Origin of the sequence: Maribacter aquimaris, assembly GCF_014596745.1 — a bacterium.
In the GTDB taxonomy this organism is placed as follows: Bacteria; Bacteroidota; Bacteroidia; order Flavobacteriales; family Flavobacteriaceae; genus Maribacter_A; species Maribacter_A aquimaris.
Map to the genome: position 1 here is coordinate 115,343 of NZ_JABTCF010000002.1, position 57,671 is coordinate 173,013.

The following is a 57,671-nucleotide window of genomic DNA, read 5'->3' on the forward strand; positions in this document are numbered from 1 at the left end:
ATCTATATTGTGAAGGACTTGGATATGATCACCAAACTTGAAGTTGGTGATTTGAATCTGGAACGGTTAGATTTCGATATCATTGAACTGATTGAGAATGTTTTCGATCTGTTTGAAATGAAAGCGGCCAAAAAGAAGATTGTATTGACCTTCGATATGGAATATAAGGACCCGATCATGGTGTATGCCGATCGCGATAAGATACAGCAGGTTTTGACCAATCTATTGGTGAATTCAATCAAATATGGGCAAGAAAACGGTACTACGGAAGTAAGCGTTGAGAACTTGATCAAGAATAAAGTGATCGTTCGGGTAACCGATAACGGTGAAGGAATTGCCGCGAATCATATACCCAGATTGTTCGAACGGTTTTATCGGGTCGATAAAAGTGGTAGTAGGGCTGAGGGTGGATCAGGCTTGGGGCTTTCCATTGTCAAGCATATTATGGAGGCCCATGGTGAAAAAATATATGTTGAGAGCGCGGAAGGGGTTGGATCTGAATTTTCCTTTACTTTGGAAAGAAGCCATTCCTAAAACAAAGGGCAAGTCGATTTTGCCAAAAAGTATTTCCTTAGATTTGCCGCAAGATTTAATATAACGTGCAGTGGGAAGCAAAAACAAGCTGAAAAGATTTAAGGAAAACGAGACATTCAAAAATGTGGTTCAACCCAATAGGAAGGAAATAGAGGATGGTTCCTTCCCACTAAAGGGGAATTGGAACACCCATTTCGGCAATGATAACCCGATAGTATTGGAATTGGGATGTGGCAAAGGGGAATACACGGTGGGGTTGGCCCGGATGTATCCCGATAAGAATTTTATAGGAATCGATATCAAGGGAGCCCGTTTATGGAGGGGTGCAAAAACAGCCATCGAGGATGGCATGGGCAATGTGGCCTTCCTTAGGACACAAATTGAACTTGTAGATCGGATTTTTGACCAAAATGAAGTGGCCGAGATTTGGATTACCTTTCCAGACCCACAAATAAAATACAAGCGCACAAAACATAGAATGACCAATGAGGTTTTTCTTAAAAAATATGCACAGATATTGGTTGACCGCGGATTGGTCCATTTAAAAACCGATAGTGAGTTTATGCATGGCTATACTTTAGGGCTTTTGCATGGCTCGGGTCGCGAAGTGGTCTATGCGAATCATGATGTGTATAAGAATGAAGGTAGCCCCAAAGAAGTATTATCAATACAAACTTTCTACGAAAAGCAGTATCTTGAACAAGATAAACCAATAACCTATATCAAGTTCCGGATAAATTAACCCATGACACATCTGCTTATTCTTTTTTTTGTCACCTTTTCAGCGGCGTTCATGGCTACGGTTCCGCCTGGGCTTTTGAACATGAATGCGGCAAAAACGAGCGTTGAAAAAGGGAAATTGAATGGGATTGTTTTCAGTCTGGGTGTCTCTACCATGATCATGATACAGGCTGTGATAGCGGTTTATATTTCTAAATATTTACACAGAAATCCTACCGTTGTCGAGGTTTTACTTAAAATCGCCGTGTTGGTATTCGCTTTTTTGGCGATTTACTTCTTTATGGCAGCAAGGAGCAATAAAAAGAAGGTTGTAAAGCAGGTCAACATCAGTAAACGCAACAGCTTCTATAAAGGCATGCTTTTGGCGGCCATTAATTTATTGACCATACCCTATTACAGTGGATTGAATATTATGTGGAATGCCTCGGGGTGGATAAATTTCGAAGTTTGGGATATCTTGGTATTTGTTTTGGCTGCAGGTGGGGGAACCTTTTCGGTCCTTTATATGTATACGGTGTATTTCAATAAGTTAGAGAACAAGACCGATCGATTCTCCAAGAATTCAAACTATATATTAAGTGCGTTAATGGTCGTCCTTCTATTGATTACCATTTATAGGATTTTTAACCGATGAAACCTGATAATACCAATTTTTTTCAAAAAGTCTATGAGGTTGCCAAGCTCATCCCGTATGGAAGGGTGACCTCCTATGGGGCCATTGCCAAATACCTCGGTGCTGCCCGCAGTGCGCGAATGGTCGGTTGGGCTATGAACGGATCACATAACATGCCCGATGTGCCTGCGCATAGGGTTGTGAACAAAATAGGGTTGCTTACCGGGAAACATCACTTTGACGGGACAAACCTTATGCAGCAACTGCTCGAAAGTGAAGGCGTTGAAGTTGTGGATAATCAGATTATCGATTTTGAAAAACGCTTTTGGGACCCTTTTAAGGAGTTGGATTGATACTATAGGAATCCTCTATTTCTGAATGATACTTTTCAATACAATAACTTTAGCTTCTCAGCCCTAAGGCGTATCTTTGTTTTTTTAGATTGAATTTATTTTAAGAACAATTACCGCTATGAAATTGAACAAGCAAGATATCTTAAAAGCCTTAGAGCATATTACGGTTCCTGGGGAAGGTAAAAACATGGTAGAGAGTGGCGCCGTAAAGAATGTGCAGATATTCGGCGATGAGGTTGAAATTGATATTACCATTAACAATCCGAGCCTTCAGGCGCGTAAAAAGACGGAAGTCGAAATTCTTAAGATCATTCATCAAGAAGTCTATGAGAAAGCCAAGATAAAAATAAACCTTACCGTTGATGCACCGGCCAATCCCAAGGTTAATGAAATTAAGGGAAAACCGATTCCGGGTATCCAGAATATTATAGCGGTGGCTTCAGGTAAAGGGGGAGTGGGTAAATCCACAGTAACGGCGAATTTAGCGGTTACCTTATCTAAAATGGGCTTTAGTGTAGGATTGTTGGATGCGGATATTTATGGTCCATCAATGCCTATAATGTTCGATGTTGCCCAAGAAAAACCTTTGGCTGTTACCATAGATGGCAAGTCTAAAATGAAACCTGTTGAAAATTATGGGGTTCAATTATTGTCCATAGGATTCTTTACCGATGCCAATCAGGCTGTAATCTGGAGAGGTCCCATGGCTGCCAAGGCCCTTAATCAAATGATCTTTGATGCCCATTGGGGCAATCTCGATTTTTTATTGATCGATTTACCTCCAGGCACTGGGGATATCCATTTGAGTATTATGCAGGCGATGCCGGTAACCGGTGCCGTGGTCGTAAGTACCCCCCAAGAGGTAGCACTTGCGGATGCGCGCAAAGGGGTAGCGATGTTCCAACAGGAAAGTATCAACGTTCCGGTTTTGGGTATTGTTGAAAATATGGCTTATTTTACTCCTGATGAATTGCCTGATAATAAATATTATATCTTTGGTAAGGAAGGGGCCAAAAATTTGGCTGAAAATTTAAATGTTCCATTTTTAGGGGAGGTTCCCTTGGTGCAAAGCATTCGTGAAGCAGGTGACGTAGGTCGTCCTGCCGCATTGCAGGAATCCAGTCCAATTGCAACCGCCTTTGAAAATATTACCAAGAAGGTTGTTCAGGAAATGGTAAACAGAAACGAAAATTTGCCTCCTACTGAGGCTATAAAAATCACAACCATGGCTGGTTGCTCTACAGTAAATAAGTAAAGCGTATGACATCGAATGATATAAGGATCAATGTTGAGAAAGCCCTTGAGGAAATTCGTCCATTTCTACAAAGTGATGGGGGTGATATTGAGCTTATTTCGATAGATAACGATAGTTCTGTCAAGGTCAGGTTACAAGGGGCCTGTGTAGGCTGTACTGTAAATCAAATGACCTTAAAGAGCGGGGTGGAAATGACCATTAAGAAATATGCACCTCAAATTGAGGAGGTAATCAATATTATTGATTAGTCTATTTTTGTCTTCTTAAATCCTGGCCTGATACGTAAACAGATTATAGTAACGGCCTTCTTTGGCAATAAGTTCGTCATGTGTTCCCTGTTCTGCGATTATCCCATTTTCTATGACTAGGATTTGATTTGCCTTTCGAATGGTACTCAACCTATGGGCAATCACAAAAGTAGTACGCCCTTCGGTGAGTTTGGCCAAACTTTTTTGGATCAAAGCCTCACTTTCAGTATCCAGGTTAGAGGTAGCCTCATCCAATATCAGTATTCGGGGATTGGCAAGAACGGCCCTGGCGATGGCGATTCGTTGCCGTTGTCCGCCGGATAGTTTAATACCACGCTCTCCGATCAATGTGTCCAGGCCATCATCAAAGCGATCGGTAAATTCGCCAACATAGGCGGCTTTTACGGCACTTATCAATTCTTCCTCACTGGCACTGGGCCTAGGGAATAATATATTCTCACGAATGGTACCTTCAAACAGAAAATCGTCTTGCAGAACGACCCCTAAGTATTGGCGAAAACTGTTAAGATCCACCTTGGAGAGATCTTTACCGTCAATTCGAATCTGACCCGATTGCGGATTTAGAAAACTGGCCGCCAAACCCGCAATGGTACTTTTGCCAGAACCTGAACTCCCGACCAATGCCACTACGGATCCCGATTTAACCTCAAACGATATATCGTGAAGTACCTCTTTGTCCTCCTCATAGGCAAAGGAAACATGCTCAAAGGCCATATCCCCCTTAACATCATCCAATACAATGGTACGTTGGGTTTCATCAGCCTCCGGTGTCATATTCATCAACTCTTCAGTACGGTCCAATCCGGCCAAGGCTTCGGTCAATTGACTTCCTATATTACTCATTTGTACGATAGGGGCTACCATGGTTCCCAACAACACGGTGAACATTAATAAATCCCCAATAGTCAGTTCACCCTGCATGATCTTATAACCACCAAAACCCATGACGCCCGTGGTGGCAATACCGATTAGGAAGGTAGAGGAACTGGTCATGAAGGCTGTTGTGGTTAAACTTTTCTTTACATTCTGGAACAATTCCTCAACCCCGGCCTCAAACACTTTATGCTCCTGTTCTTCGGCATTGAATCCCTTGATTACGCGAATACCTCCCAGGGTCTCTGTCAATCTGCCTTTGACCTCCGCATTGATTTTACCACGATTGCGAAAAATAGGACGAATGATCTTAAACGCCTTAAGTGCGATTATTCCGAAAACCGATAAGGGTATAAACGTAAATAGGGTCATACCGGGACTGATCCGAAGTAATAGAACCAAGGATACAATAGCCGTGATAATACCACCGACCAACTGTACAAGTCCTGTGCCAATAAGGTTACGTACCCCTTCGACATCGGACATTATCCGAGAAACCAAAGCCCCGGATTTGGCGTTGTCAAAGTAACTAATGGGTAACGAAAGTACTTTTTTCTGAACCTGGGCCCTTAATTCCGATATCATATATTGGGCTTGTACGCTTAGGATTTTGGTCAAAAGGAAAGAGGTGACCGACTGTACTAAAATTGCCAAAATAACTACTGCGACCAATACCTTTAGCATTTGAACATCGTTGTTGGCAATAACATCGTCAATCAGATATTTGGAAGCGACTGGGGTAACAAAACTTGCTGCCCTGCTGATGATTATCAATAACAAGCCAATAAATACTAGATTCCTTCTAGGCCAAATAATGGTTTTAAAGGCAGTTAGTATACTTACTTTTTTATGCGACATTTATAGGGTTTCAATTTTAGGAGCCTGCAAGTTACTCCAAAAAAATCGGGATTCGAATCTGAGCTTATTACGGAGTGGTTTTTTGTGTAAAAATTAGCATTTCAATGTACAGTCCATTACATTCACAACACCCAAGTCGATTGATGTCTAATTTTTTTAATATTATAGAAACCAATGATATGCGGATATTTTATTTTTTGATTTTTTTGGGATTGTGTTCCTGCGAAACAGAAGAACTAGTGACGGAACTTGCCGATTGGGAGGCCCAAGCCGATAATGTTACAATCATCAGGGATGATTTTGGCGTGCCCCATATTTATGGAAAAACGGATGCGGATGCGGTTTTCGGATTGCTATATGCTCAATGCGAGGATGATTTTAACCGTGTAGAACAAAATTATATTTGGGCTACGGGCCGATTGGCTGAGGTAGATGGGGAGGGAGCCCTGTACAGCGATCTGCGTGCTAAATTATTCATGACAGAGGAAGAGGCCAAGGCCAATTATGAAAGTAGTCCGGAATGGTTGAAGAAGTTATGCAATGCCTTTGCCGATGGGATTAATTATTATTTATATATACACCCTGAAGTTCAACCAAGACTATTGACCCACTTTGAACCATGGATGCCCATGTATTTTAGTGAAGGTTCCATCGGAGGGGATATTGAGCGTATATCAACCGAAAAGGTGAAGGCTTTTTATGAAAGCGGTATGCAGATCCAAGCAATGGAGGAGCTTAAAATCAAAAAAGAAAAGGAAACAGCCGAGCCCCAAGGGTCGAATGGCATAGCGATTTCTGGAAAATTGACAAAATCGGGTAATGCAATGCTTTTGATCAATCCGCATACCTCGTTTTATTTTCGGGGAGAGGTACATGTGGTCAGTGAGGAAGGACTCAATGCTTATGGGGCAGTGACTTGGGGACAGTTTTTCGTGTATCAGGGATTCAATGAAAAAACAGGATGGATGCATACGTCTACCTATACCGATGTGATGGATGAATTCAAAGAGTCCATTGTAAAAATAGAAGATAGTCTACTATACCAATATGGGGAGGAATTACGCCCAGTCAAGGAATCGAAAATTACATTACGGTATAAGAAAGGTGATACATTATTGGCGAAAGTATTTCCTGTCTATCGTACCCATCACGGTCCTATTACCCACATGGTCGACGGGCAATGGACTGCCTCCGCCATGATGTGGGAACCTGTAAAAGCCCTTGAGCAATCCTATATCCGCACCAAGCAGGACGGTTATGTAGGGTTTCGGAAAATGATGGATATCCGTACCAATTCCTCGAACAATACGGTCTACGCCGATGCAGGGGGTAACATTGCTTATTTTCATGGGAATTTTGTACCTAAACGGGACACCCAGTTCGATTATTCCCAGCCTGTTGAGGGAAGTAATCCTAAAACGGATTGGCAAGGATTACATACGGTTGATGAGAATATCTTACTGCTAAACCCAGAAAACGGTTGGTTGCAGAATTGCAATTCCACGCCCTATACCGCTGCTTTGGAATTTAGTCCGAAAAAGGAAAACTATCCTCCCTATATGTCTTTAGACCGGGAGAACTTTCGGGGGGTACATGCTATAGGTCTTCTAAAGGATAGAAGCGGTTATACCTTGGATAGTTTGATCCAACTGGCCCATGACCCTTATTTGCCCGCTTTTGAAAAATTGATTCCTACATTGGTCACGGCCTATGGCAAGCATCGGGATGCCCATCCTGGATTGGGAGCGGCTATGAACGTTATGCGTAAGTGGGATTTCAAAACTTCAAAAGAATCGGTGGCCATGACCTTGGCCCATTATTACGGTACAAAGGTCTTAAACTGGAGCCGTTCACTAAAAACCCAAAAACAGCCTACCCAAATGGAATTGTTCAACCATGTGGAAAAATACATGTCATCGGAAGAAATGTTGTCCTTGTTTGAATCGGTAGTATCCGGATTGGAGAAGGATTTTGGTACTTGGGAAATGCCCTGGGGTGAAGTGAACCGTTATCAACGCCTCAACGGGGCTATTCGTCAACCTTTTGATGATGCCAAACCCAGTATTCCGATCGGTTTCGCCTCAGGGCGTTGGGGAGCTTTGGCGGCTTATGGGGCACAGTATACCAACAACACGAAAAAAATCTATGGCACTCGTGGCAATAGCTTTGTAGCCGTTGTCGAATTTGGTGACCGCGTTAAGGCCAAAAGTATATTGGCCGGCGGGGAAAGTGGCGACCCCGAATCCCCTCATTTCAATGATCAAATCGAACGTTACGCCAATATGCAGTTCAAAGATGTTGCCTATTACAAGGAAGATGTCCTGAAAAAAGCAAAAAAGACCTATAAACCTGGAGAAAAGAGGTGATTACTGTGTTTAATATCAAGGTTGCTTTAAAAACCACTTGACCTAAACGCAGGAAGCAACCGTAGCCCTATGCAATTGTATTTAGGGATTTGTTTTTAGGGATTTAATGGATATCTTCCAAAAGTATTTACTTTTAAAAGCTACTAATTTTGAAGTGGTTCAAATCATTGGATAATGCAACAAGAAAAAGCGCTAGCGATTTTAAAATCGGGCAAAAATGTTTTCCTGACAGGTTCCGCTGGTACGGGAAAGACCTATGTGCTCAATAAATATATCGCTTATTTGAAGGAGCGTAAGGTGCCCGTGGCAATTACGGCTTCTACTGGGATTGCCGCCACCCACATGAATGGAATGACCATACATTCATGGGCGGGATTTGGTATTAAGGAAAGATTGACCAGGGCCAATTTGGTGACCATGCGCACCAAGAAATATCTTAAAAAACATTTGGAGGAGGCTATGATCCTTATCATTGATGAGATTTCAATGTTGCATAAAAATCAATTGGATATGGTCGATGAGGTACTTCGTTTTTTTAAGGAGGACGATCGGGCTTTCGGGGGTATACAGATTGTATTATGTGGCGATTTTTTTCAATTGCCTCCAATAGGAAGGTACGATGAGAAAAGTAAGGACAAATTTTCATTTATGTCCCAAGCATGGTTAAATGCGGATTTAAAAATATGTTATTTGACCGAACAATATCGTCAAGAAGAAGATAATGTCCTTAACGGAATTTTAAGTGAGATCCGGTCGGCAGCTATTTCGTCTCGGAGCATAGAACTACTTAAGAAAGCAGAGACAAATGTTTTGGGTAAAAAGGAAACACCGACCCAATTGTTTACGCATAATATGGATGTAGATCGGCTAAACACTTTAGAGTTGGAAAAACTGTCTGGCCGTTCAAGAAAGTTCAAAGCGGCTACCAAAGGCAATAAAAAATTGGTAGAGACCTTGAAGAAATCCGTTTTGGCCCATGAGTTTCTCGTGTTAAAAATAGATGCCAAGGTCATGTTCGTCCGCAATAATCCTGAACAAGGCTATGTCAATGGGACTTTGGGTACGGTTATCGATTTTACTGAAGAGGGATTTCCTATTGTAAAGACTTTTGATAAAAAGAGGATAACCGTAAAGCAAGAAACCTGGGGTATACATGATGATTTTGGTAAGGTGTTGGCAAGCTTGGACCAAATACCCCTACGATTGGCATGGGCCATTACCGTTCATAAATGTCAGGGTATGACCTTGGATACCGCATTGATAGATCTTTCGAAAACCTTTGAACATGGGCAGGGTTATGTGGCGCTTTCCCGTTTGAGGAATATTGAGAATTTACAGCTTTCGGGGTTTAATGAAATGGCCCTAAGGGTCGATGGACTCGCACTCAAGGCCGATATACGTTTTCAGGAACTTTCCCAAATCGTAGATGCCGAGTATGATGATAAAACTTTGGAAGAAGAAACGAGGCAATTTATCAAAGCATGTGGTGGACTTACAAATAGTGACGAAATCAAAAAGCACTCAAAAAAAATTAAGGAGAAGAAAGTGAAAAAACTTTCGACTTATGAAATCACCTTGGGGTACCTAAAACAAAAAATGCCATTGGAAAAAATTGCCGAAGAGCGCGGATTATCCAAAGGAACCGTCGCTGGTCATTTGATTCGATTGCGAAAAGATCACCCGAACGAGGATCTTGATTTTTACAGACCGGATGCCGAACTGCTTGAAAAAGTTGCAAACGCCAAAAAGAAACTAAAGGAAGATACCACAAGTTTGAAGCCCTTACATTTTGCACTCAATGGGAAAGTGGATTATGAGGATATTAAATTGGCATTGGCTTTTTTGTAAGCTACGGATGTAACCCCTTAGGAAAACTCCCGGTCCAATTTAGGTATTGGCCATAGCATCCTAGCCAGTTCATAACTACTCTTTGGTAATGATCAGCGTGGCTTTAGAGCCCTCGGACAATAACCATTTATTGGAATAGATCAAATTCCCCAAATCATCGTACACATCGACCTGTGCGGTATTAGGGCTGGAAGAACCTTCGTTCAGTGCTTCAAAATCCAAACGGTTAAAGCCCTTCTCCAAGTCTACGTTTATTCCTTTAAAGCTAGCGGTTAAAAGCACATTGTAGTCTACAATTTCACCGTTCAATGAGATTTTTACACGGTCGCCATCCACGTATTCATGGTCACGACAGACGATGCCCACGAATTTTCCATTGCTTTTGATATCACCTAAATACTGATCGCCGAATTTTTCCTTGGAACCTCCCTGTTTCTCGTAGCTCCTTATTTTTGGGTCCAGTTTTAAATTATGGCCAGCTTGGAGCATTCCATTATCAAGATTCATATTAACAGGCATTCTGGTGAGTGAATCCCTTAGATTGATATTGGGCTTAGGGTCAATTATTGAAGGAATATTCAAGGCAGCACCTTGGGATGTATTATTGTTGTTATCGGGGGTCGTAAGTGGTCCGATTTCCAATGGGGTACTATTTGGAATATCGGTTTGTGCCGTCGCATGGAAGGACAGCATCAGCAATAAAGCAAAAATTAAAACAGTTCTTATGTACATTACTTAGCCGTAAATTTCGGAATAAAGATAGCAATTACCCTGCCATAGGGACTTAAAGCCCTGTTAATTTCGTTTAGTTGTTATGGTTGGGGAACATCTTAGCATACAAAAAAAGAATCATGGTATTTTAATACGACTATCATATCCTTTATTGTACTCCTTCCAATTGCTGCAGGAATGCCTTGTAATTTGTATTGTTCGGATATAACTGAACAAGTTGGTTGCCGATTTCCTTGGCTTTTTGGGTTTCGCCGTATTTTGAATAGAAAAATGCCAAGGTGTATAACAGATCCTCATTGGTCGGTGAAACCTTTAATCCTTTCAGCAGTGTATTTTTGGCCTTTACCCGCTCATTAGCCTTATCATACAACAAACCGAGATTGTAATATACCCTCATGTTTTCCGGCATATATGTAATGGCTTTCTCGAGTTGTGTAACCGCTTCATCGGTTCTTCCTTGTTCGGCCAATAACAATGCCAAAGAGTAATAGGTTGGTCCGTAATCGGGTTCTTGTTCAATAACTATCTTAAAAGTATTTTCGGCCTTGTCCAAGGTACCATTTCTATAATATAAATTGGCTAGACTGGTTCTGACCATATTATTCAGAGGGTCTATTTCCAATGCTTTTTCATAATTATCTATGGCTTTGGGTAGGTCCCCTTTCTTAAGGTAGTAATTGGCTTTTTTGGCCAATCCCCCTACAAAATCGGCAGTAGCGTCCAAATAGGTAAAAAACTCTTTTTTAACTTTTGCATAGACTTCCTTATACTGGGCCGGAATTTGGTTTTCCTTTAGGTCACCTAAGGCATAAAAGGCTTTGACCCTTACGGATCTTTTGCCATCTTTGAGTAGCGGTAAGAGGTACGTCGCGTAATCGGTGGTATTGATATTGCCCAAAACGTCGAGAGTGGCCCCTCTGACCATAGGGGAAGAGTCCTCTAAATAGGTCATTAGATTGTTGAGGTCATTCGCGTTGATATAATATTGTAGCCCGTTTACGGCAGATGCCCGTGCAATCTCAGGCTGAAGGGTATCGTGCATTAATTTCAAAAGGGCTTCCTTTCCATTAGGGTCGCCATGAAGACCTGGAGCCAGAAGTTCTGAAAAATGAGTGTAATCCGGTGTGCCATATTGCTCCTTAAAGGCTTCCCAGGCCCATTCATTGTCCTTGTCCTTATGACAACCGACACAAGCATTCGGAGTGTCATATTTTAGGCTTAAATCGGGTCTTGGTATTCTAAAGCTATGGTCCCTTCGAAAGTCATTACCCATATAATAACGGCCGGGCATATGGCAATTTATACATTGCCCACTCTCTGAATCAACGTCATGAAAATGATGTTCCGGAGTGTTGTATTTTTCGGGAATATGGCATTGGGCACATAAATCATTGCCTTTGAATTTAAGCTCAAGGGAATGCGAATTGTGACAATCAGAACATTTGACATTGTTCTGGTACATCTTACTTTGGACAAAGGAACCGTAAACATAGTCCTCATCAAGAATCTGACCATCGAGGTAATACAAGCGATCGGTAATCAATTGCGGGTAATAATGGTCTAACATCGTCCCTTCAAAATTGAAGAATTCCGAAATTTGTTCACGTCGCATGTGACATCTGGCACATTGATCCACCAACTCCTTGGGATTGGTTTTTGATGTCATATGCATGGCACCGGATGTTTTATAGTTCTCCCCCAATTGGGAGGCTTTTTCAACATGATCCTTGCCGGGGCCATGACAAGCCTCACAATTCACGTTGATCAAGGCGTATTTGGTATCATAGCCTTTTGTTTTTGGGTCATAATTTTTTCTGACATTGGTCGAATGGCAATCCGAACACATGGTGTTCCAGTTTAAACCACCCCTTGACCAGTGAAGCCATTCGGAATGAACGACCTTAAAATCAGGGTACAGATCAAACCATTTGTTCTTTACGGAATCCCAGGCAGTTCTAAGACATTGGAATCTGCCTTTAGGGAATTCAACAATGTATTGTTGTAGAGGGGTTACGCCAAAGGTATAGATGATTTTATAATCATGATACTTGCCATCGGGTCCCTCGGTATTCACGAAAAAATCGTCCCCTTTACTGTAAAACCGGGATGTAATGCCTTGACTCGTATATTTTTCCCCTTTGAAATCGGCCAATATGGTTTCCCTGTTGGCCAATTGCATGGCCTTATCATGGTGCGAGCCTTCCCAATCCTTATATTCCTTTTGATGACATTCTTTGCAGGCATCGTCCCCTAAGAAATCAGCATCGGGAATTTGATGGGTCGATGCGAAAATAGTATTCAGGTCTTCGGGAGGTATCTCAATGTACTCTTGGTTTTTATCTTCCTTGCAGGAGATAAAAACAATTAAAATGAATACAGTAATGATGCGTAAAAAAATGTTCATTATGAATATGCTATGTATAAAAGGACATTTTCGTAAACCGGTTTTTTTCTTTCAATCGAAATTGATACGATTTACATAATTCCTTTTTCAATTTATTTTGATTGAAACTTCTTGAAGGATATTTCTTGAAGAGTTTCCGATTTTTAGGATATATGTTCCCTTTTCCACTACCCAATTTTTTGATGCTTCTTGGTAATAAGCCAATTCCTTAACGGGAATGTTGATTACGGTATTCTGTGATTCCCCGCTTTTTACAAAGACTTTTTTGAATCCTTTTAATTCCTTTGCTGCCTTTTCCACAGCCGATCCTGGATGGGAAACATAGAGTTGGGCCACTTCTTTCCCGTCGCGGTCCCCAATATTTTTGATTGTAAAATTTATTTGGATTTCATCCTCCTCTGTATACAATTCCTTGCTTGTTGAAATATCGGAAAACTCGAAATCGGTATAGGATAGACCAAAACCAAAAGGGTATAATGGTTCTATTTTTTTTGTATCGAACCAACGGTAACCCACCAATATGCCCTCTTTATAGGTGACTGATTCGTTCCCTGGAAAACTATGTGTAGCATGGGCAGGGGAATCTTCGATTTTTTTAGGCATGGTCCATGGTAGTTTTCCAGAAGGGTTTACATTTCCTAAAATGACATCAGCCAAGGCATGGCCTCCTTCAGAACCGTTGAACCAACTCCAAATAAGGGTAGATGATTTCTCTTTAATCATATTGATGTCAAATGGAGCGCCGGCTATCATAACAACAATGGTGTTCGGGTTGACTTCAAGGACTTTCTGGATCAACTCCTCTTGTCCGAAAGGTAGGGAAAGGTCTTTACGGTCAGAGGCTTCTGTCTCATAATCACGATTGGATCCCGCAAAAATAATGGCCATATCCGAATTTTTTGCCGCTTCCAATGCTTCGTTTAATTTGTCTGTATCTAATTCGGTTACGGTTCTAGGGGTGTTCAATGTAAGTTCCGCCTTTTGATCGTTGTCGTTCTGCGTATATCTTTCCAAATAGCCTTCGGCATAGTTTATCTTGATATTTTCAGGTAGTTTATTCTTAAGTCCATCCAAAGGTGTTACTTCCCTTTTTGTTTTCACCCCGGCACCAAATCCGCCCAAGGCATTCTTTTTGGTTGCATTGTTGCCAATTACGGCTATGGAATTGACCTCTTCTAATTGCAGGGGCAATAGGTTACTATCGTTCTTTAATAAAACAATGGATTCTGCCGCGATATCATAGGCATCTTTGTAGTGCTCTTCCGTGGCCAGACTTCCTTTTGTCCTAGCTGTACTGTCAATGGCTTTAACCTGAAATAGCACCCTTAGAATCCGGCGAACATGTTTGTCTATTTCTTCTTCCGAAATCTCCCCGGCCTTTGCTGCGGCTATTAATTTATCGGCCAGGAAATACTCATTGAATGGTTTTCGGGTTCCCATTTCAATATCAAGTCCGTTTTCCAAAGTCTTTACGGTGCTATGCACGGCGGACCAGTCGGAAACTACGATGCCCCTAAATCCCCATTCATCCCTTAGGATTTTGTTCTGCATATAATCGTTCTCGCAAAGAAAATCCCCCCGGAACTTATTATAGGCACCCATTACACTATAGGCATTGGCTTCGGTAACCGAAGCTTTGAAAGCGGGAAGGTAGATTTCCCGTAAAGTGCGTTCATCGGTATTCACATCGACAAAATCGCGGTTGGTTTCCTGATTGTTTACGGCAAAATGCTTGACACAGGCCATGACATCATTATCCTGAATACCCACAATAAAGGGAACTGCCAGTTTCTTGTTTAAAAAAGGGTCTTCGGTAAAATATTCATAGGTACGGCCACCCAGTGGGGTTCGGATTATATTGATGGCTGGTGATAGTAACATATCCTTGTTTCTGGCTCTTGCTTCTTGTCCAACACTGTTGCCGAATTTATAGGATAATTCAGGGTTCCATGTGGCAGCCACGCTTCCCGCAGCAGGATAATACGTGGCAAAATCGTTGTTCCAGCCTGCCGGGGCCCAACTATCTTGTGATATTTCTTCACGAATTCCTAATGGGCCATCGGTCATATGTAGTTTCGGTATGCCCAAGCGTTCCACACCACCATTGGCGAACATACTTTGGCCATGCAACATCCCTACTTTCTCCTCTAGGGTCATTAAGGCAATAAGTGAATCTATTTTTTTTTCGTTGTCCAGGCTAATTTCCTTTCCTTGGAATTTTGTTTTTATTGTTGTTTCCACCTTAGTGGTTTTCATGCCATCATTGCATGAGATAATTGACAATGTTGCCGCTAAAAACAATAAAAAGACATGCTTTGTACTCATTTGAATTTGATTGATAATTAAATCGTTGTTACTATTGGGAATCCCCTTGTGTGCCATCTTTATTAAAGGTTTAATCCTTGGTGTAGGGTTTAAACGATATGGATGGTATACGAAGCAGTAAAAATACAAATTTTCAATGCTTATTTAACCCCTAAACAAGGAGGTTTTATTACCCGCTGGAGTATATGTGCAGACCTTGTATCCAATAAGTGTTGTTGAGCGTATAGGTTATCGGTTCTGCTTGTGGATTTATTGTTGATAGCCTTGGTGCCTTACATTGGATATTATTGGGTAAGGACTGAAATTCATAATGGAATGCATGAAGAAAGATGGGTTACCATCGATTTGCTGTTAAAACAGCTGAAAGTAAATCGTGAATGGCCATCATGTGGAAAAGGTAGGATATTACCCCATGTAAGGGAATGGTTTGAACGGACCTGTAACGTTAGTTTACATTAAATCCAAGTGCCAATCCCTTGCATAGGGTTTTTTCCAATATGATCTTTGTTTCCGTTGACAATTCAATCTTTACGGGAAAGATTAAAATACATTGTAAATATCGCCAGAGAAAAACAAATCGTCGGTTTTCTTAAAGTTCGAATCCGATTTGACTTGTGCGGTAAGGGCATCTTCCCTTTCTTCCAAGGTGACGTCATCAAAAGCTCTAATGATACCAGTAACCATGGGATATTCCATGCGTACTAACATCTGGTGCAAGGTAGGGTCTTGTTCCTTGGCGTCATGAACCAAAATATCGGTTTCCGTTACTCCGTTCTCACCTATAGTCACAACTTCCAATTTTAAGCCATTCAAGACCAGTCCCTTGTTGCGTTCCTTGCCAAAGATCATGGGTTTGCCATGTTCGACAAAAAGCATTCGGTCTTCCCTGACGGCCTTATCGTTGAATTTGGAATAGGCGCCATCATTGAATATGGGACAGTTTTGTAAAACTTCGATGAGCGAGGTTCCTTTGAATTTTTCGGCATCGATGAAAATCTGGGTCATTTCCTTGGGTGTATTTCCTGATATTCTTCCAAAAAAACGGGCATGTGCCCCCAAAGCCAATTCCCCTGCGGAAAAAGGAGGTTGTGTATTGCCATATGGTGATGACTTTGTCTTTTGGCCCACTAATGAGGTTGGTGAAAACTGCCCTTTGGTGAGTCCGTAAATCTCATTATTGAACAAGACGATATTCAGGTCGATATTTCTTCGCAACACATGTATAAAGTGATTGCCACCTATGGCCATTGAGTCACCGTCACCTGTGATTACCCAAACACTTAGGTCTGGATTCGTCAATTTCAGACCCGTTGCAATGGCTGGGGCCCGACCATGGATACCGTGCATCCCGTAGGTGTCCATATAATAAGGAAAACGTGAAGAACACCCAATTCCTGAAATAAAGACGACATCTTCTTTTTTCACCCCCATTTCAGGAAGTGCTTTTTGCATGGACCTTAGAATTACATAGTCGTCACAACCAGGACACCATCGTACCTCTTGGTCACTTGCAAAATCCTTGTAAGTATATTCTTTTACTGCTGCTTCCATATTTATTAGACTAGAGATTTAAATTTTTCCACCAATTCATTGTTCGCGAATGGCAGACCTTGGATTTTGTTGAATTGAAGAAAATTGAATTCACTGCAATTAATTTTCAATACTTTGACGAATTGTCCACTGTTCAACTCACAAACGATTATTTTCTTGTACTTGCTGAATACTTCGCTCGTATTTTTAGGCAAGGGGTTAATGTAGTTGAAATGTGCAAATCCGATATTGTTATATCCTTCTTCATTCAATTCCTTTACCGCCGAATGTAAGCTACCATAAGTACCTCCCCATCCTACGACCAATAAATCCCCTTCCTCGGTAAATTCAGGAACAATTTCCGGTATGTAGTTTTGGACCCTTTTTACTTTTTCGGCCCTTATTTTTGTCATGTACTCATGATTTTCAGGGACATAGGATACATTGCCCGATACACGGTCTTTTTCTAAACCGCCGACTCTGTGCTCCAGGCCTGGGACTCCAGGGATGGCCCAATTTCTTGCTAGTGTGTCCTTATCCCGATTGTAAGGGTGCCAATCTTCTTCAGCTTCCTTGATGATGTTGTTCTTTATTTCGGGCATACTGGCCACGGATTTTATTTTCCATGGTGCCGATCCATTAGCGATATAACCATCGGTTAACAACAGTACGGGTGTCATATGTTCTATGGTCAGTTTTGCAGCTTCATAGGCATATTCAAAACAATTGGAGGGGGTACTTGCCGCGATTACGATAATCGGACTTTCACCATTTCTACCATACATGGCCTGTAATAGATCTGATTGTTCTGTCTTTGTCGGTAACCCGGTTGAAGGTCCACCACGCTGTACATCCACGATGACCAAGGGTAATTCTATCATCATGGCCAATCCTAGGGCTTCTGCCTTTAAGGCCAATCCGGGCCCTGAGGTTGTTGTTATGGCCAAATCACCGGCAAAAGAGGCCCCGATTGCAGAACTTATACCTGCAATCTCATCTTCTGCTTGTAAGGTTTTAACCCCAAAGTGTTTGTGTTTTACCAATTCGTGTAAAATATTGGAGGCCGGGGTAATGGGATATGATCCCAAGAACAATTCCAATCCTGATTTTTCAGCTGCTGCCAAAAAGCCCCAAGCAGTGGCTTGGTTCCCCATGATTATCCTATAGGTGCCCGGAGCCATTTTGGCTGGGGCAATGGTATAGGCATTGGGAATCAATTCCAAGGTTTCGGCAAAATAGAAACCTGCGTTCAATACCTTGGTATTCGCCTCGATGACCTCGGGCTTCTTTTTAAATTTCTTGTTGAAGAATTCCGTGGTATATTCCCTGGAGCGACCATACATCCAGTAGACCATTCCCAAGGCGAACATATTCTTACTACGGGTAATGGTTTTATTGTCCAATCCTTCCACTTCCTTCAAGGCTTCCTTGGTTAATGAAGTCATGGCCACTTCTATGACCCTATAGTTCTCGAGACTTCCATCTTCCAGTGGATTACTATCATAAAGGGCCTTTTCCAAGTTCTTTTTGGTAAAGGAATCCGTATCCACTATAACCGTGTGCCCCGGTTTAAGCGCGTGTAAATTGGTTTTTAAGCCTGCAGGGTTCATGGCCACCAATAGATCTACATCATCGCCAGGTGTGTTGATTTCAACACTGCCGATATGTACTTGGAAGCCTGAAACCCCATATAAACTACCTTGTGGGGCCCTTATTTCTGCCGGATAATTGGGGAATGTCGCAACATCATTGCCGAACATTGCCGATGTATCGGAGAATTGGGTGCCCGTTAATTGCATACCATCTCCTGAATCACCTACAAAACGGATGATTACTGCATCTATAACTTTCTGCTTTTTCTTTTCTGTGGTTGCAATCATATGATTTTATTTTTCTTAAACGAATTCTATTAATTTTTGGTAAATTTAGGGACTAAAATTTAATTCACCTTAAGTTTCGAAATATGATATTTATCATTAAAAGGTATTATCCTATATACTAACTTCGTTATCTTAAATAAAATTAAGCAAAATGGCTATAAAAATTACAGATGAATGCATTAATTGTGATGCTTGCATTTCTGAATGCCCAAACAATGCGATTTACGAACCAGATCAAGAATGGGCTTATTCCGATGAGACCGCTTTAAGTGGTACGGTAACTACACCTGATGGTAGGGAAGTAGATGCTGACTCCGAGAATGAACCTATTTCAGATGAGTTCTATTTTATCGTAACCGACAAGTGTACTGAGTGTAAAGGATTCCATGATGAACCACAATGTGCTTCGGTTTGTCCTGTTGATTGTTGTGTTCCTGATGAGGACCATGTTGAGACAGAGGAGACCTTGTTAGAGAAAAAAACTTGGTTGCACGGGGAATAGATTAATAGTCATTCCTCCTTTAAGGTTTATCGAATGGGGTATTTTATACTTTATGAAATACCCCATTTTTTACTGGGTATAAAACCCGATCATTTCTTTCTTCTATATTGTAGTGCAATATGTTCCGCACTGGAAATGGAACAGGATTCTTATGTTCTTGTTTCATCACAACTCTTCCGTCCCTACAGGCGTTAGCCGATTATTTTCTTTTGATTAACCTGACAAATGTCATAGTCTGCCCGTACAACTGTCTCTAATTTTATGGAAATTTTAAAACCGATACCTCGGCAATAGGTTTCTGCAAATCGTATAGGGTCCTTTCCCTGATTTTGCTTAGGTGTCTTAAAAACAAGCGAAAATCATCATGGAAAAAAAATCCAAAAAGTTAATTTGTGACGCGAATGAGGCGGTTGCAAGAGTGGCACACAAGACCAATGAGGTTTGTGCCATTTATCCCATCACACCAGCTTCGCCCATGGGCGAGCATGTTGATGTGTATAGCTCAAAAGGACTGGAAAACATATGGGGCAATGTCCCCAGGATCGTGGAAATGCAAAGTGAAGGAGGAGCTTCAGGTGCAGTACACGGTTCGTTACAAGTAGGTGCTTTGACTACGACATTCACCGCTTCCCAAGGGTTGTTGCTAATGATTCCTAATATGTATAAAATGGCAGGGGAATTATTGCCTTCTGTAATACATGTCGCAGCAAGGACTATTGCTACTCACGCATTGTCGATTTTCGGGGATCATTCCGATGTTATGGCAGCACGTCAAACAGGATTTTCCATGTTGTTTAGCGGCTCTGTACAAGAAGCGCAGGATATGGCGTTGATTTCCCAAGTTGCTACTTTGAAATCAAGAATTCCATTCATGAATATTTTTGATGGATTTAGGACTTCCCATGAGATTGCCAAAATTGATTCCATTCCAGACGACGTTATAATCGATATGATGCCGGAAGACGAAATAATGGCACATAAAAATAGGTCTTTGGACCCAGATAATCCTGTTCTTAGAGGTACTTCACAAAACCCCGATGTATTCTTCCAGGCAAGGGAGGCTGCAAACCTTTATTATGATAAGGTTCCTGGGATTGTTGAAGATACAATGGATGAATTTTACAAACATACAGGTAGAAAATATAGTTTGTTCTATTATGTAGGGCATCCTGAGGCGGAAAAAGTTATCGTTATCATGGGTTCTGGTCAAGGTCCGGTTATGGAGGCTATTGACACCATGGTGAAAAATGGGGAAAAAGTCGGTGCGATTATCGTGCGTCTCTTTAGACCATTCTCAATTAGTCATTTTGTTGATGCCTTACCGGAAACAGTTAAAAAAGTAGCTGTTTTAGACCGAACCAAAGAGCCAGGTAGTTTGGGCGAACCACTTTACCAAGACGTTGTCACTGCCTTTATGGAAAGTGATAGGGCTATGCCACAAATTATTGGTGGCCGCTACGGATTGTCTTCCAAAGAATTTGATCCAGCCATGGTAAAATCGGTTTATGATGAGTTGGATAGGGAGCAACCATTGAATCACTTTACAGTGGGTATCAATGATGACGTTTCATTTAAAAGTCTTCCACTAGGAGGCAGATTGGAAACTGTCAAGAATACCTTTAACTGTATGTTCTATGGTCTTGGTGCTGATGGTACGGTAGGAGCGAACAAAAACTCCATTAAGATTATTGGGGAAACCACGGATAACTATGTACAGGGTTATTTTGTTTATGATTCTAAAAAAGCCGGGGCACAAACCGTATCACATTTGCGTTTCGGGCCAGAGCCTATCTATTCTACCTATTTAATCCATAAGGCAAACTTTATCGCTTGTCATCAATTTAATTTCATTGAAAAATACGACATCTTAAAAAGTATCAAAAAGGGAGGAACCTTCTTATTGAACTCTCCTTTTGATAAAGATGCCATTTGGGATGTCCTTCCTAAAAGAATGCAAGAGCAGATTGTTGGGAATGAATTGGATTTTTACGTAATTGATGCCACTAAAGTAGCCCAAGACGTTAATTTAGGTAAGCGTACGAATACGGTTTTGCAAACCTGTTTCTTTGCGATTTCCGGTGTGCTTCCTAAAGATGAGGCCATTAAGAAAATTAAGGAGGCTATTGTTAAGTCCTATTCTAAAAAAGGTGATGCCATTGTTCAAATGAACTTTAATGCAGTGGATAAATCCTTGGAGAACCTTCAAAAAGTCGATTATCCTAAACAAGTCACAAGTGATGCCGAGCTTAAACCAATGATGACCGGTGATGCCGATCCATTTGTAAAAGAAGTACTTGGAAAAATATTGGCTGGTAATGGTGATGAGCTTCCTGTAAGTGCCTTCCCCGTAGATGGTACGTTCCCAACAGGAACTACCCAGTTCGAGAAACGTGGTATTGCGATCAACGTGCCGGTGTGGGATGGTGAGGATATTTGTACACAATGTAATAAGTGTGTGGCCATTTGTCCACATGCCGCTATTCGGGCCAAAGTGGTTTCCAATGAAGAATTGGCAGGCGCGCCTTCAACCTTAAAATCGGTTCCGGCCAAAGGTCGACCATTTAATGGTGCCGAGGAATCCTATGTATTGCAGGTTTCTGCCCAGGATTGTACTGGTTGTGATCTTTGTGTAGCTGTTTGTCCTGCTGTAAGTAAGGAGAATCCAGAATTCAAGGCTATCAACATGCATGATAAGCTCGAAGTTGAGACTGTCGAAGATCAAAATTGGGATTACTTTATTGACCTTCCCGATTATAACAGATCAGCATTACAGATCACCAATGTCAAGGGATCTCAGTTCCTTGAACCATTGTTTGAGTTCTCCGGAGCTTGTTCTGGTTGTGGTGAAACACCTTATATTAAACTATTGACCCAATTGTTTGGTGACAGTATTTTAATAGCCAACGCTACAGGTTGTTCCTCCATTTATGGCGGTAACTTACCCACAACACCCTATAAGAAGAATAAATTTGGTAGAGGACCAGCATGGGCCAATTCCTTATTTGAGGACAATGCCGAATACGGATTGGGTATGAAGTTGGCATTGACCAAAAAACAGGAAATAGCGGTCAGCTTATTGAAAAGTCTTGAATCTGAGGTAGGCAGCGAATTGATCGAGGCCATTTTGAACAATTCAGAAAAAACAGAGGCTGAAAAACAAGAAAATTTTGAAAACCTTGATAAGCTTAGGGCCAAGTTGGCTAATTTAGATAAACCTGAAGCCAAAAAGCTATCGCAGTTGACGGATTACTTACGTAAGAAATCGGTTTGGATACTCGGAGGTGATGGTTGGGCTTATGATATAGGTTACGGTGGGGTTGACCACGTATTGGCCTCTGGTGAGAACATCAATATCATGGTCTTGGATACAGAGATTTATTCCAATACCGGTGGACAAATGTCCAAAGCAACACCATTGGGAGCAAGTGCGAAATTCGCCGTGGCAGGAAAACGTACCGGAAAGAAAAGTTTAGCCTTACAGGCGGTTTCTTATCAAAACGTTTATGTTGCCCAAATAGCGATCGGAGCCAAGGATTTACAAACCCTGAAAGCGCTTGAAGAAGCAGAAGCTTATGATGGACCTTCATTGATCATTGCTTATTCACATTGTAACGATCATGGTTACGATCTTAAGGATGGGGCAATGCATCAGGAAAAAGCGGTTGAAACTGGCTACTGGCCATTATTTAGATTCGATCCTGCAAAACCAAAAGGTAAGAAGTTTAAATTGGATTCCAAAGCACCATCAGCACCATTAGAGGAGTTTATGTATATGGAAACACGTTTCTCCAGAGTTGTTAAGGATAATGCCGAATTAGGGGCTGAACTTCTTAAACAAGCCCAGGAAGAAGTGGACTCTAGATGGGAAAAATTGGAGCTATATAGAGGAATGTAGTCCGAAGTATAAGTGTAATTACTTTAAAAATTGACTTTGTTTTTTGAAACCATACATTCTGGATTGTTTTAGTTCAGGATGTATGGAACAAAGTTTAATCATAAAATCATATCAATGATGGAAGATAAATCCAAAAAACTGTACGAAGAGGCAGTGGAAAAACTAAAGGAGGCCAACAAAGAGTTGTGTAGGCCAGAGGAAGATGTGGTAGCACAATTGGTTTGTAATCATGCCCAATGTGCTATTTTAAATTATTTAAGGGGTTTTCTTATGGAAAACGATATAGAAACTAGCCCTAATGATTCAATAGAGAATCTTTTTGAGGAATGCAAGATCATTAACCCACATTTTTCAGAAGTAAATCTTTCCGGGTTCAAATGTAATGTCCATAAGGATGAATCAAGATTCTGCAATGACTCTTCACGGTTCAGCAGATGCTTTGACATCGCGGATAGTTTGGATACTTTTTTAAGACGGGAAAAAGTAATCGTACAATAGATTAAACAAGCATTCAGGATTTATTTCCAGGTTCTTTCTAGGAACCCTAAGAAGTTTTTGTGCATAATGTTTTCAATATCATTCGGGGAATAACCCCTTTTTTGAAGCATATTAGGAACTTTTTGAATGTCGGAAATCGTATTGAGGTCTGAAGGACATTGTTCTGTTCCAAAACCTCCATCCAAATCGGTTCCTATACCCACATGATTTGTGTTTCCTGCCAATTGACAGATATGGTCCATATTGTCGATCATGTTATGAAGGGTTACACCAAGTCCTTTTGGGGTCGATATACCTCTAATCCAATTTGGGGCCAGCATCCAGGCATCCAAGGCCATTCCAATGACCGCTTGCCTTTTAATAAGCTCCTTGATCTGTAAATCGGAGAATTGTCTATTGTGGTCTACGAGGGCCCGACAGTTGTTGTGGCTCGCCCATACGGGTCCGTTAAAGATTTTAAGGGTTTCCCAAAAGCTTTGGTCATTCAAATGGGTAACATCCAAAATCAAGTTTAAGCGCTCGATTTCCTTTAAAAGCGTCTTGCCTTTAATTCCTATTCCACCTTCCCCATTGGTACCTTGGGCATACGTACCGGGGCCATAATGGGCTGGACCAATCGCCCGTAACCCTTGTTCATAGGATTTTTCCAAATAGTGTGTGGAAATAATGGAATCGGCTCCTTCCAAGCTTAAAATATAACCTATCGGTTTTTTTTCTTTGGGAGTTTCCCAAAGCTGTAAATGGGCCTTCAGTTGTTCAAGATTGCGTATTTGAACCATTTCGCCAATATCTTCCATGGATTTATACCAAGCCAATTGGCCTTGGGTCTGTGCCCAGGCTTGCTGGGGTGATTTCCATCCGGGAAGTGGGTTGGTCTTTTTGGAAAACCTCGCAATTTGCGTCGCCACACAAAGTCCGATATTCCCGCGTCTCATGTCTTGTAATGATACCGTATTCTTATTGCGATCCGGTTTATCGGTCATACCGATTTCGCTTGTGCGAATGGCCGTTACCGGCCATGTTAATTCCCGGTTCCACTCCATGGCGTTCATGGCCAAGTCTAAATGTGCATCAAATACAAACATATTAGATCGTAATTTTTTGGTTTCTCGCAGCGACCTTCCAAGAGCCGGTTATTTTGTGGTTCTCAACAGTGGAAACACTTTCGTATTTTGCCACTGTGGGACAAATATGCATGGGAATGGCATAAAAGTCATCACCAATTTCATAGTTATTGGCATGTTCACAGCGAACCACCAAATGTTCCTCACTTTGGGCTATCTGTTCACAATGTTCCAATCCGAAAATTTTTACCCTTGGAAATGGCATTTCGGGAGCAATCGATTTATGCCCCAAATCAAAACAAAGCAAATCGGATCCGGGCTTGCTGATGATTCGGGTTATTAATACAGATGACGTAAGAAAATACATATCCTTTAATATAGTACTATAACGTTCATCCCATAATAATGTTGTGCCGGGCGATGTTTCAATATTTGCCCTTTTGCTATGGAAGGGAAAGGTGGGACTTCCTCCAATGACCATATTAACGGGTCCTAAGCCTTTGCTTTCCAATCTTTGTCTTAATTTTGAAACAGGTTCAAATGCTGCATCACAGACTTTTTTTCGTTCATCGAAATCGGATTGATTAATATGGCCGTCATAGGCATGCAATCCTCTTGGGTTTATGTAGGGATTGCCACTCATCCTTTCATAAAGTGTTTCAGCCGTCGATCCAACAGGTATTCCCGTGCGATGCATGCCATTGTCAATATCCAACCAAAGGTCAATTGTAGTGCTTTTTGATTTCGCCTTGTCAATGAACGCATCCAGGGTTTTGGAATTATCGACCAAGGTAGAGAAATTGGATTTTGAATAGGTTTCCATCAATGTGAAAAATCGATGCATATTGGTTGCGACAGGTTGCATGGCCAAGAGAATATCCTTGGCGCCACATTGGCCAAGCAATTCAGCTTCGGCAATAGTGGCACATTTGAACTTGAAGATTCCTGCATCCATCTGTAATTGCACAATTTCGGCCATTTTGTGCGTTTTTATATGGGGCCGTAAGAACTCGGTACCACCGGCAATTTCAACCATTTGTTGAATGTTCTTTTTAACCCTGTCAGGATAAACCAATAAGGAAGGGGAAATTACTTCGGAGGTGTCATTTAATTGATACCATTTTGAATTCTGCATAATCATTATTTGTGTAATTCGAATACTGCTTCTATCTCTACAGGGATATTTCCCGGAAGCATCATACCTACGGCACTGCGTACCCCGACTCCGTTTTCATTGCCAAAGACATCGGCCATGAGCTCACTGAAACCATTGATAACCAATGGATGTTGGCCAAAATCGGGTGTTGAATTCACCATACCCAATACTTTGATTATCCGTTTTATTTTGTCCACGGAACCAAAATGGGTCATTATGGTCGATAACATAGTGAGTCCAACTTGTTCCGCCGCCAATTTACCTTGTCCTAGATTAAGATCTTCACCAACGCGACCGACCATTAAACTGCCATCGGCCTTCATAGGTCCCTGGCCTGAAACATAAAGGAAATTATCGACCACCAAAACAGGTTTGTATAAGCCAGCGGGTGGTGGTGCGGGTGGCAGAAGCAGCCCTAAGGCCTTAATTCTTTCTGAAGGTAAATTTTCCATATGATTTTTTAAATAAATATATCCAAAACAAGTACACCTAAAAGTCCCATTACGCCAACGGTGGTTTCCATAACCGTCCATGTGCGCAAGGTGTCTTTGACTGAAAGGTTGAAATATTCCTTATAGAGCCAAAATCCGCCATCGTTGACATGTGATAACATCAAACTGCCCGAACCAATGGCCAAAACCATTAATTCCGGACTCACCCCGGACGACGACAATAGGGGCAGGGCTATACCCGCCGCGGTTAAGCCTGCCACGGTTGCGGAACCAACACAAACACGAATGACCGTGGCAATCAACCATGCTAGGAGTAAGGGTGAAATCGTGGAACCTTTCATTAAGTCGCCAATATATTGGCTTACTCCACTGTCGATTAATACTTCTTTTAACCCTCCTGCCCCCGCAATGATCAACAAAACCATGGTTATACCGGCTACCGCGTGTGAAACTGAATCCATGACCTCTTTCATGGTGCGTCCGCGGTTCAAGCCTAAGGTGAAAATTGCCAAAAGTACCGATAGTAGCATGGCAATAACCGGGTTGCCTATTGTAGAGATGATTTTCAGAAGAATACTTTCCTCGGGTAGGAGCAGATTGGCCAGGGCCGAAATCCCAATCAAGATTACGGGAAACAGGGCGGTAAGGATGCTGGTTGCCGAACTGGGCATTTCATCCTCAGAGAGTACCTTGGGGTTCACAAATTCCGGAAGTGGGGTAGCCTTTATGTTTTTGATGGTCCTCGAAAATAAAGGCCCGGCAACTACAATGGCAGGTACTGCTACCACTAAACCATACAAGAGGGTTTTACCAATATCGGCATTGAACATGATCGCAATTCCCGTAGGGGCCGGATGGGGAGGTAAATACCCATGAGTGACTGATAGGGAGGCCAACATCGGAAGTCCTACGTAGAGTAAAGGCAATCCTGTGGCTGCTGCCACTGTAAAAACCAAGGGTATAAGAATTACGAAACCTACGGTGTAAAACATGGGAATACCAACGATGAATCCAGTGAGGACTACAGCCCATTGAATGTTCTTTTTGCCGAATTTATCGATTAATTTGGTTGTGATGCGTTGGGCGGCACCACTGTCGGCCACCAATTTACCAAGCATGGCACCAAAACCCAATATCATGATCAAGGATCCCAACGTTTTGCCCACACCCGCTTGGATGGAATCGAGAACCTTGATAAAATCCATTCCCTCGGCCACTCCGACAACAAGGGATACAATGATAAAGGAGATAAAGGCGTTGAGCTTAAATTGGGCAATAAGTAAAAAAAGCAATAGTATTCCTAAGATTACAATGAGTAGTGGCATAAAAAACGGGATTAATTAAGAGATAATCATTAAATATAACATTTAGATAAAAAAAAGGGGCATTAGCCCCTCTTTTTTTTTAATCCTTTTCTGGGGATAAATATTTATATACTACTCCTGCAAGTAGGGCTCCGACAATGGGTGCGACCCAGAATAACCAAAGTTGGTCCAAAGCCCAATCCCCTACAAAAAGGGCCTGACTCGTGCTTCGGGCTGGGTTAACCGATGTATTGGTGACCGGAATACTGATGAGGTGGATCAAGGTAAGACAAAGACCAATGGCCAAACCAGCCAAATACTTGGGAGCCTTGGAATGTGTCGCTCCCAAAATGACAAACAGGAATATAAACGTCATAACCACTTCGCTTACCATGGCAGCGAGTAGGCTATAACCACCGGGAGAATGTTCTCCATAGCCATTGGCCGCGAATCCGCCAAGCTCAAATCCGGGTAGGCCAGAGGCAATTGTAAATAGGATACCTGCCCCTGCGATACCACCTAAAACCTGGGCGATAATATAGGGCACCAATTCTTTGCCTTCAAAACGTCCTCCCATCCATAGGCCAATAGACACGGCCGGATTCAGATGACAACCGGAAATGTGTCCTATGGCATAGGCCATGGTGACCACCGTTAAACCAAAGGCAAGTGCCACGGCGACAAACCCAATTCCCAATTCAGGGAAACCTGCTGCCAGTACGGCACTTCCACAACCACCAAGTACCAGCCATAAGGTGCCGATAAATTCTGCTACTAATTTTTTCATTTGTAATGTTTTAGTTAATGATTTATTTATGTTAGTGTTCCCTAAGGTTTAAAAATTAAGAATGGTGTTAATAATTCGGAAATGAGAATTTTAGGAGCTATTGAATACTTTGGTTTGGCCAAAAGTTGAATTATATAAAGGCCTGCCATATAAATGAAGATCAAGAGGGGGTCACTATGGTATTTCAGCAGCAGCTTGGGCGATCAAAGCCAATGCCCGATCAATGACGATTGGAACCAAAAATAGCCATCGTTTTCTGAAAGAAACGGATCTTATTATTTAAACATAGGATTAAAAACGATACATCCTGCCCTTTACTACTTCATTTTGGGAAGTAAATGTGACTTATTGCCCGTCATCTCCCATTGACCCAATGACGTAGGTATATTGCCAATGGCATTCAACCGATCAAAAAATTCCTTTAACACAAAAGGTTCGTTTTTGGATTCTTTCATCCGTGCAAACTCGGCCATAGCATTTTCAAGAAGGTACTTCCCGGTTATATAGCTACTGCCATAACCAGGTTGGCGTAGATATAAATGCTGTTCGAACAACAATAGTTCCTTTTCTGTTTTCATCCATCCACGGGGGGTATATTCGGAGTGGATGCCACCTGCCTCTTCCATAGACATTTCATTGGCATGGGCGTAAAGCGACCCCAAACCCCTTGCGGCACGTTGGGCGATCATAATATAGACCAATTCCTTCACCCTAGGGTTGTCTTCGTACAATCCCGCCTGCATGAACATTTCTTCCACTGCGGTAGCGGTTCCTTCATTTCGCGAATCAAAAATATTGTAAAGTAATGGCCCACGTCGAATCTCACTTTCGTGGGGTTCATTATCCATTCGTGCCAATTCGAACCAATGGTAAAAATGGGAATATAAGGGTCTTTGGTCATGGTGGGCTATAATCCAGAAGAAATTCTGTTTTTCCTTAGGGACATATTGTCCTAAATGCTGACGTAATGCGGGTTCGAAATATTCCTTTACGGTTACGATTTCGTCTTTTTCAAGGAAGTTTAGTAGGCTCTGTGTTGATTTTTCAGCGCTTTCCGCATACATTTCCGGGGAGTTCACCTCCTTGAGTTGGGGCAGGTCCCTGTTTTTGTGCTCTTCCAATTTTAAGGAAGACCATGCCCGTACAAGTTCGCGTTTCAAAATCATCACCTCATCTTCCCAGGTCAATGGTACTAAATGTACATTTTGTAAATACCAGGTATAATTTTCCTTTCCGATCCCTGAAGGACCGGTTTTTGAGGGTGCTTCCTTTTGCAGCCAGTCAATAAGACTTTGTGTAGAGCGAATGGCGTTCTGTACCGCTTTGGACAAAGCGCGATCCTTTTTTATTTCTGTTCGTTCCAAAAGTCCCTCTAAATCATTGCGTTGGAATTGGATATCCCGAATACCCGCAATCCACAAGTCTTTCGCATTTCCATTTAAATTTATTTTTGCCTGTTCGTTCAGGGGCGGAATTACGCTGAGGTCGGTTAACAATCGGGCTTTTTCCGCTTTATCCAAGGGGAAGTCGTAGGTCCATAATTCTGTTGTGGCATGGTGGGTGGGGCCTTCATGTGCAGGTACGTCACTCCGGTCCATCCATAATGATTTATAAAAAGCAGGGTCCCTTGCCCAAGGTTTAAGAATGCGGTGGTTGAAATCATAACCATTCATTTCAGCCTTTACCAGATTCCAATCCACTTGCTGGGCTATGGGCCAATCCGAAATCTCCATGCCCAATAATCTCGACTGAAGGTCATTAAAAGCTGGCCAGCGTTTTTCAAAAGTGCCTGCGGTATAATCGGGAGCACCTTCCCGTAATGGTGGTTTTTCAAAAGTTCGCCACTCCTTAAAAAGTTGTACCAAACCTTCATAAGTATCTGTCGTTTTATTTTGGGCCATCCCGTGTTGACCTAGAGATAGGATAAAAATGGTAATTAGGAAAGGAATAAAGGAGTTTGGAATTTTCATATTGGTTCTTTGGTATAAGCCTTGGTGGCGTCACAAGATGATAAAATCAAGCATTAAGGATGTTGCCCTAATTCAGTGTAATGATGGTATGGTCAAGTGGTATGGCCAACTATAGTTTTCTCACCCAAATATTCCTGAATTGGGTTTTATTTCCGTGGTCCTGGAGGGTGATCACATCGTCCCCATGGGCCTCGGGATAGTGGTGAAGGCCCGTATAGAGCGTTAATCCGTTAATGGTGACGTTGTTCTGTACCAAAACCCCATTATGGAAAACAGTAATCCTAGCAGGGGCATCGAGACGGCCATCTGCCTTAAAGCGCGGGGCCGTATAAACCACGTCGTAGGTGTTCCATTCCAAGGGTCCCCTCATGGCATTGACCAGGGGGGCGTGGTCTTTGTAAATACTTGCGGCTTGTCCGTTGCTGTAGGTGCGGTTATTGAAGGAGTCCAAAATCTGTAATTCGTATCGTTTCTGAAAAAACACCCCACTATTACCACGACCTTGACCATCGCTCTCCACTTTGTCCGGGGCACTGAATTCTATATGTAATTGACAGTCGCCGAACTTCATTTTGGTTTGGATAAAACCAGAGCCTGGGACTACTTCCATATGGTCATTGTCCACGATTTTCCATGGAGCGGGTTGGGTTGGGTCATTTTGACTTACCCATTGGTCCAAATTACTGCCGTCAAAAAGAACAATGGCATCCGAAGGGGAATCGCCTAATTTTTTGGCTGGTGTTACCACGGGTACTTCAGGTTCCCAAATCTCTGTCATTTCAGGTTTCATCGGCATTGGGGATACCTCAGGAGGTGTGTTGGGATATTGATGTTGTGCCTGGGCGTTAAAACTAATGGTAAAAGTGGCTAAGGCTAGCCAAAGGTATTGAGGTTTCATAAATTATGTTGGTTTTAGGAAGTGTAGGTATAAATATATTATAAAATTTGGTAAGACGTTGATTAAGTATCTTTGTTATTATATTACCATGCCTATGAAGTTATTGCACATTGCTCCTTTAATCTTGTTCTTCTCTGTTCTTTCTGCCAAGGCCCAATTGGTAAACATAGAGGCAAAACGAATGCAAACCGATTCTACCCGATTTGTACTCAAGAGCGATCTGCTTTTTAACTACACCGATAATAATGGTGATTATGTTCTGCAGTTTGATTCAAATATTTCTACCCAAATTAAATCCAAGGATTTGGAAAAGATCTATTTTCTGGTCTTGAATTATAGTTTGGTCCGTACCGATGACAAGGATGTTCAGAATGCTTGGTTTTTCCACGCCCGCTACAATCATGAACTTTCCGATTTTTTTAGGTTGGAGGGTTTTATACAGAACCAGAACAATACCCAATTGACTATCATCAGCAGAAATCTGGTGGGAGCGGGGATGCGTTTTAAGTTCATCAATAAGGAAAGGACCAAAGCCTATTTTGGAAATGCATATATGTATGAAATTGAAAAATTGAACGGTATCGACCAATGGTTCTACAATCATAGGAACAGTAGTTATCTGTCCCTGACACAAACCTTTGAAAAGATGCATCTTGAATTGGTTTCAACCGTTTATTTTCAACCCCTTTACAGCGACATAGGCAACCATAGGGTCTTGGGTCAGCTTAAGGCAGAGATACCTTTAACCGACCATATTAGCCTTTCGGCATTATATAATTACTTTCACACGAATTTTTCTTCAACATTGGAAGATGATCGTTCCTCAACCATTAAGGTTGGGATTACCTTTAATATTTAAATTGAACGGCTGGGTCTTTGATGTTTTTCTAAATTTTCAATGAGGTCTGCAGGCCAAAAAAACACTATGGTTTTTATGCTTTGATAAATATGGGCCATACCTCCATTCATACATGCTGCAAATTCTCGCAAATGACAGGGAACAGCATTGAAAGGCTACCGTCTAATGAAGGATAAAGCCATAATCAATCTTTTTGGGTCGTCTGTTTTCATCTACCGAGGCAAATACAAAAACACCTTCAATAGCCTTTTCACGGCCTAGTCCATACATTTCTTCAACATGGATTTCAACCTTAACCCTTAATTTTATGGGATGTGCTCTTTCTATCCGTCCTACAACCTCAACTATGGAATTCGGCTCTATGGCTTTCAAGAACCTGATTTTTTCAGTATTGACGGTAAACATTCGTTGGTGGGTAAAACGTGTAGCGGTAATATAGGCTACTTCATCCATCCATTGCATGGCCTGACCTCCAAAAAGAGTATCATTCGCATTTAATGTGTTCGGAAAAATGGCCTTAAACTGTCGTGTTTCACTGTTTTTTATATGCTCTTCCATAATTGAAAACAAAATGGTTGAAACAAAAATACGATTAGTTATGAGAATATGCTCAAAACTAATCATTTTCTTGAGGCAAGATTGTTGAAATAACAATGTTATGACCGAAAAGTACTGGAATCCTTAGTTCTTTTTGATTATGAGGAGTCAACACCCTGGCAATCGGTTAGGCGAATGCATGTTTCCCAGTTTATATTTACATGCATAGATGGAAAATGGGACAATGGAAAAGACGGGGTAGTAATGGTACCTGCATTGGTGTTCATTCTAACACAAGGACACCTCATATAAAGGGGAGCTGTAGGGAGGAAAAATGCCCGAAATGTGGTAAACGGATGTTATGGAAAGGGGGGCGTCATCGGTTATTCCTTGAGAAAAAGAGGAATAAAATATACGTCATTCAATTAAAATTTCCCTAGTTGTTCTAGGATATCAATCATAGCCATGTAAATTTGATAGGTCGATTACGACTAAAAATCCCGGTATTGTGTTGATACGGATTGAAATGTTCAACATTGACTAAATTTGTTACCCATGAAGAAGAAGAAACCCAGTTATAGCACGATTATTTTTGCGGTCCTGATCATTTTAATGATCATTCCCCAAACCCGTATGCCCATACAGGAAGGTATAAGTAAAATCCGTGTGGCCTTGTTCTCCCCATCTGCCATGGATGAGGACGAACAATCCCAATTAGAACCATTTACATATCGATTGGCTACCTTGGAAGGTGTTCCGGCAGATATTGGGATAGGAAAGGGGAAGGTGACGTTTTTAAGTTATTGGGCCACCTGGTGCCCACCGTGTAGGGCCGAACTCCCTAGTATCCAAAAATTGTATGATGATTATGGGGATAAGGTCGATTTTGTACTGATCACCCATGAGGATCCCGATGTCATCCAAGCTTTTTTGAACAAAAAGAAATTTGATTTTCCAGTGGTGCTACCAAGGATGGAAACCCCTGCAGAACTATTGGAACGCACCATTCCCACAAATTATGTCATTGATAAAACCGGTAAGGTGGTCGTTAAGGAGCAGGGGGCGACGGATTGGAACAGCCAAAAAATACGCAACACATTGGATACCCTTATTGGGGAATAGATTTCCAATAATCAAGAAAGGAACGGGTTGACGTATGTTGTCAGGTTTTATACCCCCAATTCGGTAATTTTTTTTTCGTACAACTTCTTGCTTTCGACCACGGCAACGTTCAGCTCCTGCATAATGCCATCGACCCGACCTTCGATGCTCTTCATTTGATCGTTTATGTTGTCAAAGGAATTAAGGGCTGCAGCCACTTCCAAAGCCTTTACCACTTCTACCGCATCCCCGTGTAATAGTTTCAGTTTGTCAATAGCCTTTGATGTATTGGCCAAGGTTCCATTGTATTTGGTACGGGCCTTATTGATCGCCTTTAAAAGGGTTTTTTTGGCAGTCTCATCACTTAGACTATTGGTCTGTGTCTCCATAGCGGTAAAAAGGTTTGAAGCCTTTTCCTTTAAATCCTCATATTCCTTATTAAGGTTTTCTACCCTTTTGTTTACTTTTTCCCAATCACCATAGACTTTGGCGAATTCCTTATCTTCATTTTTGGTGTCCTCCAAGGCACTTTTTAAGGCATTTAAGGTTTCTAGCCCTTTGTTTACATTCTTATTTGCATTTTCCTTTTTTCGTTCAAAATCCTTGACCTGTGATTTGAACTGTTCTTTAAGGCGAATTAGGTCTTCAGGACTTTTATCCTTCCAACAGGAAATAAACAATAGGCCCATAAGGGCGAAGAGGGAAACTTTTTTCATGGTGTAGTGTTTAGGCAAATATGCGCTAAAATAATGATTTTAAGCAATTTCGTGTTTTTAAGTTGTCCATGGGTCTTAAAACCAGAAATCAAACCTGACAAAAATCATGTTTATTACTGTGTTTATCTGGTAATTTCGGTATTTTTAAGGGTCTAAATTTCTTTAGGACTAACCAAACGTATAACCTATTTACATCTTCTGGGTATGGTAAAAATTAGAAATGAAAAGTTTTTAACAAATAGTATGGTGCTCTTACGGCTTTTCATCGGATGGCACTTTCTTTATGAAGGCATCATAAAATTATACAATCCTGATTGGACTTCATTTGGATACCTTGCCTCAGCGCAGGGTCCTTTCCGTTCCTTTTTTATTTGGATGACGGGTGATTCGATCATGGGTATGGCTGATTGGGGCAATAAGATAGCCTTGGTTTTTGTAGGCCTTACCTTGTTGTTGGGCATTTTTGAGAAATGGGGCGCTATCGTGGCGGCCTTATTATTGGCTCTGTATTATTTGGCACATCCTTCGTTTCCTTGGGTGGCACAGGTGAATGTAGAGGGCAGTTATTGGTTCGTAAACAAGAACTTGATTGAGCTTGTCGCCTGTTTGGTGGTCTATCAAATACCAACCTCCCACTATTTTGGGTTACAGCGCTTGTTCCATAAAAAAGAAACACTGTCCCACGCAAATTGATATATATGAATTACGCTTCATCCTAGGGGGCCGAAAGGTTAGATGGGATGTGTGTCGAAATATATGTAACACTTAAAAGCATTAAAGATCTACAGATGAAATTTACAAGAAGAGACGCATTAAAGGGTTTAGGCGGTATTCCGCTAATGGGAGCGGTTTGGTGGGCCGGTGCAGCTAGTAGCGTGGCCAAGAAAAAGGAACGTTCCGCCATTTTGGAGCAATTGAACATACAACCATCCTTACCGTCGGCCGTACCTGGTATTGGGGGCGAACCCATTCGCGTGGGTGTAATTGGTTTTGGAATTCGGGGGGAACAGCTTTGCCGGGCCTTGGGTTTTGCCACTGAGGAATGGAAAGAGAAAATGCGCATGGCAGCAAAGGAAGACCCCAAACATACAGCGCTGTCAGATTTTGAGTCCCAAGATAAATTGAATGTACATTTGGCAGGAATCTGTGATATTTTCGATTACCGAGCGAATAAGGCCTTAAAATCCTTTAATACGCCCGATAATAAGATGGAGCGTTTTCGAACCCATCAAGAGATGATCCGTTCAGGTAAGGTCGATGCTGTGGTGATTGCCACCCCAGATCATTGGCATGCACCAATGGCCATTGATGCCTTGGAGAACGATATACATGTCTATGTTGAAAAACCCATGACACACAATGTATCGGAAACCTATCGTTTACGCGATGTGGCCATGAACTCCAAAGCCGTGCTACAAGTAGGTCACCAACATAGGCAGACCTTGAGTTTTCAGACGGCCAAGGATATTGTCCACAAAGGAACCATCGGACATGTATCATTGATACAGACCAATACGAATCGTAATGATGATAATGGTGCTTGGATGTATGAAATACATCCCGATGCCAGTCCGCAGACTATAGATTGGGACATGTTTTTAGGTTCTGCACCTAAAATACCCTTTAATAAGAACCATTTTTTTAGATGGCGTAAATGGTGGGCCTATGGGTCAGGACTTTCAGGTGATTTGTTGTCCCATGATTATGATCGATTGAACTGTGTTTTGAATATGGGTATACCCAATTCAGTCATGACCTCTGGGGGGATTTATACCCATAGGGATGGGAGAAACGTTCCGGATGTGCTACAGGTAAATATGGAATATCCCAATTTCAGCACCGGAAGTAGCCAACCTAAAGGGAAGGAAAAAGGAATGACTTTTGTGTACAGTGCGACCTTAGGTAATGGTTTTAGCCGTCCAACCATTTTAATGGGACATGATGGTACTTTGGAACTAGGGAACGAACTGACCATCTGGCCCGATGGACGGTCAACGCGCTATGCCGATATGATCGAATCTGGAAAAATGAATCCCGAAGTGCCGATTTATCAATATAATCCTGGGGCTTCAACTCCCGATGGGGTAGCTTCGGCAACCTCCCAATACTTTGCCGATAAAGGGTTGATGTGGACGTATATCAATGGTGCACGGGTAGATTCTACCTTTTTGCACTTGCGGGAATGGTTAAGTACTACCCGTAATGGTGGAAAGGTGAGTTGTGGCGTTAAAGAAGGCTTTGAAGAGGCGATTTCGTCGCATATGGCCGGACTATCCTATAAATTGGGAAGACGCATAGAATGGGATCCTGAACAAGGAAAATTAAAACCTATAGAAGGAATTGACTTTGATGAAGCGCTACTTGCTTCCTTGTAGGGATCAAGTAATGTTTTCATTACATTTGTTGAATTGGATGTAAGCGGGCCCCTTAGGGTCCGCTTTTTTTAATTTCTATCTTGGGCTTCGTAGGGGTATGCTTTAAAGATTATCTTTTGCGCCTTGTCAACCTATATGGAATTAGGGTAGCAGAACGATGAATTTGATTTTTTGCACGACCAAGAATATGGTTTAAAATTTCTTTTGGTACCCTCCTTTTTTTTATCGACTAGGTAGTATGGGAATTAATAATCGTTGATTTAATGGGGATTATGATAAGGAATTCTTAAAATCCATTGTCTTTTTATGCCTTTTATAGATTGATTTGTCAGTAGTTCCCCCTTATAATTCACACATCCTTAAAAAAAATCAAAATGATCATGAATTCAAAAAAATAATTAGTCCAAAACTGATAAATATCATATTTAGACCTCAATAATGATCGTACTTTTGGGTAATTCATAAAACAAATGTCATGCAAGTAAAGAAGAACCCTAGTGCCGATTTAAATAAAAATAGTGGCCTCTACTTTGTCATAGGCTTAACCTTAGTCCTATTCCTCACTTGGAGGGCTCTGGAATTTAAATCATACCCGAAACAAGACAAGATAGTTGAGATGTTAAATGTGGTAGAGGATTTGAAGGAAGATGTTCCTATTACAGAACAGATCAAAACCCCACCACCACCACCACCCCCATCAGCACCAGAGATTATTGAAATCGTGGAAGATGCAGCGGAAATCGAAGAGACAGTCATCGAAAGTACCGAATCGAGCCAGGATCAAGTAATTGAGGAAATTGTTGAGGTTGATGATGTTGAAGTAGGTGAGGAAGAGGAAGAGATTTCAGTTCCTTTCGCCATTATTGAGAATGTACCTGTATTTCCCGGTTGTGAAAGCGCCAAAGGAAATGCTGAACGTAAAGCGTGTTTCCAACAAAAAATCCAGGAACATATTAGAAAGGAATTCAGATATCCACAAGTGGCTGCTGAAATGGGTATCCAAGGAAGGGTATTCGTACAATTCGCCATAAATTCCAAAGGATATATTGATGCTATCAGAACCCGTGGTCCAGATCCAGGATTGGAAAAAGAAGCTAGTAGGATCGTATCATCCTTGCCAAAAATGACCCCAGGAATGCAAAGGGGTAGGGCGGTGACCGTACCTTACAGTATTCCGGTTAACTTTAAGTTGGCTGACCAATAGAGTGTAAATAAGTTCCCCCAATAACACTACGGAACTGTTGGAAGGGTTATTCTTCTAAAGCTATTTGATAATCGATTAGTTTTTGAGGCCCTTCCAGCAGTATACGTACAACTTGCAAAGTGCCATCATCCTTGGTGGCAATTTGCCATTTGATAAGGGATATAGTCCCGTTTTCTATTTCGATACCCGTAATGCTACGAGGATGGACACAACTACCATCATTGAAAAAAGGAATATCACCGGGTTCTGGGAATCGAGGCCTGTGGGTATGTCCTACGATAGTGATCATTAATTGGTTCTTCAATATCCATTTCTTAATACGTCTTTCTACCTTGATCAATTCCTTGTAGTTTCTTGCTGGGCTCGTTGGGTCGGCAATGCCCCATACTTGTAGGGGCCTCCATAATACCCGTACCAAAAAACGACCCCATCTCCAAAACGTGTAATTCCACCAATCGGCTTGGTGTCCGTGGGTTAAAAAGAGTTCCTGTTGGGTGTCTTTGTGTTTTAAGATGACCCCTTCATGATATTTAATGCCTTCGAACAGTTCCTTGTCCTTGTTGTCAATAGGTTCAAAATAACTCGAAAGATTCTTTTTTACATAGGCTTCATCCTTATAGACCATATCGTGATTTCCCCATAGCATGTGTAAACGCTCTTCGAGATGGAATTTACGTAGCAGTTGAAAAACGTTCTTATGGGCTTCAAAAATCGGTTCAAAGGAAAGGTTTTCCCAAAGTTCATCCCCATCACCAATCTCACAGTATTGAAATCCGTTATTGTAATAATGCCTTAAGGCATGAAAATAAATGTTTCTATTGTTGGCAAATTCATCGGCAAAACTATTGTCACCCCTGTGGCAATCACTAAAAAGAATGAATTTTGAAGTGTCGTCAAACGGGACCACTTTAGCATTCGTATAAGCTCTTGATAATCTAAAATTCGATGACATGCCTGAAATTTCTATAAATATCCTAAAAAACAGGGAATGACCTAGGGTTGGCAAGATAAAAATCGTTTAGTATTTTGTAATTTTGTAGGTCCATTAGAGACAAAGCTTGTGTATGGGACAATTTTACGATGATGAATTTCCTTTAGACCGTTTGATCAGTTTCAACAAATTGTTGGAAGTGTATGATCGAATGGCGGAAAGCAAGGATGAGTATTTAGCTTCCAAAGCTAAATACGTTTTAAAGGCACAGGCGCCATATCCTGAACTTCGGGAAGGTTTTAAGGACCCTTCCTTGCTTAAGAAATACGAAAAGGTCATAGAGATTATTTTGCAGGATTCCTTCTCTGAGGTATTGACCCAAAACGAGATCAAGGTAGCTTCCCTACCTTATTACGATTTGATCTTTAGCGGCTCCCAACGATTTAAGAAAATATTGGAAGCGGCTGGGGACGATTTTGAACTGAAGGCGCGAGGGGTTCCTGAACATCTCACCTATATCATGGGTTGTACCATAATCTTAAGTTTTTATTACGGTTTCAACCTCGATTTTAAACGCCCGCTTTTTTATGATATTCCTGATGAAAATGGGGTAATGAAACATTATCGCATTCTTTATAATGCCGATTTTATGGAATTGATTCCTACCGAGAAGGCTAATAAACTTACGCAGGAAGATGTTGATGAATTATTGGATAATTTCGACAATGTGGAGGTATGGAAGGAAAAGATTCCACCAGGTAGTTTTATCGCTAGGGGATTTGTGATTTCAAATATGTTCGATGCCACTACGGAATATTCCATATCCGAGATTAAATCCAGTCTTATTTCCAGGGATAAAAGGGTTAGTGATAATTTCATCAATAACCTACAGGATGTTTTTAGGTCGTTCTTTAATATGAAGGATTTAAAGGTGGGGTTTGTGGGTTATAATCCTGACGAGGATATATTTGAAAAACTCCACAGTAAGGAAATGACCAGTTATTTGCTGCATGATAAAATGATGGAAACCTGTTCCGCTACCTTATGCCAAAGGTCATACAGTAAGCTTTTGGACCAACACGATTATTTTACGGTTGCCAATGTGGATAAGTATTATGAAATGTGTGAGGGGGAATTACCCGCAAAAAGTCTAAAGGAGCAAGGTATCAAAAGTGCCATTTTTGCACCCATTTCGAATGGGGATAAGCTTTTGGGTATTTTAGAGTTGGTTTCAACCAAGGTCAATGGACTAAACAGTGTTAATGCCCAAAAATTAGGGGACATAATGCCTTATATCGTTACCGCGGTAATGCGCTCAGCCGCAGAGGAGGAGAATTTGATCGATGCCGTCATCCAAAAGGAATGTACCACGGTACACCCATCGGTATATTGGAAGTTCAAAGAACAGGCAAAACGGTTTATTTGGGATGAATTTGATGGAAAACAGCCTTCTTTTAATGATATCGTATTTAAGGATGTACACCCTTTATATGGCCAAATAGATATTAAGGATTCTTCAAAGGCTAGGAATTTGTCCATTCAGAAAGATTTGATCATACAACTTTCGAAAATCAATAAGATAATGACGGTAGCTTGGGAAAAGGAAAAGTTGCCCATTTATGAAGAGCTGATTTTCAGGATCAACAATCTATTGGAAGAAATCGAGGAAGTTCTGAATACCAATAGTGAGCAAGCCATATTTGATTTTATAAAAGTAGAAGTTATCCCGATTTTCGATTATCTGAAAAGTTCGGATGGACAATTGGAAAGGATGATCTTGGCCTATGAAGAGGTGATTGATCCCAAAACCGAGACCTATTACAATCATCGTAAGAAATATGATGATAGTGTAATGATGATCAATAAGAAACTTGCTTCGGTCATCGATAAGAAACAAGAAGATGCCCAAGCGATGTTTCCCCATTACTTTGAACGGTATAAAACCGATGGGGTTGAGCACAACATGTATGTGGGGCAATCCATCGCCGGTCAGTTACCGTTCAACACCCTGTATTTGAGTAACCTGCGATTATGGCAATTACAGGTAATGTGCGATATGGAAAACACCCACTATAAGCTAAAATCAAAATTAGCGGTTCCTTTGGATGTGGCGTCACTTTTATTGGTATATAGTACCTCACTTTCGATACGTTTCCGTTTGGATGAGAAACGATTTGATGTGGATGGGACGTACAATGCCCGTTACGAGGTCATTAAGAAACGTATTGATAAATCTTATATCAAGGGTACCAACGAACGTTTAACGCAAAGTGGAAAGCTCTCCATTGTATATTCACAGAAGAAGGAGGAATTGGAATACCTGAGATATATAGGCTTCCTAAAGGCAAAAGGATATTTCACCAATAATATAGAAATTGTTGAACTGGAAGGTTTACAGGGTGTGACCGGACTTAAGGCAATACGCGCCGAAATTCTTTATAAGCAAGATAGTGGGGACGGAAAAACGTATACCTACGATGATTTAATGGATGAGCTTAAGGCATGAGCATAGTCCATGTATTTCAGCTATCATTTTCCAATTAACTGAAAAGAAACAGCAAAGGCTATGACGGAAATTACGGTGCCGATCATAAATATGGTGTACGTCCAACGTAAAATCTTATATTTTCGGTTTAAGACCAATCCCAAGTAATAAAGATCTTTCGTTAAGCTGGAATAGATGTAATCCTTGTCTTTTACCAATTCGGATATTGCCCATTCGTATTCCGATAATTTCATTTTGTGGAAATTGCCAAAGAACAAGAGGTTTACTTTTTTATTAGCAACATCTTCCTTGCTGAATTCGCCACTTGTCACATTGGGCCTTGTCGCCAATACGGCCAGAATCATGGAAACAACAGAGGAAAAAACAAAAATCACGGTAGGGATGATCAAATAATTGTTGGATGGATTATCGAGTTTGGGAATCAGGTTCGATAATGCCATGGAAATAATAATGGCATTGACAGAGAGTAGAATATTTGCCTTGGTGTCGGCAATGTTACTTAGGGTTAAGTGGTTTTTTAAGGTAACACGGAATAATGTTTGTATGCCACGATCTGGACTTTCACTTTTAAATTTGGCCTTTAGGGCTTCTTTTTTTGCTATAGTCTTAATCGATTTATATTCCTTATTGAGTCGTTTGAGGTTTTTGTCCTTACCGGGCTGCCAATGCTCTTTGGCATAATCGGTATAGTATCCATGCTCGTTTCCCAAAAGCATTATGTTGGTTTTGATCCAATTTTTTTGGCTATACTTGGCAATCCCCAAGAGCGCCAACTCTTCCCGCAATAATTCACAGGTTTCCAAATAACTGTTCTGCGCAAAATGGGAGGCATCTGCATCCCTTATTATTTCCTCTTTAAGGTTTGTTGGTATATGGTCTCTTTTTGTGGCTAGGATGAGGCTGCCGATTTCTTGGATCCCTTCCTTGTCATACCCCTGTTTTTCAAGGAATTCCCCAGCAATGGCAACACTTTTTTCCTCATGGTCTTCACCACCCTGTGTATAGCCGGTATCATGCAACCATGCGGCCAGGATCAGGGGCTCGGCCTCTTTGTCCCCAAGGTTGAGGGAATCTAGGATTTCTTTAGTACTTTTAACGACTCGTCGGGTATGGGTTAGATTATGGTACAAATAGTTGGGGTCTAACTTACTAGTCAATAAACCTGTAACAAAAGATTTAGTTTTCTCGATTATATCCGACATATATAGCATTTAATAGTAAGCCAAATTACAAAAATTAGATTTCACTTGATTTAATATGCATAAATATTACTTTCTGATCACTTTGTTTTTGATAGCGAGCAGTTGTGCTACTTATAAACCTAAATATGCCGATGAACCGGTGAAGGAAGATATACCTGTGGCAAAGGAGGTTTCCCATACCTTTTATTTAATTGGCGATGCAGGTCAGTCCCCTATGGGGGATATGAATCCGGCCCTTAAACTTTTTAAGGTAAGATTGGGGCAAGCGGGTACCAATAGCACTGCAATTTTTCTGGGAGACAACATTTACCCAGCTGGAATGCCTCATAAGAAAGATTCCACGACCGCCTACCTTGTGGCCAAAAACAATATTATGGCCCAATTGAATACCTTGGATGGTTTTAAAGGGAATCCTATTTTTATTCCTGGAAACCACGATTGGTACAACGAAGGGGTCAAAGGTTTGGAACGGGAACAAAAGTTCATTGAAAAAACATTGGATAACAAGGAGGTCTTTTTTCCCAAGGATGGCTGTGCCATTCAAAAAATCGATATAAATGATAATGTCGTTGTCATCGCCATTGACACGGAATGGTACCTTGCCGATTGGGATAAGAACCCTACGATGAACGATAACTGTGAAATTAAGGATAGGGAAAAGTTCTTTGAGGAGTTAGAGGGGCTGATCAAAAAAAATGCGGATAAAACCACCCTTATCGCCCTACACCATCCTATGTTCAGTTATGGTCCCCATGGCGGACAGTTTTCCCTTAAAAAACAATTATATCCTTTAGGGAATAAATTACCATTACCGATCATCGGAAGCTTGATCAGTCTGTTGCGTAAGACCACAGGTGCCCCTGAAGATCTTAACAATAAAAATTATAGGGAACTTAGAAAACGTATTGTCACCCTTGCGCAATACTCCGAGAAGGTAATCTTGGCTTCTGGGCATGAGCACACCTTACAATACATCGTAGAGGACAATACCCCCCAGATAGTGAGTGGGGCAGGAGCCAAGGAAGGTGCTACCCGTTTGATCAATGGGAGCAAGTTCTCTACAGGGAAAATGGGTTATGCTATTTTAGAGGTCTATAGCGATGGGTCTTCAAGAATTAAATATTATGGGGTAGGTCCCAATGGGGAAGAAGAGTTTCTATATAGCACAGAGGTATTGCCTTCGGATAAGAATACGGGAAGCCATGATTACCCCAAAACATTTCCTGCGGAAGTACAAGCTTCGGTCTATACCGAGGAGGAAGTGGATAAAAGTAAGTTGTTCAAGACCATATGGGGTGAACGATACCGCGATGTTTATGCGAAGAAAGTCACGGCCCCTACTGTGGATCTGGACACGTTGTTTGGGGGGTTGACAGTTAAGAGAAAAGGTGGAGGGCACCAGTCGCGGTCACTGAGATTGGTTGATCAAAAGGGCCGGGAATATGTTATGAGGGCCTTGAGAAAAAGTGCTGAAATATATCTACAGGCCATGGCTTTTAAAGAGCAATATGTGGTAGGTGAATTTGAAGGCACCTTTACCGAAAGTATTTTGGAGGACTTTTATACGGGTGCCCATCCTTATGCGCCCTTTACGGTGGGTGAATTGTCCGACGCGGTTGGTATTTACCATACCAATCCAAAACTGTATTACATTCCAAAGCAGGATGCGATAAAAGATTACACCGATGAATTTGGCGATGAGCTATATATGATCGAGGAACGTACTGACGACGGCCATGGAGACCAAAAAAGCTTTGGTTATTCAAATAAAATGGATAGCACTGATGATATGTTGAAAAACCTCAGGAAGGATGAAAAATATCAAGTCGATGAGGAAGCCTATCTGAAGGCAAGATTGTTCGATATGATGATTGGAGATTGGGATAGGCATACCGACCAATGGCGATGGGCCCGTTTTAAGGATATAGAAAAGGGAAAGGTTATTTATAGGCCTGTGCCCAGAGATCGTGACCAAGTCTTTTCGATAATGGGTGATGGTCCATTGATGAACCTGCTGACCCGTATTGTTCCGGGACTTACACTTATGGAAGGTTTTAATGAGGAAATACGAAGTGTCAAGGGATTTAACGGGTCGCCTAAAGCCCATGCCTTGGATATGGTGCTTTTATCAGAGACCACAAGTGATCAATGGTTGAAACAGGCTCATTTTATTCAAGATAACATAACAAGTGAGGTCATCGATAGAGCGTTCAAAGCTTTTCCGGAAGCCGTACGTGATGGGAACCTTGCTAGAATGAAAAAAGTACTATTGGCTCGGAAGGAAAATCTGTCCAAAACAGCTACTGAATATTTTCGCTTACTTAATAAGTATGCCATGGTGACCGGTACCGATAAGGATGATTTTTTTACAATTACCCAAGGAGCGAATGGCCAGGTCCAAGTCGTTGGGCAACGAATTAAGAAAGGGAAAAAATCGGATGTCTTTTTTAAAAAGGACTTTGATTCCAAAATTACCAAAGAGATATGGATTTACGGCCTGGATGATGATGATGAGTTTGAGGTTGAAGGAAAAACAGGGGCAATAAAAGTGCGATTGGTCGGTGGCCAGAATAACGATGTATATTTGGTAAATAACAGTAAAAGGGTCTATATCTACGACCAGAAAGCAAAAAAGAACACATTTAAGGAAGTAGGGTCTGCCAAGTTGCGATTAACCAACGAGTATGAGACCAATACCTATCAACCCATTAAGTATAAAAAGAGTACGAATCAAATTATACCGACACTAGGTTCCAATCCTGATGACGGATTTAAAATCGGGTTTACCAATATTTATACCTTTAATGGTTTTCATCAACATCCTTTTACCAGCCAGCATACTTTTAATGCAGCCTTTTATTTTGCTACCAATGGCTATGATTTTGGATATAAGGGAGAATTTGCGCACGTATTTGGCAAAGCGAATTTAATTTTAGGGGCAAAATTCACCAGTCCCAATTACAGTATCAATTTTTTTGGATGGGGTAATGAAACGGATAATTTTGATGATGATTTTGGAAAGGATTATAACCGGGTAAAATTAAGGACTTTGGCCCTTACCCCTTCTATTGTATGGCGGGGAGACTTAGGGTCGAAATTGCGTTTTGGTATAAATTATGAAAGTGTTGAGGTTGAGGAAACCAGGGATAGGTATGTAAATACGTTTTACGTGGCCAGCGGTGAGGAAAACAGTAAAAATTTCGTTGGGGCCGATATGGAATATTCTTTTTCCAATACCGATAATGTTGCTTTCCCAACAATGGGAATGTCTACTTCACTTCTTGTTGGGTATAAGACCGGTTTTGAGCATGGTGCACAAGGATTTGGATATGTGGTTCCAAGTCTGTCATTCGATTACAAATTGGTTCCAAGTGGTAAATTGGTCCTTGGGACCAAATGGAAGGCCCATTTTAATATAGGCGATTCTTATGAGTTTTATCAAGCGGCCACTATTGGGGGATTGGATGGTCTAAGAGGGTATAGAAACCAAAGGTTTTCAGGAAAAAAATCATTCTATCAGAATACGGATCTAAGGTATAGTTTCAAACGAATGAAGACAGGGCTTTTGCCTGTGAATATGGGTATTTACGGAGGATTTGATTATGGCCGTGTATGGTTGCCGGATTACGATTCCAATACCTGGCATACTTCATATGGCGGAGGGTTTTTCTTGAATGCTGCCGATATATTGTCCATGACCTTTGCTTTATTTGATAGTGATGATGGTGCCCGGTTTACCTTTGGGTTGGGTTTTGGGTTTTAAGTCTTAGGGGTTAAGAATCGATGTGCTAATATATTTTTATAGCGGTCAGTAGATAAATACTTCCCAAAACAAAATCATAGGATATTGGCAATTAATGATTAGAAAACGCCTATCTGTCCGTTCGAGCGCAGTCGAGAACTTTTTGGTCACAACAAATAGGTTTCGACTGCGCTCAACCTGACATTCAGCACAAAATTTGCAAAATTCAATAAGTAACTAACTACTGACCTCCATAATTTTATTTTGAAATTTTAATGGAATACAGGTTGCCGCCCGAATTTCCCCTTACTTCATCAGAGAGCAACAAAGTTTCATTATCCAAAAAACTTATAGATTCCAATTGGGTCGAGATTCCTAGGTCAATGGTCTTCATTTTTCCCTTAGAGAAATCGTCCAATTCAAAGGCAGAGAACAACCATAACTTGCCATATCCCAATAAAGCAATGGTAGATCCATCGGGGGAAATATCCGCGGCTGTGACCCTGCATTCCCCTTCTTGTTTACATGTAAAAAATTCACCTACGGACGCTGCTTTGTACGTTCCGGGCTTTGCCGGGACTTTATAGATCGAGGCTATCCCCGTAAAAGGTTTTGTCCTGTTTTTGGAAATGATATAAAAGGCATCGTTATAATGGAAAAAGGCCTCGGCATCAAAATTCATTTCGACTTTTGAAGGGGGGAATTCCTTTTGGTTCGGATAACTGAATTTTATTTTTTCGGCCTTTATTTTTTTGCCTTTTGCTATCTCAGGATTTGGGATTTTATAAATGGTAAGGTCTTTTCTTTTATTGTCGTTATTCCCGAAATCCCCAATAAACACATTTTGGTTTAAGTCCTTTGTCAGGTCTTCCCAGTCTTCGTTATGGGCGTTGTCAACTTTTAGTTCCCGAAGCAGGTTTCCTTGAAGGTCTACTTGATAGATTAAGTTCTTGTTGCCATGATCCTCAACCAACCAAACTAGGGAGTCGTTCAGGGTAACCATACCCGAATTCTCTTTTAGTTTTTTTGGAAGCTTTGCCACATAGGTGAGCTGACTGTAGTTGGCACAACTGTTGAGCAAACATACTGAAAGCAGGGTTATTGGTAATTTCCACATTTCGTTCACTTCGAAACCAAATCCTTATCAGTGGTCATTTTTAATTTTTGCAGATGAAATTGGCCAAGATCACTCCCTTGTTTAATACCGACCTCCACGGCCGCCCTATAATGGATGCCACCGTACATTCTGCTGTATGCAGCCTCCGTAGCGGCTTGGTTAAAAGAGGTAAAGCTTCTAATGGGGAGGCCGTAGGGTACTTCGGAATCATCATCAAACGCGAAATCATCACCAAAAATATCGGTTAAGGCCGCAGACGCGGCTCCAGAGACGACGCTATGTCCACTAGTGTACTCAGGAAAAGGAGGCGTTTGTAATACGGGCTTCCAATCCTCATCCAAGTGTTGGTTGATAACGGTTTCGGGCCGTATTAGGTTACTTCGGTATTTTTCCGCCCAACAACTTATAAAGGCATCTGCTATCGCCATAGAGGTTTTGGTATAGGCATAAACCGTTTGGTCAAAATCACTATTGGTTTTTCTACTGGCTATTTTGGCAATGCCAAGCCAATGTGCCCCTGGGGAGATTTTCTTAGTGGCAAACATTAAGTGGCCCCGGGTAACCGAAACATAAGGGTTGCAATCCCAGAATTGGGCCATTTTGATTTCTTCGGATTCATCACCCTTTTTTGTTATTTCATTTCCTATATCGTAAACTTCCTTCATTTCCTTATAAAAAGCAGAGCCTTCTTCCAATGAGAATTCCGGTGGCGGTATGGGCTTGAACTGTTGGGCGGAATCCAAGACAAAAGGGCGGATCTTATCCCAATGCGGTTCAATACCATCCATGTAGGCCGGTGGGGTGGGTTGCCAACGTGTCTCGTCATCGGTGTCTACCGTAAACTTAGGCATGGTCCGGGTTTGATTGTAATTGTCTTTGTTCATCCATTTAGCAATATGGTCGGCAACTTCCAATCCATAGTCCTTGGATGCCAAAAAGGTAGTTTCATTTTTATCCTTCCAAACATTGTAAAGACTATCCCTGAGCACTTCTAAATCCTGTTCTGAGAAAATCAATTTTTTACTCAGTTCCATATGGGCTACCAACGCGGCCAGTTGATAATTGATAGGTTTGTTGCCGTCTGGTTTGGGAATGGCCGTAAGTTCCTTTACTTGGCCTTCCAAAGAAACATATTTATCATTGTTTAGCGCAATGATCTCATAGGCTGCAATATTAGGGTAGGCAAAAACCCTACTGGCCACAGGGGGTGAGAAAATATCGTGGATCATGATTTCGGTAACCCTATCCACTGAGGCATGCAATTCTTCTGGACTTATGACCAAAGGTTCTTCCATTTTTTTATCAACGCAGGAAACAAGAAGCGTGATAACGGTCATTAAGGAAAAAAATCTATTCATTATTTTTCAATTTTCAATTGGAGTCCCATTAGACTTTCAATGGGATAGTTTAGCAATTTAAAAAATCCCGATGGACTTGAAATATAGAAAATGTTAATATTTCAATCAAGCTTTCCGGTATAGTACAATAATCCATATAATAATGACCAATAACCAAGGGAAACATTTGAAATAGTCAAAACCATGTACCTTAAGAATAGTTATTGGATTTTGGAGGTCTTCCTATTTCCAAAAGAGACTGTACAAGACCACCAAAATCAGCATGACCGCAAATGCACCAATGTTGAATGTAGGACTGGTCTTGAACAATGCTTTGGTCAAAGGAATTCCTTTTTCGTCATTTTTCCCATGATGTTGGATAAGACTTACCGTTGCAATAACAAGCATGGTCAATATTAGCGTATAACCCATTTGATCCATAAAAGGAATATCCACGAATAGTGGATTGGTTGACCATCCTTTGGGTCCTACCTTAAAAAACATGGCGATGGGAATGGATGCCAACGCACCGATAATAGCACCTTTGTTGGTTGTTTTTTTCCAGAAAAGTCCCAATAAGAATACTGCAAGGATACCAGGACTTACAACCCCCGTATATTCTTGGATAAATTGAAATGCTTGGTCGATACCTCCCAATAAAGGTGCCATTATACCGGCAATCAATAGGGCAACCCCGGCGGAAATCCTTCCGGTTGTTACGGTGGCCTTATCACTTGCGTTTTTGTTGATGTATTGCCTGTATATATCCATGGTGAAAATCGTGGACGTAGAGTTGAGCATGGAAGCTAGGGAGGACACTATGGCGGCAGCCAAGGCTGCAAATGCGATACCTTTTAATCCGGTCGGTAGAAATTGGAGTAGCCAAGGATAGGCTTTGTCGGCTTGACCCAGTGAAGGTAGGTTATGCTGGGCTACATCACCCAAACGGGCCATTATTTCAGGATCATTGATGATAACGTAAGCGGCAATTCCGGGAATGACCACGATCAAAGGAAGTATTAATTTTAAAAAGGCAGCCAATAGGATCCCTTTTTGGGCTTCCTTCAACGATTTGGCCGCTAACGTACGTTGAATGATATATTGATTGAATCCCCAATAATAGAGATTGGCAACCCATAAACCTCCGACAAGAACGGCAATACCAGGCAGGTTCCTGTATTCTGGATGTGATTCGTCCAAAATCATTACAAATCGTTCCGGTGCGGTTTCATATACTATTTTAAAACCTTCAATGACGCCTTCCCCCCCCGAAACAGTATTTAAGGCCAAATAGGTAGTGACCAATCCACCGAGAATCAAAAAAACCACTTGTATAACATCGGTCCATGCAACGGCGGAAAGACCACCATAAAGTGAATAGGCGGCTGCGAAAAGGGCAAGTCCGATGACACCATAAAGCATGGGGATACCCATTATCGTTTCAAGAGCCAAAGAACCTAGGTATAGAACGGAAGCAAGATTGACAAATACATAAAGACCTATCCAGAAGACAGCTAAAATGGTCTTTAAGTTTGTGGAATATCTTTTTTCGACAAACTCAGGAATCGTATATAATCCCTTCTCAATAAAAACAGGGAGAAAGAACTTGCCGACTATGATCAAGGTCAAAGCCCCCATCCACTCATAGGAGGCAATCGCCAGTCCTGAAGCAAAACCCGAACCCGACATACCGATGAACTGCTCGGCGGAAATGTTCGCAGCGATCAAAGAGGCCCCGATGGCCCACCAAGGCAAGGATTTACTAGCGAGGAAGTAGTCTTCCGCATTTTTTTGATGGCCCTTTTTGTCCCTTGAGACCCATAGGCCAACACCAAGTATTAATAGGGCGTATGAAATAAATATAAAGTAATCCCAAAATCCGAAAGCTGAAGTCATGTTGGTTGTGGTTGGTTTGATTTTATTTGGAAATCGATTAAATTAAACGAAGTATCAAAATAACTGATTTTTATCGATTAAACATATGAATCTTTTATGTTTTCTATTTAATCTTTCATAAGTCGGACTACCCTGTAAGAAAAGCCAGACTATTATTTGATTAAAGGTAAATAAACCTCGGTTTTCCATCTGAGTGCATCCCCACCCATATTGGGGTTATTGTGGAAAACTTCAACAGGTAATGCCTCTATCTTTAAATTTTTATTTTTGGCGTAATCCAATAAGGCATACCAAGCCCTGTCTGAGGTAATATAATTGCCGTAATATTCAGCTTTGATTGCCTTTTGGGAAGGGAAGTTCTTATAGGTTAATTCTGGGTGTTGTGGTAATGTTTCAGGTTTTATAATTGGATAACAAAAGTTAAATGTTATACTGTCTTTAACCCTATCCCAATAGGTGATTTCCAAAAAGGGTCTGCCATTTAATTTCAGTCCATTTTTCACAAGAAAACCATCCAATAAAGGAAAGTCTTTCATCATGCCTCTTGCTTTGCCAAACTGGGTTGTCGTTTGAGTGGTACAAGCGCAATAAGTTGAGTTGATTTCTTCCTCACCAATTATCTTTACTTTGAACTGGGAAATATGTTCGTTCAATAATTTATTAAAATCAATTAAGTTTTTTCGAGTTCGTTTTTCAAAATCGGTATCTGAAAATGGTATAGCTAGCTTATTCTTAAAGCTATGTTCAAAATCTTTAGCATATACCTTCACATTTGAGGTTGAGTCTGTTTCAGGAATAATATTCCATGTATAAATATGGATGGAATCCCCGAATTGAAATTGTTGTTTCAACTCCAATAAATCTTCGTTGCCACTTTCGAGTAATTCTGAATTATCACTGGTACTACTCCAAGTCTTGATCATTTGATTAATCGGTCCAGGAAATGTTTTGGCCTTGAAATTAACCTGATAATCGTGAGGTTTGATGAATAAATACCAAATAGTGGTTCCGATAAGGATGATTCCTATATAAAAAATGATTTTCTTCATTTCTTTTAAGTTGATTTAAAATATTGATTTGAATTCATTTTAAGATTGTTCCTGTTGAATATCCCAAAATTCCCGTGTTTTTCATCCCAGCATTTGGAAACTGCTATTGTATGGTTTTTATGTACATAAATTTTCTTATCGAAGGAGGTGTCACTGCTTTCGGCAATATTCATCCCCATGTCATGGACATCCTTGGATGCTTTGTGGAAATCTGTTCCTTTTTTCATTGAAAATGGGAGGATGGTTAAAATTGACTAAGGGAAACTATTGCATTCAGGTATATTTTATTTCAATGGTTTTGATGCCATTCATGAATGCTGGCGGTGTTGGTTGTCGTCTAGAAAAACCATTGGTGCCCCCCCCGAATATTTCGGCATCCTAAGGGTTTGGTCAGAATTGTCAGTATTCATCCATTTGTTTTGAAGAACATTGACTGTTATGGCATATTCCTTAGGGTCATTGACCGGTTCCAAATTGGTGTTGCTCCAAACCCCATCAAATCTATCCCGTAAGGTTGTTGTCCTTTCTTTAGGTATAAACACGGACTTGCTAATATTGTTATAAACTATTAAAGTAGTTAATTGAGGATTTATGTTTTTCATATTTCTGTCAATTACTTTATCAATCCATATACTTGAATACTGTCATTATTTATGGTTACCAATAAATAATCCCGATTGTTCCAGTTTATGATATTCAGATGTCGTACGGACTTTAGGGTTAAATCCAAGCCAAGATTATCTCCTAATGCGATATCATTTTTGCTTTTAACCAAGGCCCCGGAAAATGAATCAAATCTGCCATGAAAAGGTTTTACACCAAAATAGTTACCAGCCAAAAGAGCTTCTTTTTTACCATCAGAATCAAAATCGAATATTAACATGGCTGTTATTGGGGAGACTTGTAACATGTCAGTAAAGGGGACGAATGAATAATTGCCGTTGTTATTTTCAAGATACCCGGAACGCAATTCATTAACTTCAAGAACAGTTGCCTTGTTTAAAGTTTTACTATCCCAGATTTCATCAATCGATTTTCCCGCGAAACTATAATATGTGACGAATTTTTTTCTAAGATACTCCATTTGGACAGCCAAGGCATCCAACCCTTCAATAGGATAGTATTTCCCATTTTTCTCTATGGCGACAATAGTTTCAGTACTTCCATTATCGTCTATATCATCATAGTACATTTTCATCGGCGATTTTTCCGAAGCTTTGAATTTGCTATTGGCCCCCCAATTCCCTAAAAGATAATCAATATCCCCATCTTGGTCGATATCGAAAGGTGCGATACTCTGCCAAAGACCGTTCAATTTTTTGTCTAGGAGGCTCACTTGGGATAATTCCCCATTCTTGTTTTTGAAAAATTTTGGTGACATCCATTCCCCTATCACAATAAGGTCTTTTACCCCGTCATTATCAAAGTCATCCCATAAAGCATCGGTAATCATACCAGCATGTTGAAGCTCTGGATTGTCGACAATGGTAAAGTTTCCTTGGTTGTTTTTTAAAAGATAGGAATTAGGGGTTTTAGCAAAATCATTGGTAATCACCTGATTCCCCAAAAACAGATCTAAATCTCCATCCCCATCATAATCATAAGGCTTAAGTGTAGAAGCGTTCTCAAAATATACAGGTAAGGGTTGATGCTCAAAACCATCGTTTTTTTGAGTGTAATAACTATCGCTTAAAGGTTTCATTTGACCATAAAAATCAGCTCCACCAGTTCCTATAAACAAATCTGGTTTGTGATCCGAATTAAAATCCTCTATAACGGCGCTAATATCTTCTTTTACAGAATCCTTTGCGATTTCCATTATCCTTCTTTCTACAAAAGCTGAATCTGTTTGAAAATAAATTTTAGACGAGTGGAACTTTGATCCTCCAAAAAAGATGTCATCCTTATTGTCATTATTTAAATCACCAATTGCCGTGGCAGGTCCCCGATCGGAAAGTTGGTACGGGATTAATTTCTGTCTGTTGAAATCTATATAATTATCCTCGATATGGATAAAATCTACACCTAGTTTGTCTTCTATTTTATTGAACAGCTGTTTGGCCTTAGGGTTTAATGAGGCGTAATCAAATGGTGCTGTGTTTTCTGGCGTAATCGTAATGGTCTTGTTTAGGCTTACGTTTTTTACCACCTGATAAGACTTGTCTGGCCATATTATTTTTAACGAATCGACTTTATTTGCTATACCATACCCAAAATGGATTATAGGTTCAGAGGAAGCTTGAAATCCTCGAGCGGTATAGAGCTCTTTATATTGTAATTTACCTTGATCGTATGAAAAGACTTTAGTTCCAATCCCGAACTTATTGGGTTTTTTATAATTGAACTTTATCTTAAGGTAATTGGCATTTGCATTGGTCTTGTTGATATATACCGTCGCGGGGAGATTAATGTTATTGGTTACAATATCGATATCACCATCCAGGTCCAAATCTCCAATGGCCGTTGCTCCAGAGATTATTGTATCGTTGACTATCCAATTGGCCGACATGTCCTCAAAATGTAGATTTTCATTCCCTTTGAATATATAATTATGTACAGCTCCTGAGGGCATCATATCCAATGCTATTGGGTCAACTAATTTTGTGTTATTGATTTTAGTCCTGATTTGGTCATTAGAGAGGAAATTAATATAGTCAAGATCGTTAGGGCGTTTAGGAATGCCATTGGCAATAAAAAGGTCTTGTTCTCCATCCTGATTGTAATCCCCAAACAAGGCACTCCAACTCCAATCTGTCGCTGCTACACCGGACATTAAGGCAATTTCCGTATAGGTACTATGGGGTTGGTTCAAAAATAGCATGTTTCGTTCAAATTGATAGTGATATCCAAAACGTTCAATTTTCATTTTTTGGATCTGTATATCAGTGCTGTTTTCTGAAGATTTCAATACTTTTTCGTCTTCTGGAAGCATATCCAATGAAATGATATCTGGCCATCCATCATGATTGATATCACTCACATCATTTCCCATTGAAGAGCGGGTGGTATGCCCAAAATACTTTTTTAAACTCTCGGTAAATGTTCCATCAGTGTTGTTGATATAATAATAATCATCTTCTTGGAAATCGTTGCCAACATAAATATCCGGAAAGCCATCTTGGTTGAAGTCGGCTACAGCGACACCTAGTCCATAACCATTTATACCTCCATAAATACCCGCAATTTCACTGACATCGGTGAATTTTCCATTATCATTTCGAAGAAGTTTGTCACCTGCCTGAAAATTTCTTTTAAGTCGTATGTTGGAGTTTCCGAAAGATTCCTGGGTGTGTATCGCATGGTTGAGTAAGTATATATCCAAATCACCATCCAGGTCATAATCAAGAAAAGCTGCGGAAGAACTGTAGGTATCATAATCGAGACCATATTCTGATGCACTTTCGGTAAACGTTGCATTTCCATTATTTATATAAAGTTCATTGTAACCATTGAATCCTTTAATGCCTACAACCGCACATACATAAATATCCAATAATCCATCACCGTTGACATCGCCCATTATTGCCCCAGTGTTCCAGGTGCTATTGCCCTCTACACCCGCAGAAAGCGTAATATCTTCAAATTGCAGGTTTCCTTTATTAAGGTACAATTTGTTTTTCACTTGGTTGCCGGTAAAGAAAATATCAGGAAGTTCATCCCCATTGATATCCCCGATGGCTACACCTCCACCATTGTAGAAATATAAATAATCCAAAATATTCAGGTCTTCTGTTTCGGTTAAAACATTCGTAAAGGTGATACCGGTTTGAAGCTTGTCTGGAGTTCTAAATAATGTCCCTTCTTTATCGGTACATCCTACAAAAAGTAATGAGACAACAACTATTCTAAAAAAGGAATTATTCATTAATGGTAAATATTTTTGGTTTACTATCATTTATAGCCGCAACTAGGTAGATTTTACCCTTTTTATCCTTGAATTGTCTTAAATGTTTTATCTCCTCCCGAACGAACAATCCGCTCATGTTGTAATCTTGCCATTCAAAACTTAATTTCCCATCACCTAATAGGATACTACCATAATTGGCATCCAATCTAGAATATTGCGGTTTAAACTCAAAGTTGTTGCCTCCCAAGATTAAATCTAAATTACCATCATTATTGACGTCTGTACATGTAATACCACATACGCAGGAGAGTTGAACCTTGTAGGGTAGTTTAATAATCGTGAATTTGCCACCACCATCATTGACAGCGATTACGGATTCGGAAATAGAGGATAATTTTACAATTGAATTTTGAATTATTTCATTTGAAAACAATTCATTGACTGTTTTAATCGCATATTCCGAGGCTCTTAAATTCTGTTTCTTTAACAATGTAATTTGCTGGGTCAATTCTTTTTTCTGATGTATGGGATAATCCTTCCCATCAATATTTTGCGTTACGATTTGCTCAATGGTGCCATTGTTATCAAAATCGTTGATCCACATTTTCATCGGATTTTGTATCGAAGGTTTATAGTGTAGGTTGTTTCCTTGGTTCCCTAAAACGAGATCTTGATCCCCATCACCATCCAAATCAGCGGTTTCAACAACATTCCACATACCATAAAGGCTATCCAATGAAGTCTTTAATAGGGACAGGCGCCTACCAGAGTTTTTATAGATTCTCGGGGTTCCCCATTCAGAAACGGTTACAAGGTCTTTTATGCTATCCCCATCGATATCGGACCATGATGCATCTGTAATCATACCGGCATCTTTTAAGTCATATGCCAGTCTTTCTGAAGCATCTGTAAAGGTGCCTTTGCCATTGTTTTCCAAGAAAAGATGATTAGGGTCAACCCCATAGGTACCTACAACACTTCTTGAGCCAATAAATACATCGATATCTCCATCAGCATCAAAATCGAAAGGATTTATTGTGGATATGTTCTTAAATGTAGAGGGAAGTTGTTGTGTTGATTTTTCAAAAACACCTTTGCCATTGTTCAGATATAATCTGGCACGATAAGTTTGTTCTTCACCAACTTGATTACCACCAGATCCAATCATTAAATCCATATCATTATCTCCATCTACATCAAAGAATGCGGCAGCAGTATCTTCATATGTTGCATCGGATGATAATGCAGGTTGTTTACTGGGACTTAATTTTCCGTTACCAGAATGTTTGTATACAACACCTGGCATGCCTTTAGCACCTCCAATGAAAACGTCTTCATTTCCATCCCCGTCAACATCTGCTACCGCCAGTGAGGGACCTTCCTGAGAGAGTAATTTATTGATCAGGCCTTCATTGTCAAAGTCACGGTAATTGTTTTCCTTGTGGGTAACCAGGGGTGCATTTGACAATTCCTTTAACAGAGGTTTGATGTTATTTTCCTTTGTTGGAGTATACTTTCCGGTAGCTTCCGAAATTTTTAGATTAAGGGTTTGATTCGTATTTATCGAAAGCAGCTTTTGTGTGCTGTCATCTGGCCAAATAACCCTGATAGAGTCCAATACCGCAATATTTCCTAAACCTATGGTCATTCCATAATCCATTGAGGATTGAAATCCTCTAAACGGATTCAACTCTTGTAGGAATACCTTGTCTTCGGCATAAAGTAGAACCGAAGTGCCTACCGCAAATTTATTCTTGTCCGATCCTTCAAAATGGATTTTTAAATACTTGTTCGTTAGCTGTTCATTGGTTTTGTTTTCATAGACAAAAGCTTGCATATTAACATTGTTGACCACAATATCGAGATCCCCATCATTATCAAGATCCCCATAGGCAGCTCCGTTTGACATGCTTGGTTTTTCAAAACCCCAATCAGAATTGGCGTTGGAAAACGTAATATCGCCATTGTTCTTATATGCGTAATTAGGTTGGGGTCTTATGGGCATTTTATTGATAATGGAATCTATTGATTCCTCTTTACCCGTCAATACCATCCTTTGAATGATCTTATTCGCAAAAAAATCAATAAAATCCAAGTCGGTAAGATCGTGATTAATGCCATTGGTAATATAAATATCCCGCAATC

43 protein-coding genes (2 of these 43 running past the window's edge) are annotated in these 57,671 nt (G+C 40.8%); 18 read left to right on the forward strand and 25 right to left on the reverse strand.

The annotated features are described in order from the left end of the window. From HPE56_RS04675 to HPE56_RS04700, 6 genes are all read left to right on the forward strand, one after another. On the forward strand, nt 1–534 hold the 3' portion of the coding sequence (locus HPE56_RS04675; protein WP_188242619.1) for a sensor histidine kinase. The gene continues 513 nt to the left of window position 1, outside the view; only the last 534 of its 1,047 coding nucleotides appear in the window; its start codon lies beyond the left edge, outside the window; the stop codon is at nt 532–534. Between the two features lie 70 nt (nt 535–604). Next, nucleotides 605–1,276, forward strand: a complete 672-nt coding sequence (trmB, locus tag HPE56_RS04680; protein WP_188242620.1) for a tRNA (guanosine(46)-N7)-methyltransferase TrmB — start codon at nt 605–607, stop codon at nt 1,274–1,276. Nucleotides 1,277–1,279: 3 nt separating this feature from the next. Further along, entirely contained in the window at nt 1,280–1,909 is a 630-nt protein-coding gene (locus HPE56_RS04685) for a LysE family translocator (protein ID WP_188242621.1), read from the forward strand. After that, complete coding sequence (locus HPE56_RS04690) at nt 1,906–2,241, forward strand: MGMT family protein (RefSeq protein ID WP_188242622.1); 336 nt, start codon at nt 1,906–1,908, stop codon at nt 2,239–2,241. Before HPE56_RS04685 ends, HPE56_RS04690 begins: the two co-directional genes overlap by 4 nt. Before the next feature lie 118 nt (nt 2,242–2,359). Further along, the gene (locus tag HPE56_RS04695) at nt 2,360–3,496 is read left to right on the forward strand and encodes an Mrp/NBP35 family ATP-binding protein (protein WP_188242623.1); all 1,137 of its coding nucleotides are present in this window, start codon (nt 2,360–2,362) and stop codon (nt 3,494–3,496) included. A gap of 5 nt (nt 3,497–3,501) precedes the next feature. Continuing rightward, nucleotides 3,502–3,744, forward strand: a complete 243-nt coding sequence (locus HPE56_RS04700) for a NifU family protein (RefSeq protein ID WP_109648797.1) — start codon at nt 3,502–3,504, stop codon at nt 3,742–3,744. A gap of 15 nt (nt 3,745–3,759) precedes the next feature. Here HPE56_RS04700 and HPE56_RS04705 read toward each other — a convergent pair whose 3' ends face one another. Beyond that, entirely contained in the window at nt 3,760–5,496 is a 1,737-nt protein-coding gene (locus HPE56_RS04705) for an ABC transporter ATP-binding protein (RefSeq protein ID WP_188242624.1), read from the reverse strand. A gap of 179 nt (nt 5,497–5,675) precedes the next feature. On the opposite strand from HPE56_RS04705, the gene HPE56_RS04710 reads away from it, so the two are divergent. After that, nucleotides 5,676–7,862, forward strand: a complete 2,187-nt coding sequence (locus tag HPE56_RS04710) for an acylase (RefSeq protein ID WP_188242892.1) — start codon at nt 5,676–5,678, stop codon at nt 7,860–7,862. Nucleotides 7,863–8,036: 174 nt separating this feature from the next. After that, the gene (locus HPE56_RS04715; protein WP_188242625.1) at nt 8,037–9,710 is read left to right on the forward strand and encodes an AAA family ATPase; all 1,674 of its coding nucleotides are present in this window, start codon (nt 8,037–8,039) and stop codon (nt 9,708–9,710) included. A 75-nt stretch (nt 9,711–9,785) separates the two neighbouring features. Here the strand turns inward: HPE56_RS04715 and HPE56_RS04720 are convergent, their stop codons facing one another. The 5 genes from HPE56_RS04720 to HPE56_RS04740 form a co-directional block, all read right to left on the reverse strand. Next, nucleotides 9,786–10,442, reverse strand: coding sequence for a hypothetical protein (locus HPE56_RS04720; RefSeq protein ID WP_223170191.1), 657 nt, complete (start codon nt 10,440–10,442; stop codon nt 9,786–9,788). Between the two features lie 148 nt (nt 10,443–10,590). Continuing rightward, nucleotides 10,591–12,846, reverse strand: coding sequence for a tetratricopeptide repeat protein (locus HPE56_RS04725; protein WP_188242626.1), 2,256 nt, complete (start codon nt 12,844–12,846; stop codon nt 10,591–10,593). Between the two features lie 87 nt (nt 12,847–12,933). Further along, nucleotides 12,934–15,171, reverse strand: a complete 2,238-nt coding sequence (locus HPE56_RS04730; RefSeq protein WP_188242627.1) for a beta-glucosidase family protein — start codon at nt 15,169–15,171, stop codon at nt 12,934–12,936. A gap of 540 nt (nt 15,172–15,711) precedes the next feature. After that, the gene (locus tag HPE56_RS04735) at nt 15,712–16,722 is read right to left on the reverse strand and encodes a 2-oxoacid:ferredoxin oxidoreductase subunit beta (protein ID WP_188242628.1); all 1,011 of its coding nucleotides are present in this window, start codon (nt 16,720–16,722) and stop codon (nt 15,712–15,714) included. Between the two features lie 5 nt (nt 16,723–16,727). Further along, complete coding sequence (locus HPE56_RS04740) at nt 16,728–18,581, reverse strand: 2-oxoacid:acceptor oxidoreductase subunit alpha (RefSeq protein WP_188242629.1); 1,854 nt, start codon at nt 18,579–18,581, stop codon at nt 16,728–16,730. A gap of 151 nt (nt 18,582–18,732) precedes the next feature. Between HPE56_RS04740 and HPE56_RS04745 the strand changes: the two genes are divergently transcribed. From HPE56_RS04745 to HPE56_RS04755, 3 genes are all read left to right on the forward strand, one after another. Further along, on the forward strand, nt 18,733–19,083 hold the full coding sequence (locus HPE56_RS04745; protein ID WP_188242630.1) for a 4Fe-4S binding protein: 351 nt from the start codon (nt 18,733–18,735) through the stop codon (nt 19,081–19,083). A gap of 364 nt (nt 19,084–19,447) precedes the next feature. Further along, entirely contained in the window at nt 19,448–22,978 is a 3,531-nt protein-coding gene (nifJ, locus tag HPE56_RS04750; RefSeq protein ID WP_188242631.1) for a pyruvate:ferredoxin (flavodoxin) oxidoreductase, read from the forward strand. Between the two features lie 114 nt (nt 22,979–23,092). After that, on the forward strand, nt 23,093–23,476 hold the full coding sequence (locus tag HPE56_RS04755; RefSeq protein WP_223170192.1) for a HEPN domain-containing protein: 384 nt from the start codon (nt 23,093–23,095) through the stop codon (nt 23,474–23,476). Between the two features lie 20 nt (nt 23,477–23,496). Here the strand turns inward: HPE56_RS04755 and HPE56_RS04760 are convergent, their stop codons facing one another. The 7 genes from HPE56_RS04760 to HPE56_RS04790 all read right to left on the reverse strand — a co-directional run bounded on the left by HPE56_RS04760 (nt 23,497) and on the right by HPE56_RS04790 (nt 31,107). Beyond that, a complete protein-coding gene (locus HPE56_RS04760; RefSeq protein WP_188242632.1) occupies nt 23,497–24,561 on the reverse strand; it encodes a dipeptidase in 1,065 nt (354 codons plus the stop codon). 1 nt (nt 24,562) lies between these two features. Then, a complete protein-coding gene (locus HPE56_RS04765) occupies nt 24,563–25,675 on the reverse strand; it encodes a D-TA family PLP-dependent enzyme (protein WP_188242633.1) in 1,113 nt (370 codons plus the stop codon). 5 nt (nt 25,676–25,680) lie between these two features. Then, nucleotides 25,681–26,148 carry a RidA family protein gene (locus HPE56_RS04770; protein ID WP_188242634.1) on the reverse strand — a complete coding sequence of 156 codons (468 nt, stop codon included), beginning with the start codon at nt 26,146–26,148 and terminating at the stop codon, nt 25,681–25,683. An 8-nt stretch (nt 26,149–26,156) separates the two neighbouring features. Further along, nucleotides 26,157–27,473, reverse strand: coding sequence for a gluconate:H+ symporter (locus tag HPE56_RS04775; RefSeq protein ID WP_188242635.1), 1,317 nt, complete (start codon nt 27,471–27,473; stop codon nt 26,157–26,159). A gap of 79 nt (nt 27,474–27,552) precedes the next feature. After that, nucleotides 27,553–28,269, reverse strand: coding sequence for an aquaporin Z (gene aqpZ / locus HPE56_RS04780; RefSeq protein WP_394355032.1), 717 nt, complete (start codon nt 28,267–28,269; stop codon nt 27,553–27,555). Between the two features lie 287 nt (nt 28,270–28,556). Beyond that, nucleotides 28,557–30,209, reverse strand: coding sequence for a hypothetical protein (locus HPE56_RS04785; protein ID WP_188242637.1), 1,653 nt, complete (start codon nt 30,207–30,209; stop codon nt 28,557–28,559). A 109-nt stretch (nt 30,210–30,318) separates the two neighbouring features. Then, nucleotides 30,319–31,107, reverse strand: a complete 789-nt coding sequence (locus tag HPE56_RS04790; RefSeq protein WP_188242638.1) for a 3-keto-disaccharide hydrolase — start codon at nt 31,105–31,107, stop codon at nt 30,319–30,321. A gap of 94 nt (nt 31,108–31,201) precedes the next feature. On the opposite strand from HPE56_RS04790, the gene HPE56_RS04795 reads away from it, so the two are divergent. Further along, nucleotides 31,202–31,966: a DUF481 domain-containing protein gene (locus HPE56_RS04795; protein WP_188242639.1), complete on the forward strand. Its 765-nt coding sequence runs from the start codon at nt 31,202–31,204 to the stop codon at nt 31,964–31,966. A 162-nt stretch (nt 31,967–32,128) separates the two neighbouring features. Here the strand turns inward: HPE56_RS04795 and HPE56_RS04800 are convergent, their stop codons facing one another. Then, the gene (locus HPE56_RS04800; protein ID WP_188242640.1) at nt 32,129–32,524 is read right to left on the reverse strand and encodes an acyl-CoA thioesterase; all 396 of its coding nucleotides are present in this window, start codon (nt 32,522–32,524) and stop codon (nt 32,129–32,131) included. Between the two features lie 534 nt (nt 32,525–33,058). Here HPE56_RS04800 and HPE56_RS04805 point away from each other — a divergent pair. Beyond that, nucleotides 33,059–33,625, forward strand: a complete 567-nt coding sequence (locus HPE56_RS04805; protein WP_188242641.1) for a TlpA family protein disulfide reductase — start codon at nt 33,059–33,061, stop codon at nt 33,623–33,625. A gap of 47 nt (nt 33,626–33,672) precedes the next feature. Here HPE56_RS04805 and HPE56_RS04810 read toward each other — a convergent pair whose 3' ends face one another. Then, nucleotides 33,673–34,320 carry a hypothetical protein gene (locus HPE56_RS04810; RefSeq protein ID WP_188242642.1) on the reverse strand — a complete coding sequence of 216 codons (648 nt, stop codon included), beginning with the start codon at nt 34,318–34,320 and terminating at the stop codon, nt 33,673–33,675. Between the two features lie 204 nt (nt 34,321–34,524). Between HPE56_RS04810 and HPE56_RS04815 the strand changes: the two genes are divergently transcribed. The 3 genes from HPE56_RS04815 to HPE56_RS04825 all read left to right on the forward strand — a co-directional run bounded on the left by HPE56_RS04815 (nt 34,525) and on the right by HPE56_RS04825 (nt 37,899). Next, the gene (locus HPE56_RS04815; protein WP_188242643.1) at nt 34,525–35,013 is read left to right on the forward strand and encodes a DoxX family membrane protein; all 489 of its coding nucleotides are present in this window, start codon (nt 34,525–34,527) and stop codon (nt 35,011–35,013) included. A gap of 95 nt (nt 35,014–35,108) precedes the next feature. Next, nucleotides 35,109–36,695 carry a Gfo/Idh/MocA family protein gene (locus HPE56_RS04820; RefSeq protein WP_188242644.1) on the forward strand — a complete coding sequence of 529 codons (1,587 nt, stop codon included), beginning with the start codon at nt 35,109–35,111 and terminating at the stop codon, nt 36,693–36,695. A 475-nt stretch (nt 36,696–37,170) separates the two neighbouring features. Beyond that, entirely contained in the window at nt 37,171–37,899 is a 729-nt protein-coding gene (locus HPE56_RS04825) for an energy transducer TonB (protein ID WP_188242645.1), read from the forward strand. 46 nt (nt 37,900–37,945) lie between these two features. On the opposite strand, the gene HPE56_RS04830 is transcribed toward HPE56_RS04825, so the two are convergent. Beyond that, nucleotides 37,946–38,851: a metallophosphoesterase family protein gene (locus tag HPE56_RS04830; RefSeq protein WP_188242646.1), complete on the reverse strand. Its 906-nt coding sequence runs from the start codon at nt 38,849–38,851 to the stop codon at nt 37,946–37,948. Between the two features lie 112 nt (nt 38,852–38,963). Here HPE56_RS04830 and HPE56_RS04835 point away from each other — a divergent pair, with 112 nt between their 5' ends. Beyond that, nucleotides 38,964–41,336, forward strand: coding sequence for a GAF domain-containing protein (locus HPE56_RS04835; RefSeq protein WP_188242647.1), 2,373 nt, complete (start codon nt 38,964–38,966; stop codon nt 41,334–41,336). Between the two features lie 23 nt (nt 41,337–41,359). Here the strand turns inward: HPE56_RS04835 and HPE56_RS04840 are convergent, their stop codons facing one another. Next, nucleotides 41,360–42,538 carry a Pycsar system effector family protein gene (locus HPE56_RS04840; RefSeq protein WP_188242648.1) on the reverse strand — a complete coding sequence of 393 codons (1,179 nt, stop codon included), beginning with the start codon at nt 42,536–42,538 and terminating at the stop codon, nt 41,360–41,362. Nucleotides 42,539–42,593: 55 nt separating this feature from the next. Here HPE56_RS04840 and HPE56_RS04845 point away from each other — a divergent pair, with 55 nt between their 5' ends. After that, nucleotides 42,594–46,301 (forward strand): metallophosphoesterase, encoded by a 3,708-nt coding sequence (locus HPE56_RS04845; protein ID WP_188242649.1) that lies wholly within the window; start codon nt 42,594–42,596, stop codon nt 46,299–46,301. A 238-nt stretch (nt 46,302–46,539) separates the two neighbouring features. Here the strand turns inward: HPE56_RS04845 and HPE56_RS04850 are convergent, their stop codons facing one another. From HPE56_RS04850 to HPE56_RS04885, 8 genes are all read right to left on the reverse strand, one after another. Beyond that, the gene (locus HPE56_RS04850; protein ID WP_188242650.1) at nt 46,540–47,397 is read right to left on the reverse strand and encodes a hypothetical protein; all 858 of its coding nucleotides are present in this window, start codon (nt 47,395–47,397) and stop codon (nt 46,540–46,542) included. A 5-nt stretch (nt 47,398–47,402) separates the two neighbouring features. After that, the gene (locus HPE56_RS04855; protein WP_188242651.1) at nt 47,403–48,755 is read right to left on the reverse strand and encodes a vanadium-dependent haloperoxidase; all 1,353 of its coding nucleotides are present in this window, start codon (nt 48,753–48,755) and stop codon (nt 47,403–47,405) included. Nucleotides 48,756–48,977: 222 nt separating this feature from the next. Continuing rightward, entirely contained in the window at nt 48,978–50,630 is a 1,653-nt protein-coding gene (locus tag HPE56_RS04860) for a sodium/sugar symporter (protein WP_188242652.1), read from the reverse strand. Between the two features lie 152 nt (nt 50,631–50,782). Further along, nucleotides 50,783–51,679 carry a GyrI-like domain-containing protein gene (locus HPE56_RS04865; RefSeq protein ID WP_188242653.1) on the reverse strand — a complete coding sequence of 299 codons (897 nt, stop codon included), beginning with the start codon at nt 51,677–51,679 and terminating at the stop codon, nt 50,783–50,785. A gap of 5 nt (nt 51,680–51,684) precedes the next feature. Then, nucleotides 51,685–51,906: a hypothetical protein gene (locus HPE56_RS04870; RefSeq protein WP_188242654.1), complete on the reverse strand. Its 222-nt coding sequence runs from the start codon at nt 51,904–51,906 to the stop codon at nt 51,685–51,687. An 81-nt stretch (nt 51,907–51,987) separates the two neighbouring features. Beyond that, entirely contained in the window at nt 51,988–52,281 is a 294-nt protein-coding gene (locus HPE56_RS04875) for a hypothetical protein (RefSeq protein ID WP_188242655.1), read from the reverse strand. Nucleotides 52,282–52,292: 11 nt separating this feature from the next. Continuing rightward, the gene (locus HPE56_RS04880) at nt 52,293–55,544 is read right to left on the reverse strand and encodes a VCBS repeat-containing protein (RefSeq protein WP_188242656.1); all 3,252 of its coding nucleotides are present in this window, start codon (nt 55,542–55,544) and stop codon (nt 52,293–52,295) included. Beyond that, a protein-coding gene (locus tag HPE56_RS04885; RefSeq protein WP_188242657.1) for a VCBS repeat-containing protein crosses the window boundary here: on the reverse strand, nt 55,537–57,671 show its 3' portion. It continues 1,225 nt past the right edge of the window; only the last 2,135 of its 3,360 coding nucleotides appear in the window; its start codon lies beyond the right edge, outside the window; its stop codon occupies nt 55,537–55,539. The genes HPE56_RS04880 and HPE56_RS04885 overlap by 8 nt, the downstream gene beginning before the upstream one ends.

Bases quoted from the DNA above. Each gene is read 5' to 3' on its own strand.
- HPE56_RS04685 (WP_188242621.1), top strand. From the start codon at position 1,280: ATGACACATCTGCTTATTCTTTTTTTTGTCACCTTTTCAGCGGCGTTC.
- HPE56_RS04690 (WP_188242622.1), top strand. From the start codon at position 1,906: ATGAAACCTGATAATACCAATTTTTTTCAAAAAGTCTATGAGGTTGCC.
- HPE56_RS04695 (WP_188242623.1), top strand. From the start codon at position 2,360: ATGAAATTGAACAAGCAAGATATCTTAAAAGCCTTAGAGCATATTACG.
- HPE56_RS04700 (WP_109648797.1), top strand. From the start codon at position 3,502: ATGACATCGAATGATATAAGGATCAATGTTGAGAAAGCCCTTGAGGAA.
- HPE56_RS04705 (WP_188242624.1), bottom strand. From the start codon at position 5,496: ATGTCGCATAAAAAAGTAAGTATACTAACTGCCTTTAAAACCATTATT.
- HPE56_RS04710 (WP_188242892.1), top strand. From the start codon at position 5,676: ATGCGGATATTTTATTTTTTGATTTTTTTGGGATTGTGTTCCTGCGAA.
- HPE56_RS04715 (WP_188242625.1), top strand. From the start codon at position 8,037: ATGCAACAAGAAAAAGCGCTAGCGATTTTAAAATCGGGCAAAAATGTT.
- HPE56_RS04720 (WP_223170191.1), bottom strand. From the start codon at position 10,442: ATGTACATAAGAACTGTTTTAATTTTTGCTTTATTGCTGATGCTGTCC.
- HPE56_RS04725 (WP_188242626.1), bottom strand. From the start codon at position 12,846: ATGAACATTTTTTTACGCATCATTACTGTATTCATTTTAATTGTTTTT.
- HPE56_RS04730 (WP_188242627.1), bottom strand. From the start codon at position 15,171: ATGAGTACAAAGCATGTCTTTTTATTGTTTTTAGCGGCAACATTGTCA.
- HPE56_RS04735 (WP_188242628.1), bottom strand. From the start codon at position 16,722: ATGGAAGCAGCAGTAAAAGAATATACTTACAAGGATTTTGCAAGTGAC.
- HPE56_RS04740 (WP_188242629.1), bottom strand. From the start codon at position 18,581: ATGATTGCAACCACAGAAAAGAAAAAGCAGAAAGTTATAGATGCAGTA.
- HPE56_RS04745 (WP_188242630.1), top strand. From the start codon at position 18,733: ATGGCTATAAAAATTACAGATGAATGCATTAATTGTGATGCTTGCATT.
- nifJ (WP_188242631.1), top strand. From the start codon at position 19,448: ATGGAAAAAAAATCCAAAAAGTTAATTTGTGACGCGAATGAGGCGGTT.
- HPE56_RS04755 (WP_223170192.1), top strand. From the start codon at position 23,093: ATGATGGAAGATAAATCCAAAAAACTGTACGAAGAGGCAGTGGAAAAA.
- HPE56_RS04760 (WP_188242632.1), bottom strand. From the start codon at position 24,561: ATGTTTGTATTTGATGCACATTTAGACTTGGCCATGAACGCCATGGAG.
- HPE56_RS04765 (WP_188242633.1), bottom strand. From the start codon at position 25,675: ATGCAGAATTCAAAATGGTATCAATTAAATGACACCTCCGAAGTAATT.
- HPE56_RS04770 (WP_188242634.1), bottom strand. From the start codon at position 26,148: ATGGAAAATTTACCTTCAGAAAGAATTAAGGCCTTAGGGCTGCTTCTG.
- HPE56_RS04775 (WP_188242635.1), bottom strand. From the start codon at position 27,473: ATGCCACTACTCATTGTAATCTTAGGAATACTATTGCTTTTTTTACTT.
- HPE56_RS04785 (WP_188242637.1), bottom strand. From the start codon at position 30,209: ATGAAAATTCCAAACTCCTTTATTCCTTTCCTAATTACCATTTTTATC.
- HPE56_RS04790 (WP_188242638.1), bottom strand. From the start codon at position 31,107: ATGAAACCTCAATACCTTTGGCTAGCCTTAGCCACTTTTACCATTAGT.
- HPE56_RS04795 (WP_188242639.1), top strand. From the start codon at position 31,202: ATGAAGTTATTGCACATTGCTCCTTTAATCTTGTTCTTCTCTGTTCTT.
- HPE56_RS04800 (WP_188242640.1), bottom strand. From the start codon at position 32,524: ATGGAAGAGCATATAAAAAACAGTGAAACACGACAGTTTAAGGCCATT.
- HPE56_RS04805 (WP_188242641.1), top strand. From the start codon at position 33,059: ATGAAGAAGAAGAAACCCAGTTATAGCACGATTATTTTTGCGGTCCTG.
- HPE56_RS04810 (WP_188242642.1), bottom strand. From the start codon at position 34,320: ATGAAAAAAGTTTCCCTCTTCGCCCTTATGGGCCTATTGTTTATTTCC.
- HPE56_RS04815 (WP_188242643.1), top strand. From the start codon at position 34,525: ATGGTAAAAATTAGAAATGAAAAGTTTTTAACAAATAGTATGGTGCTC.
- HPE56_RS04820 (WP_188242644.1), top strand. From the start codon at position 35,109: ATGAAATTTACAAGAAGAGACGCATTAAAGGGTTTAGGCGGTATTCCG.
- HPE56_RS04825 (WP_188242645.1), top strand. From the start codon at position 37,171: ATGCAAGTAAAGAAGAACCCTAGTGCCGATTTAAATAAAAATAGTGGC.
- HPE56_RS04830 (WP_188242646.1), bottom strand. From the start codon at position 38,851: ATGTCATCGAATTTTAGATTATCAAGAGCTTATACGAATGCTAAAGTG.
- HPE56_RS04835 (WP_188242647.1), top strand. From the start codon at position 38,964: ATGGGACAATTTTACGATGATGAATTTCCTTTAGACCGTTTGATCAGT.
- HPE56_RS04840 (WP_188242648.1), bottom strand. From the start codon at position 42,538: ATGTCGGATATAATCGAGAAAACTAAATCTTTTGTTACAGGTTTATTG.
- HPE56_RS04845 (WP_188242649.1), top strand. From the start codon at position 42,594: ATGCATAAATATTACTTTCTGATCACTTTGTTTTTGATAGCGAGCAGT.
- HPE56_RS04850 (WP_188242650.1), bottom strand. From the start codon at position 47,397: ATGTGGAAATTACCAATAACCCTGCTTTCAGTATGTTTGCTCAACAGT.
- HPE56_RS04855 (WP_188242651.1), bottom strand. From the start codon at position 48,755: ATGAATAGATTTTTTTCCTTAATGACCGTTATCACGCTTCTTGTTTCC.
- HPE56_RS04860 (WP_188242652.1), bottom strand. From the start codon at position 50,630: ATGACTTCAGCTTTCGGATTTTGGGATTACTTTATATTTATTTCATAC.
- HPE56_RS04865 (WP_188242653.1), bottom strand. From the start codon at position 51,679: ATGAAGAAAATCATTTTTTATATAGGAATCATCCTTATCGGAACCACT.
- HPE56_RS04870 (WP_188242654.1), bottom strand. From the start codon at position 51,906: ATGAAAAAAGGAACAGATTTCCACAAAGCATCCAAGGATGTCCATGAC.
- HPE56_RS04875 (WP_188242655.1), bottom strand. From the start codon at position 52,281: ATGAAAAACATAAATCCTCAATTAACTACTTTAATAGTTTATAACAAT.
- HPE56_RS04880 (WP_188242656.1), bottom strand. From the start codon at position 55,544: ATGAATAATTCCTTTTTTAGAATAGTTGTTGTCTCATTACTTTTTGTA.